Raw genomic sequence first — 57,671 nt, forward strand, 5'->3', positions numbered from 1 at the left:
ACCTGGCCTATCTTGCAAGTAAAGAAGATGAGATTATTGCCATGGCAATGTTCTTTGAATCAGAGACAAAGCTTTATGGACGCTACTGGGGAATTCATCCTCTTTATCAAAGCAGTTTTGATTTTCTTCACTTTGAAATGTGTTATTACATGGGAATGGAATACACAATAGATAAAGGGCTTAGAATATTTGAAGCCGGCGCACAAGGTGAACAAAAACTTTACCGAGGATTTCGTCCAGTGGAAATTGAGTCCTGGCATCATTTAAAGAATATTCAGATTCACGAAGCTCTTAGACAACATGTACTAAACCAGAATAAACAAGTGCAACATTATCATCAGAAATTAAATGAGCTTCTTCCCTTTAAGAAGTAGGTACGTCGATACTTTTGGCCTTTGACCAAAAGTATCGACGTACCTTAACATTTACCTAATCGTTATTTCAGAATCTTTATAATCAATATTTAAATCTTTAGATTCTAAGTCATGAGACATAATCTCTTTTGACAGCGGTCTAGTTACAAGTCGATTAAAAGTTGAGGCAAGTGGCCTTGCACCATAATCTTCACTATAACCTTGCTCGTTTAATCTCGCTCTTACACTATCAGAGATATTAACCTTCAGTTTACGTGCAAGAAGCCTCGAGTTTAATTCTTTGATCTGCTTATCAATTAGTGAATTCATAATTGAGCGATCAAGAGGATTATAATCTAAAACTGCATCAAGACGGCCTAAAACTTCTGGCTTAAATGCATGTTCAACATTCTTAGCATTTGTTGTTAGAAGAATAATTGTGTTTTTAAAATCAATCGTTCTTCCTTTATTATCAGTTAACCTCCCGTCATCAAGGATTTGGAGTAGAATATCTCCAAAGTCACGATGGGCCTTCTCGATTTCATCAAAAAGGATAACAGAGTAAGGGTGGCGTCTGATAGCTTCAGTTAAAACACCACCCTCTTCGTAGCCGACGTAACCAGGAGCGGCACCTATAAGCTTACTAACAGAATGTTTTTCACTATATTCTGATAAATCAAAGCGAATTAAATTATCTTGTGTATCAAATAAGAATTCACACAATGCTTTTGCTGTTTCAGTTTTCCCAACACCACTTGGACCTTTTAACAAGAATGAGCCTAATGGACGAGACGGGTCTGTTAGTCCAGCATGAGAAGTAATGACAGTATCAGCAATTTCTTGTAATGCTTCATCTTGTCCAAAAACACGTGACTTTAAAAAGCCTTCAAGTTGAAGAATTTGAGATTGTCTCGACTTTAAGATCTTCTCAACAGGAATTCCCTTTTGTCTTGAGATAACCATTGCAATATCTTTAGTTGCAAGAATCCAGTCATGATGACAAGACTCTAACTCTTTTTCAATCTCAGGTAGTCTTGAATACTTAATCTCACTAGCTTTTTCATAGTCTTGATTTCTTTCTGCTGCTTCAAGTTCAAAAGTTAAACGGTCACGCTGATTCTTAAGTTCAGAGACTCTTTTAAGAGAGAGAACTTCATCTTCCCATTTTGCTTTTTGTTCATTGAACTTATCTTCAAGCTCTTTTATTTCAGAGCTCAGTTTTTCATTTTCCTTATCAATTTGAGCATTTACTTTCTTAGAGCGTATCTCTGCCTCTAGCTCTACTAACTTAGCAGGCATGGCCTCAGCTGAAAGCTTTAGAGCACTTGCAGCTTCATCCACAAGGTCGATGGCCTTATCCGGTAAATTCTTATCAGTTATATACTGATCAGAGAGTATCACTGAATTAAAGATGGCCTCATCAGAAATTTTAATACCATGGTGAATTTCAAGCTTATCGCGTATCCCCATTAAAATTTCAATGGCATCTTCTTTTGATGGCTCATTAACCGGTACAGCTCTAAATCTTCTCTCAAGGGCACTATCACCTAAGATATATTTCTGATATTCTTCATCAGTTGTAGCACCAATACAATTTAGCTCCCCTCTAGCAAGGGCCGGCTTCAGAAGGTTGGCCGCATCCATTGCACCATCAGTTTTACCTGCACCAACAAGTTGATGGATCTCATCAATGAAGAGAATCGAAGTGGCTGCATTCTTTTTAATATATTTTAAAAGCTTTTGTAGTCGCTCTTCAAACTCTCCGCGAAACTTAGTTCCGGCCATTAGAGCTCCCATATCAAGAGCATAAACAGTCTTTCCTTCTAATACATCTGCAACCTTGCCTTTAACAATCATCTCAGCAAGACCTTCAACAATAGCAGTCTTACCAACACCGGCAGGCCCTACAAGAACCGGATTATTCTTTCCACGTCTTCCTAGGATCTCCATTACCGCACGAATTTCTTTTGAGCGGCCAATAACTGGATCAAGCTTACCTTCTTGTGCCATTTCATTAAGATTTGTTAAGAATGATGGCACCTCATCTTCCTCATCACCATCAAAGTTTTGGGAGAAAATGGTAGGGTCAATATTTAAGCTTGGAAGAATCGTAATGATATTCTTTAGTAAATCTGTCTCTGAAATTTCCTGGCGTCCACTCTGTATTGCATTAGAAGATGCAAGAGTTAACCACTTACTGAGTCCAGCAGTCGGTCTTATATTATCAAGTGCCACTTCACTTGATGCCTGAGGAAGGCGATCAACTTCTGTCTTAATCTCTTTCAGTTTATTCTTAAGAGATCTTGAAGAGAAAGAAGATGGATTCTTCACTAGTCCATAGGCAAGATGCCATTCGGATAGTTGAGTATTCTTCTTTTCCATAAGAAGAGTTTGGGCAATGTCCAAACTTCCTGCAACGATTGAATCGTACTTATTCATAAAAATCCTCCGCGTAAATTTTGGGCATAAACACCTAAAATTATGAGGTATTTTTCCCCTTCTATAAATAAGATGGGAGCTCATTTATAATTGTCAAGGTAACCAATTAATTTTTTTTCGTAATAAAAAGAGTGTTTATGTATAAAACTTTTATCCAATTTTTCCTTATACTTTTAACTATTTGCAAAGTTCAAGTGCTTGCAAATGAAATCGTCCCTCTCGACTTAAGTACACCTAGAGCGACAATGAATTACTATCTCAAGAATATGAAGGCCTATAAACTAGGAAACAACCTTGGGCTAGAATATGCCATAAAGACTTTTGATGGTAGTTATCTTCCGGAATCAGTTAGAGAAGTTAAACTTAAAGACTATGCTCAAACGTTGATAACGGTTCTTGATCGTATTGAATATATCGATGTAAAGAAAATCCCTAAGAAGCCTAATACAGATATTTGGTACTACCGCAAATCTAAGGTCCATGTTGATGGTGATGATCATCAAGTCGAAATTTCTTTACAGAAATTTGAAAGAGATGAGAAAATTGTTTGGCTCTTTACTGAAGAAACAACGAAATCACTATATCACTACGACTTATCACTTAGAGGAAAACAAACGGCCAAAGACGTTGTTTACAGTAAGTCCATAAAAGATCGACTTAAAGAGTATCTTCCTCCATGGACATTTCATCAAAGATTTCTTCTTTTAAATATCCATTGGATTCTATTAATTATAATTACTCTTATAAGCTTTGTTTTTGATCGTATTGTACGTCACTATATTGCAGTTAAAGCAATTTCAATCCTAAAAAAGAGAAATATAAGTTTTACTGAAAAACAACAAAACAGACTGACTGCACCTTTTGGAATTGTTACCTTTGTTTATATTTTTAAAACATTATGTACATGGATTGATTTACCGACTGACGCTCTTGTTCTTATCATAAAAGCCTGTGACATCATTTTTGCTGTCGCGATGATTATGATCTTAAACGAGCTACTAACGGTCATTTGTCTCTACCTAGAAGATAAGGCCCGTGATACTGAGAATAAATTCGATGATATTATTGTTCCCCTTGTAAGAAAAACTGCAAGATTCTTTATTTTTGCTGTTGGTATCATTTTCATTGGTGATGCACTAGAGCTGGATATGAAATCCATCCTAGCAGGTATGGGAATTGGTGGTATTGCTTTTGCTCTTGCAGCAAAGGATACAATTTCAAATCTCTTTGGTTCATTCACAGTATTATTTGATAATCCATTTACTATTGGTGACTGGGTTAAGATCAATGATGATATTGAAGGGATTGTAGAAGAAGTTGGAATGAGATCAACTCGTATTAGAACATTCTATAATTCAGTTTTATCTGTTCCAAATGGTACTCTTATCAATGCAAATATCGATAACCTTGGAAGACGTCGTTATCGTAGATTTAATACAAACTTAGGTATTGATTATGCTACTCCACCAGAAAAAATTGAAAACTTTTGTGAGAGTATAAGACAAATCATCATCGCTCATCCATTTACACGTAAGGATAACTTTCAAGTATATTTTAATGGAATGGGTGCAAGCTCTCTTAATATTCTTGTTTATATGTTCTGGGAAGTTCCATCATGGGATGACGAATTACATGAAAAACATAAATTTCTATTAGATATTTTAAAAGTTGCAAGAAAGCACGGTATTAACTTTGCCTTCCCTACTCAAACTCTACATGTACAAAAAGATCCAGGTGTTACTTATTCACCTGAAGAAGTTAACTTTGAGATGTCCAAACAAGTTGCTAAGTCACTTGAAAATGAGCGTTGGCACGCACCAAATCGTTCATCTATTGATCGTTTAAAGTAATTCTATATTGGCCTTAGGGTTAAAACCTTAGGGCCAGATTTCTTAACTAAATCAAAGTTGAAAATCTGATAACGATATTCATCATTAAAAAATCTTTCTCTTTGGTTATCGTAGTATGGCGATAACATATGTCCAGAATTACCAAGAGGTAAGATGCCATATGAAAGATCAACATTAGCAAAATCAACAAGGCGTCTCGTACTTGGCCCAGTCACTGGAGTGTGGCCCTTATTACATTTTACACGCCTGATATGGTTAATACTATTGATTGAGCCATTTGCTTCATACGGCCCATGAGAAAAAATCTTTGCTAAGAATTTATTCTTTTCAAACGGATGAACGAATTTAAGTTTGTGAACACGGCCCCATCGCCATGTACTAATATCATCACCAAGTAATCCTTTAAGGTAAGAAACCGTTGACTTAAATGCCATCATCAAAATATCGTCACGGCCTTCAATTGGTGCTGTTTTTTCAATATCCCACCAAAAGTCATCAGGCCTTTCTAGCAATCTGTAATAATAAGTCCAAGAATTAATGGCCTTACAATAATTCAGATAATTATCGCCCATTTCATCCATTAGAAGTTTTCTTATTCTGATATTCATTTCATGAAAGATCGTTGGCCCAACTTGATCCTTACGTGAATGACCTTTCCACGAAAGAAGTGTCTCAAGTGCCTTACTTTCATATTGCGATAATTTAGAATTCTTAGCGGCATTTCCTATAAGTTTTAAAAGAGTTGCATTATGACTACTAAAGCTAGCTGTTTGTACCATCTTCTGAGAGTCGATATCCCAATTCTTACGTAACTTAAGAGATTCGAGAATTGTGTTGTAGCGATTATCAGAATGCCAGCCACCACGATGATGAATCCCTTCCTTTATCGTTTTTGGAGCATCATTGGCCGAGACCACAAAACCATTTTCTGGATTTATCTCATGAGGTTTATCATCGAAATCATAAGCTCCTAAGATCTTACGATCAGCACTTTGTACAAGATCAGACTCAAAAGGATGAGATCTATTATAGCTATCACCCATAACTAAACGAGCTACATTTCCCTTGGCATCAGCATATACAATATTAAGCCCAGGTGACTTAACAATACTTGTTGCTTTTTTTATCTCTTCAAAACTTTTAGCGCGCCCTAGCCCATAGAAGCCTTCAATTGGCTTATTACCTAGTTGAAAAAAACTAAAGTGTGCTGCTATATTCTTTGAATCCTTATTTACTGTTTTTACAATTTCATCAACAACAGGGCCTTTTTCAGACCACTTAAGGTTAAAGTTAATAGGAGTCGAACCTTTTACTTTTATGACAGAATTTTCAACACGAACAATATAAAAATCATCGTCTAATTGATAAAGATCCACATCATCTGTATAGCTAATTGTTAATCCCCAACCGTGATTACGATTATGTCCCATTCCAGGGAAAGGAATCATTGGAAGAAAATGGCCATACATATGAAAATCTTCTTCTTCATTTTTAATATTGGCCTCATACCAAATATTAGGTGCTGAAAACTTAATATGTGGATCACTTGCTAAAATTGGCTTACCTGATCGAGTTTTATCCCCACTTATGGCCCATGCATTAGAGCCTGTGAAGGTACCAATCCCTTCAAGAAGATCATCGTAGTCAATAAATTGAGCTTCTACGACACGACGAAGACGATGAGATAAATCAACTTCATTATTTGCAAAGAGATATTTTAAATCACGGTGTTTTACGTCGGCCATGATTTGTTGATAAGCAATCTCATTTCTCATAAATGGAGAAAAGCTATAATTTAAATAGACAAAGACACCATAGATATCTTCTAGATTAATTTTCTTAGGCTTGATTCCAAGTATAAAATATTCAATCGGTCGAATGCTGTTTTCTAAGTAATAATTATAACCAGCGATAAATGATTCGAGATCTTTGCGAACGACAGGATCAAGATTTGTAAGAATATCATTGCGTATATAGCTTGAATTGAGAGTTCTAAATAATTTATCAGCAGCAACTAAGTCAGGCCCAAGAATTTCAGAAAGTCGTCCTTGTCCTGCGCGAGCAATTAGCTCGTATTGAAAAGCTCTATCACTTGCCATTGAAAAGCCAAGTGCATAATTCATATCATGTCTTGTTTTAGCATCGATATGAACAACACCTTCGTGGTCACGATAGATTTGAACTTCATTATCGATATCACCAATTTTTAAACTTCCTTCCATAACTGGAAATGAGCCTAACAAGAGGAAGTATACAGTAGTTATTAATAAGAATACGGCCCCAAGTAGTGATAAGATAATTTTTTTCATAGTTAACTCTTAAAAAGTTTTTTCTCTTTAACGTGATCAGCAACGACTTTTGGAAGCTTATCTTCCCAGCCTTTTTGATCTTTTTGAATCATTTCAATAACTGTACGAGACCAAATACCTGATGATTTGAAATCAAATCCCTCTAAATCAACGATGAGTCCATTATCTCTTAGGTACTTAACAAGATACTCAAGAGTTGGATCGTATTTAACATCAGAGAAGCCTAGACGATTATTTGCATCATTATCATCGGCACATGGATATAGAAATAATTTAGTATTAAGGCCAAATAACTCACCAAGGCCACCTAAGATCCCATATGAAGTATCTTCATAGTGCTTGATATTTAGAATTTCATTTAAGTTATATGTATTTGTAATAAACGCAATTTGGCTTTTAGAAATTGGTTGTAGAAATTGATTAAGTTCAAAGTATGATGCGAAATTAGTAATAAGAACTTTTTGCTTAAGTTTTGTAAGTAGATCAACTCTTGCTAAGAAGTCTGCATTATCGATTGCAGAGCTTCGAGATAAAAGCTTTGACATCGAAATCTCAGATAACGTCACAACGTTTTCACATTTTTCAGTAGTACACAAATGTTCACGACCAACTTTAAGGGCATCTAAATTTCCTTTTGTCGGTGGCCTAAAAGATCCTCTAAGAACCACTAGAGGCTTTCGATAGAGATAATCCTTAATTTGAACAACACTTCCATTCTCATCAAACATAACTGCAGATGTGAATTTTCTTTTTACAAGTTCAAGAGAAAGTATTCTTGGATCAAGGCCTTCAAATGCAGGGCCACGTACATCAATCATATCAATCAACAAACGACTTGTAGAAAGGTTATCCATAAGAGATGAAACGAGTCTTGATGTATCATTTGAATTATAGAAACAGCTGTGAATCATATTCACACCTAAGAAACCAACGGCCTCTTGTTGCTGTAGGTTTTCTTGATCTAACATTTTAACGTGAAGAATAAGGTCAGAAGGCTGCGCTCCTGGAGCGTGTTGAAAACGAACACCTAACCAGCCATGACATTCACCTTTGCCAGAATAGCTCTTTGCGGCCACTGTATCGGCAAAGCAAAAGAACTTAGTTGAGTCATCGCGTGAGTCCTTTAGACGATCATATGTTTTTGAAAATTCAGTCTCAAGCATTTTATTCAAACGACCTAATGAAACATAACGCTTTGTCTCTTCAATCCCATAAATTGAATCAGAGATCTGCATATCATAGGCCGACATTGTCTTTGCAACAGTACCAGCAGCTCCACCTGCTCTAAAGAACTCTCTGGCCACTTCCTGACCTGCCCCAATTTCGGCAAAGCTTCCATAGACAGAGTTGTCGAGGTTAATTTGTAGTGCTTTTTGTTTTGCTGATAGAATCTGGCAAAAATCCATGTGTAATCTTCCTTAAACTTGGCTTAAATAATTGAAATCTTACTCATATAATACCAGTTTAAAACTTCAAATGGCAAAGTTAGGACACAAGAAATCAGCAATTGTGACAAAATAATTTATCCTAAAAGCAATAAAATGCGTTGGAATTGGCCAGTAATTCCCGTTATTTGGCAACCTTGCTAAAAATTGACATGAATTTGTCGATATGAACAATGAAAGGATGATACAATATCCTTAAGAAAGGAGATGGAACTATATGTGGATTCCAGTAATTATTGTCGGTATTTTAGTAGGAATTGCTTCAGTCAAAGAGAAGCAGGCCCGCGAAAAAAGAGCAAAGGCCTACATCCCTATTAAATCAAAAAACTAATTCTTGTCATTAATTCTTAGCAAAATTAATCGCACACTCTTTTGCAAAATAAGTCAAAATCATGTCACAACCTGCACGCTTGAAGCTTGTTAGCATTTCAAGACTTACAGCTTCGCCATCTATCCAGCCTTTTTCAGCTGCGGCCTTAACCATGGCATACTCGCCAGAAACATTATAAGCAGCAACTGGAAGATTCGTTCTCTCTTTCATTTTTGCAATAACATCAAGGTAGCTAATTCCTGGTTTCACCATAAGAATATCTGCACCCTCTGCCTCATCAAGTTCAATCTCTCGTAGAGCTTCAGTAAGATTAGCAGGGTCCATTTGATAAGTTTTCTTATCACCGGCCTTAGGTGCGCTATCAAGAGCATCCCTAAAAGGTCCATAGAATGCCGAAGCATACTTGGCCGTATAAGACATGATTTGAGTTTTATGAAAGCCTTCACTATCTAGCGTTTCACGAATATGTCCAACTCTTCCATCCATCATATCACTTGGGCCAATAATATCACTTCCGGCCTGGGCCTGAGATAGTGCCATAGCAGAGAGAATATCTAAGGTCTCATCATTTAAGATTTCGCCAGTTTTTTCACAAACAATACCATCATGGCCATCGCTAGAATACGGATCCATCGCAACATCTGTCATAATTAGCATATCTGGACATGCATCTTTTATATCTTTAATTGTCTTTTGAAGAAGTCCATTAGGGTTCTTTGATTCAGTAGCAAGACGATCCTTGATTGAATCATCTAGGGCCGGAAATAATGAGACGCACTTAACACCAAGATTCCATAGCTCTTTGACCTCTTTTACAATTAAGTCGCGACTAAAACGACTAATTCCTGGCATTGAATCAACAGGAATGATCTGATCCTTACCCTCTACAATAAAAAGAGGCATAATTAAATCATCAACTGTTAAGATCGTTTCACGCATAAGAGATCTCATTGCGTGGTTTTTGCGATTACGACGAGGTCTAATATTATTTAAATACATATATTATAATCCCATTTGTAACTTAGTTTTATATGCGAGAGCATACATGGAAATTTGCTTAATCATACTTGATAGGCCGTTAGCACGTGACATTGATAAGTGCTGTCTTAAGCCGATCGTATCGAGAAAGTCTGGTTTCGTAGCAAGGATCTCATCAGGAGTAGCATCTGAGTAAATCCCAATAAGGATTGAAACAATACCTTTAACAATGGCCGCATCGCTATCTGCTTGGAAAATAACCTTACCATCTTTTAGCTCAGGGATAAGCCATACTTGAGACTGACATCCCTTAACCTTATATTCTTCTTTATATAATTCTTCAGGCAGTGCAGGCATTTTCTTTCCCATGGAAATAATATGCATGTAGCGGTCTTCCCAATCATTGAATTTATTAAACTCTTCCACAAGAGCATCAACTCTTTCTTGAATTTGCACAATAGGCTCCTTACCTTAAGGGTCTTTTAATATGGCAGGAGTTTAGCACTATTTAGATGATGCGTGAAGCAAACTCCAGCATTTTTTCGATTTGCTCAGCAATATGATCCACAAGATTTTGTAGTGCGATAAAGAATCCATAATTACCAACCTGATTGGTAATCATTGCAATCATAGACTCCAATAAGTCTAGATAAGGCTCTAAACCAAGCTTTTTGATAACAAGTTCAATATAATTGGCCACACCTTCCACGTCTTTACCTTCATTTGTTACTACATAGAGAGGATTCTTAATTGATGCCACGTAAACTCCTTAATTCATCATTCTTCTTTAATCTTATCATATAGACTATAAACTCGCTTCATTCCACGAATCAATTAAATTTGCGATTTTATTAAATTGTTCATGAAGCGGGCGATATTCCTTGGAATTATAATCATAAATAGACTTCTTAGCGGCCTGTGACTTTACGATTTGGGCCTTATTAAAGAATGGAGCAATATACTTATCGTTGCCAGTAACTTTACGAATCAGTTCCTTAATCTCGTGTAGATCACTCTCCTCTTGCTTACGTCTTGAGTCCATAAGATTTGGTATATGAGTGATAATTTCAGGAAGTTCTACTAATTCCATATCCTCGATATCCCCAAGCATGCGATAAAAATGCTCTAGGCCCTTCATTGAAAAATCATCAGGTCTAAATGGAACAATCACGCCATCGCTTGAGCAGATACTATTAACCACGAGAAGTCCCAGAGTTGGAGGGCAATCCACAAGAATATAATCATATCGTTTTCTAAGTCCGGCCTGTTCAATATATTTTTTTAGAATAGTTTGTCTTGGGGAGTTAACTGAAGCAACACAGAGTTCAAAACCAGAAAGCTCTTGGGCCGAAGGAAGAAGATCGACACCCGCTTCAGTCTTGTAAACGACATTTTCAAAAATTACACTTGTATGCATCTGCTTTAATTCTTTAACTGTATTCAAAAGAAGATTAAAAATACTTTTCTCATTTTCTTCTCTTCCAAAAAGATAGGACATATTGGCCTGAGGATCCATATCCACGACAAGAACTTTATGACCCTTTTGAGCTAAAGCATAGGCCGTGTTAAAACACATCGTCGTCTTTCCGACGCCACCTTTTTGGTTTAGAAAAGATATGACCTTCCCTTTACCCTTATCATCAAGTTTTTGCTTATTTCGCCCAAAGAACATACTTCCCCCAATATGAATGTAAAATTCTTGGAAAGTATAACATAATTTTATTCAGAGACATACTGATCAGGGTCAATTTCAACAACACAGCGAAGGCCGACACGTGACGTTCTTGTTTCATCAGGATAAAGCTCGACTGTGTAGACACCACTTGCGTTAAGACGAGTGTAATCACCACCACTTACCATTGCTCCTGTTGCAACATTTGTGTATTCATTGAAGAAGCCATCATCATGGAGCTGTGAGTTAGTAAGTCCAGCACTTGAACCAATACGAAGAGTGTACTTCTCTAAAAGAGAATCGGCCGTGGCATTTCCATAGGCAGAAGTCGTAATAGGCATACCAAAGACGTAATTAAAATAGCGAGAACTATAGTATGACTGGTCTTCAAATAAGAAATTATCCAGCTCTCCCTCACAAGGAAGAGATGCGTCACTATCTTCACATGGCCCTATCGTATTATCCATTACATAATTTGCACTACCTGATCCATAAAGATCAGTATCAACAGATAAAATACTGGCAAAGTCATACGTAAAGTCTGCAGCATTAAATGTATAATCTGTACTAGAAATCTCTGCAATATTTCCAACAGCGTCTTGAATACCAAACATTGAAGTACAAGTTTCAGTAAAAGATGATCCTGTATACAGGGAGCGAATTCCAGAAGAATAAGTTCCAGGTATCGAGTGAACATCTGATGAACTGAGGTTATCAATATCCATATAAGAGCTATCAAGCCCACTTGCTAGAGAAGAATTACACTTACTTGATGAATTTAAAGAAAGACCTCTTTCAATTTCTTCAATTGAAGAATCAGAGATATTTCTTACATCCCAGGCCGAATAAGCGATTTGCTCATCACGTGTTGGCAGTTTGAAAGTCGTTCCAAGATTATAACCTGTAATTGCGTGTGTATTTGTCATGGCCGTACATGCAGCTGCCGCTTCGTCCATATCGACATTTGTAAGAGGAGGTAGATATGACTGAGAAGCTATAGCACTATCGAGAGCTTGGCCTGTATAGTCTAACCAAGTTGAACCACCATTGTTTACCTTACATAGGCCAGAGTTTCGCTCATAAAAGATATCACCTACATTAGCAGCAGAAACACCGACAGCGGACTGACCAACACATTGTCCATCCGATGTGCTACAACCAGTTTTTGTATATGGGCACCCCATTTCAAAACGAGGAACGATTAAATCTTTGCCAAAGTCATATACTGTATATCCAAGCGTTGCATTATTTGCATCACCAAGACCTGCATATTCACAAATATAGTCACTATCTATAAATGGTGTCGAATGCATCATTGTACAAGCTTTCTTATTAACCATCCAACGGTGAACAAATGCATAATTTTCAGCAGGTGCAATAACTCTCACCTTTGCAACTTTATTATTTGTTGTAATTTCTAATTCTTCTGTTGCACCTAATTGATTTGTATAACTAAGTACCGGTCTAACTTCATAGATATATGTATGATTTGGTACTGGTGCAAGACGTGAGTTTTGACCATTATCAACATAAGTCGTTGAAGATGTAATTAAGTTGCGATTAATTGGCTTATTATAATTAAAGCTATTCACCATTCCAGCTTGCTTGCGATAAACATTATAACCTTGGATTGCCCCAGAAGTGTTTACTGTAAAGTCTTCCCATTCCAGAGTTACTTTTGATGTTCCGTGATAAGGAATCCAATCAGAACCATCAGAATAAAAACAATCTGTTCCAGTTGTTGGCTCATAAGCTGTGTTAAATAGGAACTTACCTTTATTCTCACTTGCAACAAGAGTTTCCGTTTGAGAATTAAAAACAACACTTACAGAACCTGTTGCTGTGTCATCATATGTTACATCACCAATACAACTTCCACTTCCTAGATCGTCACAAGTTGTTGTTGGATCATCTAGGATTCCACTAGTTGTATATTGGCGATTAACTTCACTAATATTACAAGCTACTTGCTTAGAAATTAAAACCCAGTCAGAAGGTGTTGTACCTGTTGAATAATAACACTGGTTTGAAGATGTACGATAAACTGCTCCGGCTACATCAGGTGTAACTGAACCACTTGGATCAGATGCACCATAACACTCCTGACCGCTTTGGCACTTCGTTAATGAGTGAGAGCATGTAAAGCTATCTTCAACTCGAACTCCATAATGATTAACTTTTGTTCCAATCGATTTAATATTGGCCCAACCATTGTGTGTAATTGTCTGAGGCTCAACTCTTACATTAAAGCTTATTGTTGTACGTGGAGTACCTGTTCCATTGTCCACAATATCAAACGAAATTGTAGACTCTCCAAATTGAGAAGAAGTAGGAATCATTTTAATTCTTAATTTTTCGTTAGCAGAAGCACCACTATTAATAATTCCACCACTTGGTCCATTAACAGAGATATCATTGTAATTCCCATCTAAGTTTACATCTTTTAGGAAGTAAATATTTGCAGGATTAATTAGAACACTATTTGTAGAAGTAATATTTTCAACAACAATATCTTGAGCGGACTCATTTGCAATAGATCCACCTTCACTCACAATGACATTATCAATTATTACATTTTCTTTTTCACCAATGACAACATCACCAATGTAGCTTGCATTTTGGTTTCCATTATTTGTCGCAATTTCCCATGACGCCGTATTTGAAGATTCATAACAAAGACTATTTGTGCGATCATAGTAAATTACAGGATTTGAAGCCGTGTGAGATGTAGGATTAAAACTTGGTGCTCCCTCTCCAATACAATCGTTAACTCCACATTCAGTGCGTCCTTCTCTCCTATTATATTGAGAGTACTGACAAATAACTGGAGCATCAGAAGTTTCAGTAACAGTTACATCCAGAGTAGATATAGTCGATTCTGCACTTGCAATATCTCTTACGACAAATTGAAAATTATCAGGTGTTCCAATAACACTATTGGCACTATTTCCATTAATTGTTGTATATAAACAAGTAATGTCACCACTTGTATCAATTGCACAATCACTAATTGTTCCCTCACTTCCTGTGACACTAGAGTTACCGGCCATTGTGTTAACACGTGTAGCTCCGTCTAAGAAGTAGACTTGTAGACCTGTAAGAGAATTATCAACATCAGAAACTGTTCCAAGATTAATTGTTTCAGAAACAGCATTCCAATCCGTTGACTCATCCATTGTATGAGTAAATGTACTACTTGAAATTACTGGAGGGTCATTTTTAGCATTAATTACAATAGTAATATAGCCTGTAGAATGAAAAGTTGGTAGGCCATCAGCAATCTCATACTCTACTGAGAATGTACCGTTAGCATCACCATCAAAAACAATATTACATAAGAAGCTATCATCTACGGCAGCTGGTGAATCACAATTAGAGCTTTGGATATCAGGGAATGCTGCAAGATTCTTAAGACGATATCTTAAATCAGAAGATAAGAATCCACCATGACCATCATCACTAGCAGTTGGAAAAGAAAAATAAGCTGTCGTCGTCGATGAAGGCAATCCAGAGTCATCCTCATCTACAGTTATAACAAGAGAGCTTCCCGGAACAGGATCATCGTCAACAGCATTTATTAAAGCACTGGCAACACCTGTATTTGAATATTGCCCATTAGCATAAATTTGATATTCAACTAAGTCTTCTGCAACTGTATTAAAGTAATCCTTATCCGTTACAATATTTAACGTACACTTACCTAGTGAACATGTACATGTGACATTTGAGTTTTGAACGCTTGCGTGTATTGAAGTTGCACTACAAAATGTTGCAAAGTCTCCATCGTAATCAAAATACCCTGTTAATGGATTTTCATTTACTTCGCTGTCAAATTCGAAACTAATAACGTCATCTTCGTTTACTGTAGCAGTTCTTGTTGAAGTGATTCGTGGTGCTTGATCAACGTTTGTTACATCAATATAAATACGAGAAGTCGCACTATCACCATCATCATCTGATAAGTAGAGATCAACAAAAGTTGAACCATTTGTATTTCTAGATGGTTCAATATCAACAGTACAAGTACCACTTGCACATGCACATGTTGCTCCTAGTGTTTTTAATCCAGGAGTAACTGACTCAGGAGTATTTGCACCTGTAACTGAAGCATTTAAAATTGCTCCTACAGTTGGATCTGAGTTAATTGCATTTGTAATTTGAAGTGATGTTGAAAAACCAGAATCAATTTCAACAGTGATTGTATTACCAATAATTGAAGCTGTTTCCCCACCAGAGATAATTGAAGGATTATCGACAATTTCAAAAAATAAAGTTGGGTAATTTATAGAGTTTTGCCAAGTATTAACTTTTTCAATAGTAACAGAGCCTACTGTTAAGCTTTGATTAAGCCCTGTTCCACTATCAACAACTGTACACGAAGTTGGCACACCATTATTTTGATCGGTATATTCAACTTGATAACTAGTTTTAACAGTGTTTTCAACTATTGTAAGAGCATTAGTCGTTACTACTGGGGCTTTGGGAGAAACATCAAGAACACACGTGCGGCGAACTTCATCAAAGTAATGGCCATCATTACAGTTTGCCTGCTTTAGTGAATTCATCTGCGGAGTACAAGAAATTAGTCCCGCAATAAATAATGTTAAGATTAAAATTCGATTCATATCTTTCCCAAATATCCCAATAACTTATCGCCATTTAAATTCTTTACTTTAAAGAAAGACTTACGTTATTTCAGTATTATAGAAGATTTCCTCTTCAGAACAGAAAAGATCGTTTTTTCAGATACTTACATAGACACGATTAAGGCAAATCGCCCAAATACTCTGGCGAAACGCTCAACTACTGACAGAACTCAAAGTTCGAATTTAGGCTACAAAGGGCCTTTTTCATCTGCTTATTCTCATCTTTAAGCTCTTTAACTTGATTTTTTAGGACCTCATTATCTTCTTTTAATGAAGCAATTTGACGAGTGTTTTCAATTACACTTTCACTCATTCCTTCACTCATCGTTTTATACATATCAAGATTCTTATCCAACTCTTTTACCGCTTCAATTAATGGAGAAACTAAAACAGCATAATCCACGGCCAGCCATCCTTCACTATTTTCAATAACGGCCGTAGGAAATTGTCTTTGTACATCTTGAGCGATAACACCAATAGAATGCTTGCCAGGAGAAACAGACTTTTCATTCCAATCAAATTCAACTCCATTTAAGGCTTTAATTTTATCTAAGGCATTATCAATATTGACGACATTATCTTTTAATCTTTTATCTGAAGTACAATTTGTTGCACCAGCTCCGCCACCAAGAGTACAATCAGTTGAGCCTTCAACTCTTAAGTTTCCAACGACATGAAGTCTTTCAGTTGGAGCAGCTGAGCCTATCCCCACATTACCAGTGCCCATAATTTTCATTCTTTCTGCGTCATCTGTATAAAAAGATATCGGTAGAGCTGAAGTTACACTTCCTCCAGTATTAATATTACCGAGGTGAATTCCTGTTGAATCATCAACTAGAATTTCAAAGTTATCATCTGTTCCACCTTTAAAAACAACTTCATTTGATGCACCTGTTGCAACAACGCGATCACTTGCAGTTAAGACTCCAAAAGTCGCTGTACTTGAACCAGTGATACTGTTGACAGTAATTGTATCTGCTGCAAGATTTCCACCTGTAATAGTGGCCCCTCCAGTAAGAGAAGCAAGTCCTGAAACAAGTAGTGTTCCACTAATATCAGCATTACCATTATTGTCTAAAAGACCTGTATTAGTGATTCCTCCCTCAGAAACAAGAGAATCAACTGTAGCAACGGCATTCACATCAATCGTATTATTAAAAACTGACGTTCCACCTTGAGTTAAGCTACCAGTCATTGAAACATTTGCAAAACTAGATGTACCAGCTACTGTTACATTATTATTTATTTGTGTATCACCACCTACAACTAGTGTATTTGTCGACCCATCAGCAATTGCAGAGTTTCCAACAAGAAGTCTACCATCATGAGTGAGAAGCATATTTTCTTGTAGAGTCGATGTTGTATTTGCAGTTGTAGAAAAACTTAATTGAGTACCAAGGTTTGTTGCTGAAAAGCCTTCAGTTGCAGTTGCTCTAATTGAAGCACTATTAGCGATACCTGTACCGACATCTCCACCAAAGTTGAATTGTCCAAGAACATCACCAGAGCCAGTATTTGCTGCTGCTGTCGTTGTTCCTCTTGAACTTGCAAGATTTATTGAAGATTGATTTCCACCATAAGAATAAAACTGTCCAACAGCATCTGCTGCATTACTTCTCACATCAAGTTGTGCTGTTGCAGTATAATCACCAGAATTTGCACTATGGCCAAATGATAAGTAACCATTCTCATCATAGATTACATAATCAGAAGTTACAGATTGAAATGCCACATCTCCTGTACCGCTTCCACCACCACGGATAGTCGTCGTTCCAGTATTTGTCATATTAGTTGCATTTACATTTGTTATACCTGAACCATCACCTATAAGAGCTGCTGCAGTGATAGTGCCATCAACATCAAGATTTGTTGAAAAACGGCCATTACCATAAGTTTCAAAAGTATATGAACCAGAAGGTGTTGATCCGATACCAACTTCTCCATCCATTGAAATATAGAGTTCTGCATTATTCCAGAAGTCTGGATCTAGACTCCCCTGACGATCAACATCAATGAAGAAATACTCTGCTTGGTCTTGATTAGTATTTGTCGTACTAAAAATTCCCATCGTAGCATTCTGTTCCTGTCTTAAACCAAAAGACATTGCTCTTGACCAATTAGATGTAATTCCAAAAGGAACATCACCACCAATATTAAATAGAATACTATCTTCTGCTGTTGCAGGGTTTACTGTTGCACGGCCTAAATTAAACTTTGCAGGACCTGCTACCGGATTCTCCGAGATCGTTACTTGTCCAGTACCAGTGCGAAGAATATCTGATCCACTGACACTCCATGGCCCAACATATGAACCACTTCCTGATTGAAGATCCCACTTTCCAGTAATGGAATTAAAACGAATAATATCACCTGCTGTATAGGTTTCAATATTTCCATCACCATTAAGATCACCTGTTACAGGTGCAGCATCATTGACGACATAGAAGTCACCATTATTTAATCCACTGATTGATGGTTGTGTAATACCTCCACCTGGATCAACTTCAATACGGCCTAGGTAATTACTACCTCCCGTATAATTAACAGCAACCCAAGAAGTTCCATCATATTGAAGGACCTGGCCAGCTGAAGAAGCACCAAGCGAGCTTAATTTAGAATTCGTAATACTTCCGTCTTGAATTTTACTTGTAGAAATTGAATCATTTTGAACATCAAAACTAATACTCGTTGTCGATTGTCCAAAAGCATCAGTTATCACTAAGTCATAAATGAAGCCACTTAAAAGCTTCATTCCATTTGGTACTGATAATCGAAGTGTATTATTTGATTTAGATAAAATATTAAAATTGATAACTTGAGGGCCATATTTTGACTTAACTGAAGTTACTGTCGATAAATTAGTACCATTAATTGTCATTTCATTATTTGATACCTCTATTAAAGACACCTGATGCCTTTTTGAAATATCAGTCGTATCTGATGAATTAACGTCACTACGCCCTGTGTTTGTCGTAGGAACACAAGCAATAAGCGACATAATCATGAATAGAAATACTAAATGGTTTACTTTCATATATATAAATCCCTAATTTCATATCGGAGATTAATATTCAAAGTTAAATCTTATTCTAAATAATTAATATTACTGTATCAATTATCTCGGATAACAATAGAATAAAGGAGTATTTTTCAATGATTTCTTAAAGTTGGCTTTAGTAATAAAATATTAATATGAACGCTCATAGTAGAATATTGCAAACCATCCTTGCCATTACCCTCACTCTTGGACTCATTGGTAGTGCAAAAGCTGAAAGTAAACTCAATACAAATCTCGTCGTTGTTCAAAATGTCGCAAACGATGGCCTATCATTTGTTATTCGAAAAGGTAGACAAGACAATATTGTAAAAGGACAAAACTCTCTTTTTTCAAGTCGAAATATCTCATTTACAGCAAGGGCCATCTCCATTTCAAGTGAATACTCCCAATGGATTGTAAATGATAACAAAATTAAAGTTCCATTTGAAAAAGGCCAAATTATCACTGTTAACTACTCTCCTGAAAGAGTCTGGTTAGAGATCCCAAAAATTATGGGAGATAAAAAGTACCAACAGATGCTTGCAAAAGAAGAAGCTTCTTTAAAAGAAAGACAATATCAAAAATACGATAATCGATTTGAATTATTCTATGCCAAATACCAAGGCTTAAGTGAATCGACGACAGATAGTTCAAATAATGATGGAACTAGAGTTAGCGACAGCTTTCGACTTAACTACGCCATTCCAATTAACCAAATGTTTCAAACAATTCTTGGTGCAAGGTATGACGTGGATCTTCTAACCCTACTAAATCCAAATGTAGAGCAAGAAACAAGAAGAATGCTTGCCACTGCAGGTTTAAAAATAAACTTTTCAAATGATTGGAGTTACCGATTTAGTTACTTTGTTCAACTTAGTGCTGGCTTTGGCCGCTCAGAAACTCTTATCCAAAATACAGCAAGGACAGGAACGGCCTTAGTTCTTCCTTCAGTTGGTCTTGGCCTAGAATACAAGGTCTCAACAAGCCAGTCCTTAATTTTCAAGTTAAACTTTGATGCAATCCAAGCAAACGAAGCTTACGCTGACGGCTTTGAGCAGTCCACAGACCTAACAATGTTAGGACTTAGCGTAGGTTATGCTTTTTAAAAGGATTATTTCTTAGAGTCACCTTCACCATCGTGAGGAATTGAAGGTTTAATGATCATCTCCATAATATATTCGATAAATGACTTCTTTGCGCTTACTTTATCTGCGGCCATAGCTGAATGAGAAATTGAAGTAACAATTAAAACTGTAGCAATAAGTAGTTTCATCTAAATCCCCTTCTAGGAAATATTCATTATTTATAAGATCAATAATTATAGATAAACATATAAAACACGTCTTGTCACATTCGTAAAAATAAAAAAGGCCCTCATTTTCAGAGGGCCTAATTTATTTCAAATTTTAAGTATTTATTACTTCTTAGCTGGGCCTTTTACTTCAATAAGCTCAACTTCAAAAGTAAGAGTTGCTCCACCTGGAATTGAAGGAGGTGCACCTTGGTCACCATAAGCAAGCTCAGATGGAATAACTAGCTTAATTTTTCCACCTTCACCAATTAATTGCATCCCTTCTGTCCAACCTTTGATAACACGGTTAAGTGGGAATTCAATTGGCTTATTTCTCTTATATGAAGAATCAAATTCAGTACCATCTCTTAAAGTACCTTTATAGTGAACTTTAACTGTATCAGTTGGCTTAGCTTTCTTGCTAGAACCAGCTTCAATGATCTTATAAGCAAGACCTGATTCAGTCTTCTTAGCTCCTTCTTTTGCAACGAACTCTTCTAAGTACTTTGCTCCAGCTTCTTTCTCACCTTGAGAAACTTCACTCATTCTCTTGTTTACGATATCTCTAAATTTGAATGCAAATGTTCTAGTATCAACATCTGTCTTCTTTTGTGAAATACCATCGCGTACACCTTGAACAAGGTTAGCAATTTCTTTGTCAGTAAGTTTAAAGTCCTTAAACCTTTGTCCATAAACATGTCCAACTGAATAGAAGATTTTGTCATTTTCAGTTTCTGGTTTAACTTCAGTATTTTTACTACATGAAATAAGGAGAATTGGCGCAATTGCCAGCGTTGTTAATAATTTCTTCATTTAACATCCTTTGTATAATTCTTTGAAGATTCCATTAATATTTAACTAATAATATAAATAGGTTAAATTGCTTTAGTCTGGTTTTCAAGCCTTAAATATTTTCATCCATTGCCTTATTTGCCAATAGGTCACAATGCTCATTTTGAGGATGGCCACTATGCCCTTTTACCCAACGAAATTGGAGATTAGAAAACTTCCCCGCTATTTCATCAAAACTTTGCCATAATTCTATATTTTCTGGAGTTTTCTTGTCAGCTTTTTTCCAACCGCGAGACTTCCAACCTGGTACCCACTTTGAAATACCATCAACAACATATTTTGAGTCACTGTAAAGAAATGCAGCGTGTGATAAATCTAGGCCTTCTTCCTCAAGCTCATTAGCAAGGGCCTTTAGTGATTCAATGGCGCCTGTAAGCTCCATTCGATTATTAGTCGTTTGAAATTCAAATCCAGAACTTTCAAAAAAGACAACGCCATCTGGTCTTTGTCCCATTGCTCCCCAGGCACCTGGACCAGGATTTCCACGACATCCTCCATCACTATAGACAGTGTAGGCTCCAACCGCTTCCATAGGCACGCTAAAACCACTAGGATCACTTGAAACTCCAGTGTCAACTTCCTCTAGTAAATCTACGCTCTCTCTTAATTGGGCGATTGCATCATGATCTTCTTGTGTGTCTAGAACATTTTCTAAATAATCGAGTGTCTTTATAATTACATTTTTCTTCATATTTTCTTTTCCATATCCTTTTAAGGCCCTAAGTATAAAACTTCATTTACAAAAAAGAAAACTTCCACCACAATTTCTTTATGAAATTTACGAAGCTCGAGTCTGGAAAATCAGTTAATAATCAAGAAATCACTGCATTTCGTAACGAAATAGATAGTGATCGCTATATTTATCTTATGGCCGGCGTACACGGTGATGAAATTGAAGGCGTACACTGCCTAAAAGAATTATATTCATGGCTTAAAGAACAGAGTGAAGAGGCCATAGACCTACCGCTTGTGGTTATTCCAATTGTTAACGTTGATGGTGTTCAAGCTGGTACTAGAGTCAATGCTAATGGTGTCGATCTAAATCGAAACCTACCGACGGCAAGTTGGGACCCTAATTTTGAACAAGATAAGTATAATCCAGGCAAGGCACCACTTAGTGAGCCTGAAAACCAGTATTTAGATAAATTATTTAAAGAATACCCACCTGCATTTATTCTTTCCATCCACTCTTGGAAGCCAATTATTAATTATAATGGTGATTGTAAAGATGTGGCAGAGCTCTTGGCCAAACATAATGAATACCCTATAGCAGATGATATTGGATATCCGACTCCAGGGTCTCTTGGGACATATGGAAGCATCGATCTAAAAGCTCCTGTTCTTACATTTGAATGTCCTACTGTGGATACAGGAATAACTGTGGAAGAGGTATGGCAAGAAAATGAAAAGGGCTTTAAAGCAATTTTAGAAGAGCCTATTCTTAAGCGCTTCCTCTAAATTTTTACTCTTTACCATTTCTTAAGCTTCCTTAAACAATCTTAAGTCAATTTCGATGGCGGCGACTCCGTTAATAAGACATACTCAGAATACAGAGACAATGCATAGCATTAATCCGTGTTTATTTTGGTTTAGTCTCATTTAGGCCCATATATCCCTCATAATCCCTCTCTCTTATTTTGGGCCTAGGTGTAACGGAGGCCGTAATTCTTCGGCCTCCCTTTTATCAACTACTTACAATTATTATTTAGCATATTTTGTGATCATTTTTTTCACAATGCATGTAGTTTTTCCAAAAAACCCCTATTTAAGCCTCATTTCGATAATATTGCATAAATGGTCGAACCAGTTCTTACTTGAACAAATGGCATAGTAATTGCATCAAGTATTGAACCTAATTCATTTTCAGGACGAAGAAAAGGAGCCAAAGTGACACTAAATAAGTGTATGTCATTAATTTTACTATCGGCAGTTGCAACATCAGCGGTGGCGCAAAGTAGTACCGGTAGCATCGAAAGTGTCAAAAAAGGACCTAATACGGCCAAAAGTTGGACAGCTAGAATAGACTCAACAGTTTATCGTGACCTTCTAAAGACATCAGAAGCGGACCATACAAGTGGTATGACTAATTCATTTCGCTTTAGTTACGCAACAGATATTGGAAGCTTCACATTTAAAACATCAATGAGTAAGAGCTTTGTTGATGAAAGAAAATCAAATATCAATGATTCATCTTTCTCATATTCAAGAAAAGCTGCAAGACCATTTGAAGGAGTTGTTTCATTTGGAAGTATCTCAGCAGGTATACCAACAAGTAAGGTTTCAAGAAGAGCAACTAACCTAAGAACGAAGCTTTCAATAAGTGAAGGCCTTTCAATCTCAGATAGTGTGACGAGAGTAAAAAACTTATCAGCACTTCTGATCTTAGCTGCTTCAAAGAACTTTCACGAGTATAAGACTTCACTTTATGGTACATCGAATACTTCATATTCTGTGTCTTCGATTGCGTACTTAACATATTCATTTACTGACTCGTTTTACTTAAGTCTTGGTGGAACATATGCCAAGGGTTGGACTTACGAAAATAATACAAAAGACCTCTATTCATTTTCACAATCAATGGGATATAGCTTCTCGCCTACTTATAACTTAGAAGTTGGGCATGAGTTCGGAGGAACTCCTCTTTCACCAGATGGGAAAGATGTTGAGATCGACCTATTTGATGAAAGAGAGTCATCAGTATACGCAACACTAACAATAAAAATATAGAAGAAAGAAATACACAAGAAGGACAAATGGTTAATAAAACAAAGGTAGAAAACAAAATGAAAATCAAAAAACAAAAAAGATTTGGAATGCTAAAAGGTATTACACATGCTTTAGCAATGGCCACAATCCTTTCAGGGTGTGCAAAAACACTACCGGACAAAGAGCCAGACTATGCTTACGAAGAGTACAGAACTAATAACTCTGTAACGGCTGCTAAAATTATTGTTGAATCTAGTGCAATTGCTACTCAGGAAGAACTTGCTAAAAATAGCATCAGTACAGAGATGATTGATGCAAGTGTTGGTAGCGAAGCAAAAGAGCTATACTCAACGAAAATCGTTAGTTCTAACGATAAGCAATACAATGTACTTGTAAAAGACCTTCTTATCTTCTCTGAAAAACCAGGAGAAAAGTTTGAGATTACATTTGACCTTACGACAAACTACCTAGTTGCATACCTTTCACCAGTTGAAGGAGACGTTAAGTCTTTTAGTGCATCAAACAAAGTAATTAGAGATGTACTTCCAGTTAAGGCTTCTTCTTTAAAGCGAATCCCTATTTTTCAATATGGAGTCGACTTTTATGAGAGAGAAAATAGAAAGAATGACCTTGAAGAAAAAACAAGACACATACAATATGTTGAAAGAGATCGTTCTGAGTCAAGTCACTTTAAAGTAGACTATCTTGTTAAGAACAGAACTTATACTGGCGTTTTTGGTATGGACCAAAAAGAGATTTCTACAATCTATCGTCGAAATAAAATAGAAAATGATGTTTTCACTGTAGCAGATCTTGAAGCGAGGCTTTTTAACAACAAAGATGCTTTCACAAGATCTGAAATTGACGGTCGTGTATTTGAAGACAAAGACCTTATAAAAGTAATCATTGATGATAAAACATCAAAAGCATACTTTGCTAGAGTTATTAATAGATCAGAACTTACTGACAATGAAGCAGAGCTTGCTAGAGCAGAAAAATACAATGTTCTATTCACAAAGTGTGATGCTGAAACTGCAAAAAGAGTAAAAGCACCACTTGCAGACTGTTTCTTAAGATCAGAGATTTCAGAATCAATTAAATACGTTAAGTTCAAATATGATCTAGATGAGAACGATGAAGTCCTAGCAGAAACAAAAGTATCAACAAGTACAGATGCTGAAGGCGCTAAATTTATCCAATTAGAAAAAGACTCAAAGCCAGAAGTTGTTTTTCCACAGGATATTAAAGAAGAGCTAAGTACAGCATGGCTTTCACTAGAAAAATTTAAGAATCAAACATTTACGTTTAGAAGAGTACTAGAAGATGCTCCTAATATCTTTAACTATACATTTGCTGGATCAAAATCAGCTTGGCACGTTGAAATTGTAAAATTTGATTTCGAAAAAGATAGAGTTGCAATTAGAAGAAGCGCTCCTCTACTAGACAAAACAGGTACAAGCGATCTTGATACTGAAATTCTATTAGAATTTGAAGCTGAGTATTATAGAAAAAGTCAAAATGACAATGGTGGGATTGTATACGTTCCATCACACCATAATGATGAAAGAGCATTTGCTGTAGTTAACCTTAAAAACGACAAGGTTAAAAATGTACAAACAGCACTTGACCCATACCTTATGAGTGCATGTACAAGTGGAGTTATTCCTGGTCTTACAGAAGTAAAAAATATCGCTCAAGTAGTTGATGGAAAAGACAATGTACTTAACTGGTCAACTCAAAAAACGTATAAAAAAGGAAGCTTTTTTAACTGTGCAGACTATGGTGGAGACTACCTAGGTCCACAAAACGAAACTCTTACTTTCAAAGAAAGAACAACTTTCATGAAGTATGAGCACAAGTATAATAAGCCAGAGCAAGACTTATCATATGAAGTTCAAAAGAAATTCAACTTTGGTCTATTCACAGGTTCTAAACTAGTTCCAAAAGGATATACTGAACAAACAAACGACTTTGACACTTCAGTTGGCCTACCAATGGTTTTTGATATCAAAAACGGTAAGACAATTGAATACGTTCTTACAGGTATTCCTTCAAATGAATACGATTCAGAAGGTAACCTTGTTAAGAAACTGACAAAGACAGAGTTAGACCTTAGAAATAAGATCATCCTATCTTCTAAGAAAGTTATTAATGACATCAACACTGGTTTCAGACGCGCTTTCAAAGGAACGCAGTACGAAGGTCGCGGTGATGTTATTACACTAAAAATTGAAAAAGATGGTTCTATTCCAGCAGGAACAAAGAACTACACAGTTGATTATACTCTTGATGGGCAAGAACAATCAGTAACGATTGAAGTTGTTGAAAAAGCTCACCTTGGAGATCTACAACGTAACCACATTTACTGGGTACAAAAAGCGACTTCAAGCCCAATCATTGGTCTTGGTGGTCCATCATTCAACCCGGTTAATGGTATCGTAGAATCAGCTTCTGTTTACCTTTATGGTGGAAACATGAAATCATCAATTGATTGGATGATTGAAAAGGCAAAAGCAGAGAAAAACTTTGTTAAGAATATGACTCCTTCAAGACAGCTTAAGCAATTAGTAGCTGAGTCAAATAAAGCAGCTATTCAAAAAGCACTTGATGAGCACAATGCAAAAACACAACAATCAACTCAACCATCAACTGATGGAACAGATGTTGAAGTAGAAGGTGAAGTTGCGACACAAGATGCGAAACAAGAAAATATTGTTTCACACCGTCACGGTATCGCTCACCATAAGTTAAAATCGAACCTACTTAATAAGATTAAGGTTCCAAATATTAACTCTCGTATGTCATCAATTAAGGATGCACATCGTCTTATGAAGGCAGACTTTGCTGCAACTTCATATGACAAAGATGAAGTATTTGAAAGATTTCCAAGAGCTAAGAAAGCAGAAGGTCTAAAGGCCCATAAAGCTTGGAAAGCGATTGCAAAGCAAGATGAAGTTGCTCTTCAAGAAGCACTTCACGGAGAGAACTCTCCAGAAGCAATCAGTGCAAAAATCCTACACTCAATGGAATACAGAAATGGTGTAAAGACACCAGTATGTAACCACCAAACTGCAGACTTTGCATTGAGCAACCTTGCTAAGAACTACGATGTTCTAGAAATGGCAAAAACTGACGAAGGTAAGAATGATATCCTAATCGATATCTGGATGCCAACACTTGCACACGAAATTGGCCACAACCTTGGTCTACGTCACAACTTTGTTGGATCATTTGATAAGAAGAACTGGCTATTCCCAGGTGAAAAAGAATCTAAGAGAACTTCTTCATCTGTTATGGACTACACGATTGATGATCATGCAACTTATGATGGACTAGCTCCATATGATGTATATGCTCTACGTGCAGCTTACGCTGGAATGGTTGAACTTGAAGGAACTTCAAATGAGAAGAAAACTTCAACAACAATTAATGGTAAAGAAGTTAAAGTAACTTCAGTAGAATCAGAATTTGAATCAGGGCTTTACTACCACCTTGTTAAAATCCAAGATGTATTAGATGCATTGACAGATGAATCAGGTAACCCTGCTGCAATTTCAAAGCATACATTAATGGCCGAGGCAGGTCTTAAGAGAATTAGATTCTGTTCAGATGAAGATGCTGGCCAGTCGCCACAATGTCAAAGACATGACTATGGATCATCTTTTGAAGAAATCGTTGATTATGAAATCAAAGATTACCGTCTAATGTATGAGTATATTTACTTCCCTGGAAAGCGTAAGCAATTCTACGGAGGAGCTGCATTTGGTTGGTTAATGAATAAGTTCTACAAATTAAGAATGATGAATGAAGAGATCTTCTACCATCTAATTCTTTCTCCAGAGCTTTATGATCCAAGTGTTGATCAAGTTGCTCACGATGCGACAACTAATGACTTAGTAAATGGAACAATTAAATCACTATTTTTCCTTCAGTCTGTTGTAGCTACTCCAGATATCGCACCAGGTGCAGGACTGGATACTGAAGCACAAAGAAATAAGCGTTTCGTACAAACAATCGTTCCTTCTCAAACGAAAGTAACGGCAGAAGACGGAACACAAATTGATGTTCAAACACAAAAAGCAATGGTTGTTGAAACGAAATGGAATGACTCTTATTCACTAGATGCTGACTCTTACAGAGCTAAGAACCGTGGTATTGAGTGGGATAAAGCAGCTGCTCTAGTTGCACTATCTGAGTCTGAATCATACTCATACAAGTATCGTTCAAACTCATTAAGAATTCCATACCAGTTACTTGAGCAATACCTATTTGGTATCGATATTGAAAACTCAATTGCTCAATCAACAATGACTGAAGTTCTATCTGGACAAGTTACACCACTTGTATACGATCCAGATACAGGAAGAAACGTACCTCTTACTAATGGAGCGTTTACTGTAGCAGTTGATGAAGTTGAAACGAACTACGCTGCAATCGGTGGTCTAATTTACGGACATATCGATACATTTGAGCAAACAGCAAACCCTGCTAGAGCATTCTGGGTAAAACATATTGCTCAAAGTGACCTTGTGACTAGAAATGTTGAAGTTGAAGGTCAAATGTATGAAGTTGCTGAAGACTTTGTGGCAGAAAAAACAAACCACAGAGAAGCTTATGTTCCATATGCAACTGATTCATATGTAGCAGGTAATATCATTCAAAAAGCTAGTATCATGCAATTAATTTCGCATGATGATAGATGGGACTCATTATTTAAAGAATGGGAACAGGCCCACATTTCAGCTCTAGAGCTTATTAAAACTGAGCCAGCTGAAGCAGCAACAGTAGAGTCAATGAACTTCCAAAAAGGAGAACTTGAAGCTGCAGCCGCAATTGGCGATACACAAACGATCCTAGCAGAACTAGAAAAATACTTTGCACAAGTACTTGCTGTATCTCAGTCATCTAACCAAGAGACTAAGATTGAAGGTATCAAGGCACAAAGAGATCTTCTAAAGAAAGCTGGTAGCTACTTCATCTCTGCAAAGTTTGCAGGACTAATGAATGAGCTAGGTTTACAAAATGTAACGATCGATACGATTAACCAAGTTGTAAGTAGAGCAATTGTTCCAATCGTACAGAATGTAGAATTCTGTCGATTATCAGACAACTACTGTCAAACAATTGATTTAGTACAAATGGGAAGTAGAAGTAATAAGAATGCTTACCTAAATAATAAGCTTACTAATACTTTAAACAACTTCTCAATGCCATCTATCAACGATGATGGTCAGGTTGAATTATTTGCTCCGGTAATCACAAAGATTATCCAAGGGATGAATGCCAATGAGAATGTTAAGTTTGGAGATGTTTTTGCTAGAGAAGCAAATGAAGGAACTCTTCAAGGAACATTACAAATGGATCAGTTAATTGGTGATGCGATTAGTGAAGCTAGAATTACTAAAGATGTTAATAGCTTCTACGGAGATATGAAGAGAAACGTAAAGCTTCTTGGTTCATACTTTAGAATGATAAACGGAATGGAAGGTAAGTAACCTAACAAACCGACTACCAATAAATTTGTTCTTTAATTAGGCCCCACCTGTCCAGTGGGGCCTTTTTTGTTTGCGGCATCCGCAGGAGCGGATGAAGCAATACAACCCAGAGGCGACCACGAAGGGAGCCTTCGGGTAACCAATTATGTATATTCTACATCTCTTCTCATTGAATAAAAATTTATGCACAAAGAACAGGAGCGGATGAAGCAATACAACCCAGAGGCGAAAATGCACAAATCCCTAAAATAACAAAATTCTTAAATTTACCTAATAAAAATATAACTTTTCACCATGCGACATTTTAATAATCAATTGTTAAATTGGTTACTGAAGGGTTTCATAACAGAATTAGTTTTGGAGTTTTTATCAAATTAGATCGTTTCAACTATTTTTACCCGAAACAACTTATACAGCTTAAAGGACAAGCTGCTGTTGAAAAAACATACGAAGCCAGAATAATCACATTCATTTTACTAAGTGTTTTATTCACTTCTTTTACATCTCTTATTTTATTTTTATCCTTATTTAATCTTCCAAAGATCTACCCCTATAGTGCAGCACTCATTTCGACATTAAGCCTCTGTTCCATATACATTTATAAGAAACACAACAAAATACTTGCTGCACAGGCCCTACTCCTATTTCTTCAATTTTGTGTGATAAATATATTCGCCTTAATAACACAGTCTCACGCATGGTCTTTATTGATATGGTCTTACCTATTATTTTTAACATCAAATAAGATCATCAAGTTTACGATACCATTTTTAGGATTTTTAACTAACATAATTACTATTAGCTACTTTTGTTACTACGCAGCACCACTTGATGATTTCCAATATAAGACAATTCACTTTCTTGGAAATATATTACTTCCCTCTGTCCTTTACATCATACTTATGACTTATAAGAAAATTATCGACAGTGATAAATACAAACAATTAAAACTACAACAACAAAAAGATACCATTTCTAAAATGATCATTACTCTTAGTCATGAAATTAATAACCCACTGGCAATTGTAAAAATGTGTTTAACACGACTCGAAAATGAGCGTTCACAGGACCTAATAGAAAGATGTGATAAGAACCTGGAGCGTATTATCGAAATTAATCGTCTTATCAAAGACCTTCAGGATTTTGATGAAGTTAAATATGGTGAAACAACTACCATGTATGACATTTTTAAGAGGATAGAAATCGATAGGAATGGAAAGTTTAAAAGACAGGAGGATGATTTATTAAATTAGATATTTCAAAATATATTTACCCAAAATCAATCCATCAATATGAAGGTTTTGAAAGGATTAAAAAATTACATGAAGCAAGACTCGTTTTGTTTACAAATACATCATTATTTTTGATTTCAATTATTCTAGGCTATTTGATATTTAGTCAACACGGACAAATTAAAACTGATAATGTAGGAGTAATTTTAATATTTCCATTAACAGCTCTGGCCTACTATCAATATGTAAAACACGATAATAAAACATATTTTGAATTTGTCTTAATAGCAGTTTGTTTAATACATCTTAATTTGCGCGCAATAGCTCTTGGAGCAAGAGCGTGGCTTTTACTGCCTTGGGCCTTAACAGGTTTCACTATAACCGCATACACTGTTGGTCAGAAGAAGGCATTAATCGCCTTAATAACAAATATCGTTATTATGTCTTATTGCTCATATATGCGAGTCGATTATATTGAGGATATTACGTTTCTAAGTATGTTATTTATAAATATCATTATCCCTTCATTTGTCATGGGATCTATCGTCTACTTTAAAAATCTTATAGAAGAACAAAGGGCAAAAGAATCCTCGATCTATCATAAAAGAGAAGTTACATCAAAAATGATCTATGTACTTTCTAGTGAAATAAATGATCCACTTATGGTAGCAAAACTTAGTCTAAAACGTTTCAAGGAATCTCATAATCCAGACTTTTTAAAAAAGTGTAATCAAAGTGTTGATCGAATAACTGCAATATTAAAAAAAGTAAGACGAATAAAGAATTACAAACAAGTACAAACAAAGTTCAATAAAGAACAACTCAAAACACTAGTATCAAAAGAAAAAAGTAAGCTTGCAAGAAATCAAAAAGATAATTATCAATTTAAATAATAAAAAAAGGCCCTCTATAAGAGGGCCATTTATATAGAAAAAGTTTTAAATATTAAATTATGCTTTTTCGAACTTGATAACTTCAGTTGGACAAGCTTCAGCAGCTTCGAGAATTAGAAGTCCATTATCAAGAGGAGCATCTGGACGAATAATACAATTTGTATCAGTAACTTCGAATACTTCTGGGTAAATACCTTCACAAGCATTACAAACGATACACCCCTCTTCAATCCAAACTTTAGATACTGCAAAATTCTCTTGAGCAGCAGCATCTCCACCACCGTTACCAGCAAACTCACCAGCAAATTGTGGGTTAGCAGAAATTCTTAGTCCTACTGGAATATTTCCTTCAGGAATAGGATCTGCAATAAATGAACGAGAAGTTTGATGATAAAACTTCTTAGGCTTCTCATATCCAAACTCTCCATTAAACTCTTCTACAGTCTGAGTTGCTCCACGATAAGCTTCAATAAACTTACGCGCCTTCATTTGACGTGATTGAGTAATACCTTCTTTAGACTTAATCTCAACTTCAACAGTTGCAGAGTCTAGGTTTTCAATATCTAAAATATCTTTGAAAGCAGGTCCAAATTTAACTTCTACTGCGAAGTCTGAGTCTTGTGCAGCATAATCACTTGAAACTGTTACCTGTGTTTTCTTACCAAATGGGTTAAATAATCTAACCACAACATGGTTAAACTTTGCTGGCTCTCTTGAATTATTCCAACGGTAACCGAAAGCAAAGCTCTCATCATCAGAAGCTTTTAATACATCTAATTTTGACTTTCCAAATAGAAAGAAAAAAGCACCTGAAAGAAGGCTTAAAATACCAAGTTGGACAATCATCCCTGTTACAACTAATAATGCAATAGCTAGTGCAATTAAAGTAGTATTCACTTTATCTCCTTAAATTCCTTATATATTTTTCCAAAGTATAGCATGATTTAAAATTATTCGTCTAAGGAATTACATATAGTTAAATCGATTTTATCTAACGCAGCAGGACTAAAACCGACTTTTACCTTTAGTTTTCCTTCATCAATGGCCCCAAGGCCAAGTGTTTGATTATTTGATCTGACCCAATATAGGCCATCCGTCTCATTCTCTCTCTTTATCGTCATTCCGTTAGCAAAACTAAGGGCATCCTTATCATCTAGTTCAAGTAACTGAAAATTGATTAAATCAGTGATAGGTTGAGCATGATTCAATAAAAACTCTCGAAAATCAAAATGATCATCATTAAAAATATCAAGTTTAATTGAGCCATCGAGATCAATACCAGCTGAGTTTGTTCTTCTTAGCTCCTCAAGTGCTCCTCGTGTTCCAAGCTTAATGGCCAGATCATCAAAGAGAACTCTTATATACGTTCCTGAAGAGACGCTAACACGAAAGACAACAGTATCCCCTTCAAAGCTTAGAAGCTCTATATCGTGGATATGACGCTCGACAGGAGGCTTTTCGATGATGATGCCTTCTCTTGCCCATTCATGTAGAGGCTTACCTTCATGCTTTGTGGCCGAAAAGGCCGGTGGGCTTTGCATATAAGGCCCTACAAATGATTCCAAGGCGTCTTTTACGATATCAAAAGTCAGTGGCGGAATCTCAACCCTTTCCATCGTGCCATCTTCAGTATCAAAATCACCAGTTGGCGATAAGAAGCCAAGGCGTCCTGAAGCGATATACTCTTTAGTTGAAACTTGAGTGTATTGATTTAAACGAGTAGCTGGACCAATTCCAATAACCATGAGTCCAGTAGCAAATGGATCGAGTGTTCCAAAATGGCCAATCTTTCCAATATTTTTAGGGAGCTTTCTTTTAAACTGTCTAATAACGTCAAAGGAAGTTATTCCCTTAGGCTTATCGACCTTAAAAAAGAAAGGCCCAAAAATTGGGCCTTTAAACTTTCGTGCCATATTAGTATGACTTTCCTTTTTCTTTTTCTGACTTAAGCAGCTGTTCTATTTCTTGCTCGTCTTCAAATTGCGAGTCATAAACAGCAGTTAGAGATGGAGTGTGTCTAACCTTAAGTGTTTTTGCCAAATGAGTTCTCATTTTACCTAAAGCTGACTCCATTGCTTTTGCAATATCACCTCTTCGAGAAGGATCAAATGTATCCCAGTAAAGAGTTGCTACTGAGAAGTCAGGATTCATTTCAACTTTAGTTACTGAACAATAAGTGAATGCACTATTATCCAGACCTGTACGCAATAACTTATTGACTTCATTTTTTATCTGCTCTTCGTATTGCAGTTTTTTATTATTGCTACTCATGGCCTATCTCCAATATTAAAGAATCGGTGACTCAGACGTCATAACGTCTTCAAGTTTACGTTTCTTCTCTTTCATTTGGTATGCTTCAAATAGGTCGCCAACTTTAATATCATTATAGTTTTCAAGACCTACACCACACTCGTAACCATTCTTAACTTCTTTAACGTCATCTTTGAAACGTTTAAGAGATGACATTTTACCATCAAACATGATCTTACCTTCTCTAAGAAGACGAACATTACATCCAACCATGATCTTACCGTCAACGACAACAGAACCTGCAATTGTACCAATTTTTGGAACAAAGAATGTATCGCGAACTTCTGCACGACCGATATACTCTTCAGTATATTCAGGATCAAGAAGACCTTCGACTGCAAGTTTAACATCATTGATTAGTTCATAGATGATTGAGTATGTTTTAATATCAACACCATACTGCTCAGAAAGTTTTCTAGCAGATGTTGCTGGTCTCATATTAAATCCAATGACAAATGCCCCAGAAGTATTAGCAAGTTCAATGTCAGAGTCACTAATTTGTCCAACTCCACCACGAATTACCTTAACTTCAACTTCAGGATTTGAAATTGACTCTAGTGCAGTTTTAATAGCTTCGTATGAACCTTGTACATCTGCTCTAATGATAAGATTAAGATCTTTTGTTTGACCTTCTTCACCAGCTGCCGTTGCAAAGAAGTCCTCAAGAGAAACCTTAGGTCCTTGAGTCGTCGCAGCAGCTTCAATTCTGATGCGCTCATCAATTCTATTTTGTGCAATCTTCTTTGCTTCTCTTTCATTTTTAACAACGTTTAGAACGTCACCTGGAGCCGGAGCCTCACTTAGACCAAGGATTTGAACAGGAGTTGATGGCCCAGCTTTTGGAAGCTGATTACCTCTGTGGTCAGTTAAACTTCTAGCTCTACCAAAAGTTTCACCTACTACAATTGAATCGCCTTTTTTAAGCGTTCCTTTTTCAACAAGTACAGTTGCAACAGGTCCACGGCCATGCTCAATTCTAGACTCAACAACAACGGCTTCTGCAACACCTTTTGGATCTGCACGAAGCTCAAGAATTTCAGCTTGTAGAGCAATTGCTTCTAGAAGTTCATCAATTCCTTCACCTTTAAGAGCTGAGATATTACAGAATTGAGTATCTCCACCCCATTCTTCAGGTGTAATACTGTATTCAGTTAACGCTTGCTTGATACGATCTGGATTAGCTCCTTCACGGTCCATTTTGTTAACTGCTACAATTAAAGGCTTTCCAGCACTTTGAATATATTTAATCGATTCAACAGTCTGTGGCATAACACCATCATCTGCTGCAACAATTAGAATAACGATATCTGTGATATCTGCACCACGTTGTCTCATTGCTCCAAAGGCTGCGTGACCAGGAGTATCTAAGAACGTTAGTTTAGAATCTTTAACATCAACTGAATATGCACCAATGTGCTGAGTGATACCACCAGCTTCACCGTCTGCAATTTTCGCGTTTCTAATACAATCAAGAAGAGTTGTTTTACCGTGATCAACGTGACCCATGATAGTAACAACAGGAGCACGAAGTGGAAGTTTACTAACTTCTTCTTCAGAAAGTTCTTCTTTACCGATAACTGCATCTTCATCAAATGACTGATCTTCTACACGATAATCATAAAGCGCAGCGATTTGACCTGCTAATTTTAGACCGATGTAATCACCATTTCTAACAAGTAGGTTTAGATCAAGACACTTATCGATCATATCTTTTAGCTTAATTGATAACTTTTTAGCTAATTGCTCAGCATAAGCTCCACCATGAAGCTTAATAACTCTTTTTGATTCTTTAACTTCTGTTATCTCAGTTGACTTAGAAGGACCTGAATATTGTCTCTTTCTCTTAACCTGAGTATACATTGGACGGCCTGAGCCTTGAAGAGCAGCATATGACTTAAGCTCAGTTGTAGCACGTTCTTCATTAAGGGCTTGAGAACGATTAACATTCTTCTTAGCACTTAACATAGAAGCAAGACCACTTAGCCTACTACTTTTAGCGTCCTTCTTACCAGTAACACCTTTTGTACCAGGACCAGCTTTCGCATTAATGTCGTCTTCTGGCTTCTCTTCAGCTTTTTTAGCTTCACGAGTCTTTCTAGCTGCAGCTTTCTCTTTATCTTCTTTAGTAGGCGCTGAAACAATTCTTAAACCAAATGGTTTACCATCAACACCTTTGTCACTTTCTTTCTCTTTTGAAGAAGTCTCTTTTTCAACTTTCTTCTCTTGAGCTTCTGTTTCATCTTTTGATTCAGCAGCTTTAGGTTCTTCAGAGCTTTTTTCAGCAACCTTAGTTTCTTTTGCCTCAACTACCTTTTCAGGTTTTTGCGTAGAAGCTTCAGCAACATGTACTGTAGTTGTCTCTTCAGTGCTTTCATCAACAGATGGTGTTGCCTCAGATGATTTTGAAGAAGCCTTACGACGAACAACTGTTTTCTTCTTACGAGTTACAGTTTTCTTTGCCGGCTTATCTTCACCGTCTTCTTCGTCTTTACTAGCTGCTTTCTTACGAACAGTAGTCTTCTTAGCAGTCTTCTTCTTGGCCTTTTTCTTCTTTGTTACCTTCTTCTTTGCTGGAGCATCTTCGCTCTTAGCACTAGCGCCGGCTAACTCTTGCCACTTTGTGATATCATCGTCCGATAATACCGACATGTGGTTTCTTACGTTAAAGCCATGGGCTTTCAGTTCCTCAACAAGATCGAGAGGCTTCTTTCCGATTTCATTGGCCAATTCAAATATTTTCTTAGGCATTTTGTCTCCGTAGTATGACTACAATTTTATAAATTATTTAATTTTAAATGCAGCTAATTCTTCTCTTAGTCTTCTCTCAGCTTCATTAAATTTATCAGAGCCTTCTTCTGATTCCTCACCAGACTCTTTATTTATGATACCTAGGTATCTTGGTACTGCTGATGCAGATACCAGTTCTTCTTCACCTTCAGGTTGAAGTTCAATTGTCCCTTCTTCAACAAGCTTTGCTGCTTCATCAATTGCCGCTTGAGCAGCAGCTTCATCAACACCAGTCATTGAAGCGATTTCGCTTGCAGGTGTTGCCATGAAGTCACCAATTGCCATGATGCTATTTTGAACAAGTACTTGAGCCATTGCATCTGAAACAGATGGAATTTGAAGTAAGTTTTCAACGGCCTTATTAACTTTCTCTTGAAGTTTTGTTTTAGAGATAATGTTAATATTGTATCCCGATAACATCGCTGCAAGGCGAACGTTTTGACCACGTCTACCAATTGCAAGAGATAGTTGATCTTCTTCAACGATCACATCCATTGATTTAGAGTCATGATCAATTGAAATATTTTCAATTTCAGATGGAGCAAGTGCCGCAATAGCAAATGTTGCTAGGTCATCGTTCCATCTTACGATATCAATTTTTTCACCTTGAAGTTCGTTAACGATATTTTGAACACGAGATCCCTTCATACCAACACATGCACCAACAGGATCGATATCTTTATCAACTGACTGTACAGCAATCTTGGCTCTCTGACCTGGCTCACGTGCAGCAGATTTAACCTCGATTGTTCCATCTTGAATCTCAGGTACTTCTACTTCAAATAGCTTAACTAAGAACATTGGAGATGTACGAGAAAGTCTAATTTCAGGACCTCTGTTCGTCATCACAACTTCAGTTAAGTATGCTTGAATTCTATCACCTGGATTAAATTGTTCACCTGGGATAATTTCTCTTCTTGAAAGAACTGCATCGGCCTTACCAAGGTCAACGATGATATTCCCTCTTTCATATCTTCTAGCGATACCAGTTACTAGATCACCTTCTCTGTGCTTGAACTCAGAGAATAGAATCTCTCTTTCAGCATCACGTACTTTTTGCATAATAATTTGACGAGCAGTTTGAACATCAACACGAGTAAAATTAGGGTTTTCAATTTTAATACCTAATTGATCTCCTACCTCTACGTCTTCATCTAATTCTCTTGCATCAGAAAGATTAATCTCAATAATTGGATCTCTTACATCTTCAACAACATTTTTATATTGAAAAATCTCTACATCGTCATCATCGTCATTGTAACGAGTTTCATATTCACCTTGAATTCCAAACTTCTTTCTAGCTGTTACTAAGAAAGCTTGCTCAATAGCGTTTACGATAATTGCTTTATCGATTCCACGGTCTTTACCTAATACATCAATAATTTTACCTAATTCTGAGAAACTCATTTTTTCACCTCAATAGTTACACTTCTGGTTCAAGTGCTACCTTATTAATATCATTTAAATTTAATTTTAAATCAAAGTCACTGTCGAGATTAACTTCTATATAGTCATCTCCAACATCATTTAAAACACATAAAACTTTCTTAGTATTGGCAGTTTTTTTATCAAAGTTCTCACCTTGAAATAAGTCACCAAACTTCTTATTTAATTCAACGAGAATTCTTTGTCCCTTACTTAAGTCAAAGTGTTCTCTTGTTTTAATTTTACGAAACATTCCAGGAGAAGATACTTCTAAGACAATATCATCAGGTATCCAGTCAGCACTCTCCATAGGCTCACTAAAAGCACGATCAACTGCCACACAATCTTCGATCACTGCAGTATTCGTTTCTTTATTCATTATATAAACGCGTAAAGTTTTTGAACCTTTTATATATTCCATATCGTAAAGGTAGTAACCAGCTTCACTTACAATAGCTTGTGAAAGCTCGTAAAACTTCTTCTCTATACCTTTATATTCAACATTTAAATTCATTAAAATGTGCCTATTAATAAAAAAAAAGGGTAGCACTAATAAGTCTACCCGATTATATCTTGTTAAAAATTTAACTAATCGTTATTTACCCAGATTTTAAAAAAAATTATTCTAAATTTCTAAGTACCTATTAATTATCAGACATTTTGAAATCTTGTCAAGGTTTGTCACAATCTTGAACGCCATGCATTATTACGGCCGAATTACCATTTTGATAAAACCGCTTTTTTATATGAATCTGTTTAAGGCCCATTTTTTGATAAAATCCAATCGCACCATCATTATTCTCCTCTACTTCAAGGTATATATGAGGTTTACTGAAGCCTAACTCTACTGATGCGACGTGGCACATTTGCTTAAATAAGGCCAAAGCTAACTTACGACGTCGGAATTTTTCATCGACAACGATCTTATAAAGATGGCAGAAATCTGGTGAAGATAGTTCAAATACACATAAAGATATTATTTCTTTTTTATTATTTTCTAGGGATTCTTGCCACAAGCAAACAATATTTCTTGAAGAACCTGCAAGCTCTTTCCAAACTTTCTTCGACCATGACCATTTAAAATGATCAGATTCAAAGTCTGATAACTTATCAACCATCTGTTCATCTAATTTGGCCAAGTATTCGAATTGTATTTTCATATTTCGACTACCTAGACCTTACAGAAATAGACGTGACTGAATATCTTTCAATATATGCGTACGGTAACTTGTTGACCTTTTCACAAGGCTTTCTGGAGTTATTATGTCTTTATTATTAATGAATGATTTATAGCGCTTTGCAAGCTCAAGATTTGTATTAAAGATTTGCTCAACAGTTTTTCTATAAGCTTTAGGAACCTTGCATTTTTCAAACTTCGGTGTTGATAAAAACTCATGCTCCAAGCTTAACAACTTCCCTATAAGCATTATCTTTTTAATTCTTTGTATTTGAGAGTCATTTGGTACCAGCGGTGCGGCTTCAACACCTTCCTGTGTTGAAAGTGCTCCAACTAATTCATTAAAATAATCTTTGTTCTTATTTTCATCTATAGAGCATTTTGAATACTGATAAGCTTTTAAGAGGAAATTGGCTTCCTTGGTAAAATATATTTTACCATTTATAGAGAAAAGGGCCCTTTCTCGAAGGGCCCATGTATTTGTCATAAAAAAAATTGAAATATAAATTAAAAATCGCATCTATCTTAAACTGGAGAACTGATATCAACGTTTGCCACGGCTTTACCTGCAGTAAGCTTAGTCTCCATTTGATAGCGAATCTTAACATCTGGATTGAAAGTATATCCGTCTTTTCCGCGAATAATATACTTTCTCTTCGTATTACTATTATCTTTAGGTTCAATTAACTTTCTTAGACGAGAAATCGAAGTATAGATAAGCTTGTCGTGAATTAATGGATTGTACTCATCTTTCCAAATCTCTCTAGCAAGATCTTCTTTATCAAAGAAACTTCCGCGATTCTTAGCTAATAAGAATAGGATCTCTAGTAGAACAAAACGATGTTTGAAATCAATTACACCAATATTCTTCTCTTTTACTTTTCTATTGTTACGATCAAGGTAAATATCAACACTTGAATCATTAACTTCATGAATCTCGGCATCAAGAACATTTGTTAGACGCTTAAATGTCGTCGAATCAACTGCTTGCTTTGCTAGGTTATAATAAAGAGTTGCTCTATCGTAATCACCTTTAACTTTTTGAACCTGTCCAATTCCTAAAAGAATATATCCGTATAGGTTCCAGCACTTCTTATTTTGAAGCGTAATATTTGCAAGATTAAAATGTTTTAAAGACGCTTCAATATTGCCTGTGGCCATATGAATTTTTCCATATGTCATATGCATTGAACCACCTAAATACTCTTTATTAATAATTTTTAAAAGATTATCTAGTTGTCCCATATACTCGAGAGAAAGTTCAAATTGACCTCTGTTAAATGCATTATTTGCTAAAGCTAATAAGCATTTAGAGTGAAGATCAGGATCATTTTCCTCTTTAGACTTATTATAAGATAAGTCTAGGTCTTGATATGCTCCATCGAAGTCAGTTCGATATGACTTGATAAGACCTGAATAATAGAAGTATTCAGCTGATAGGCTTCCTAGATTCTCTTGAAGGTCATTAACAATGGCCTCACTATGTGAAATATATTTTTCGGCTTTTTCATCCTCTAATTTCTCGGCCGCAATACGAATGAGAAAACTTAGAATTTTTAAAACACGGTAATTATCCTGAGGACATTCAGCACAATCGATAGCTTTAAGAAAGTTTACTTCCGCCTTGTTAAGATCGGCCTTATCATAGTGAAGCTTACCAAGCTGGTAGTAAGCCTTTCCGACTTCTAGCTTAGTTAAATTATCTTGAGTTGGAATTAGCCCTTCACCAGAACCGACAAAGCCTAGAACATCTAAACTTGCTGATTCTTTTTGATTACTTGTTCCAGATTCTTGTCCCCCGACAATCTGCATATTTAACTCCCTATCGATTAATTTTCACGTTATTTGCTGTGAGAATTTTGTGGAATCTTACCACAACAAGTTCATATCATGTCATCATGCTACAAGTCAAAACAGTTCATTTTCATTAAAATATTTACACTCAAAATATTGATGAACCCTTTAATTATTTGATATTATGTGCATTTAAAGGACAAATTTTAGGCTTATTTACGGAGATTCAATGGCCAAATACGATTTAGATACTATTAGACACTCAAGCGCTCACCTTATGGCCCAAGCAATTTCAAGACTTTACCCAGATTCTAAAGTTCAATTTGGGGTTGGACCTGTTATTGAAAACGGTTTTTACTACGATATTTTAATGGATCAAACCCTTGGTGAAGATGATCTACCTAAAATAGAAGATATGATGAAAACCATCATTAAAGAGAAGCTTCCTATTGAAAGAAAGGTTATGAGTCGCTCTGAGGCTATCGATTTCTTTAAATCAGAAGGTCAAGATTTAAAAATAGAATTAGTAGAGGCCATACCTGAAGATGAAGAAGTTAGTTGTTACACTCAAGGTGAATTCATTGACTTATGTCGAGGACCACACGTTGAAAATACAGCAGATCTACCACAAGGCTTTAAATTACTAAGTATCGCAGGTGCATACTGGCGTGGTGATGAAAAGCGTGAAGTTATGCAAAGAATTTATGCAGCCTGCTTCATGGATCGCAAACAACTTAAGCAACACCTTATGATGCTTGAAGAAGCAAAAAAGCGTGACCATAGAAAATTAGGAAAAGAATTACAATTATTCCACTTTGAGCCAGTTGCTCCAGGTGCACCGTTTTTCATGCCTAAAGGTGCAATCATTGTAAATGAACTCACAAATTATATAAGAAGACTTTATCGTCTTTATGAATACGACGAAGTTATCACACCTCAAATCCTAGATAGTGAACTATGGCATACATCTGGTCACTACGAACATTATAAAGATGATATGTTCTTTTCTAAGATTGATGAGCGTGAGTATGCAGTAAAACCAATGAACTGCCCATGTCACATGCTAATGTATAAGCATTACAAGTATAGCTACCGTGACTTACCTCTTCGCTATGCTGACTTTGGCCGTCTACATAGAAATGAAAAAGCCGGGGCCCTTGCAGGTCTAACTCGCGTACGTTCATTCTGCCAAGATGACGCTCATATCTTCCTAGCACTTGAGCAGGTTCAAGAAGAAATTCAAAAGACAATGAAGATGATCTTCACTGCTTATGAATTATTTGGTTTTGATGACATTACAGTTAACTTATCAACTCGTCCTGAAAAGAAGGCCGGGGATGATAAGACATGGGATATAGCAGAGAATGCTCTTGAAGAAGCTTTAAAGAACTCTGGACATAAATACGTTATCAAAGAAGGTGACGGCGCATTTTATGGACCAAAGATCGATATTGAAGTAGCAGATGCAATTGGGCGAAAGTGGCAATTGGGTACGATTCAACTTGATTTCCAACTACCAGACCGATTTGACTTGAAATTTACAACAAGTGATGGCGGCGAAGAAAGACCAGTTGTAATCCACCGTGCCCTACTAGGATCTCTTGAAAGATTCTTTGGTGTATTCACAGAACACGTTGCTGGTGCATTCCCTTTTTGGATGGCACCAGAGCAAATTGTAATCGTTCCTGTAAATGAAGATGCGCATGGACAAGCAGCTAAAGAGCTTAAAGACATGCTCTTTGCTGAAGGTTATCGTGTAAGAGTTGATGATAGAAATGAAACAATGGGATACAAGACTCGCCAAATTCAAAAAGCAAAAGTTCCATTTATGTTTGTTCTTGGTGATCGTGAAATTGAAAACAAAGCTGTTTCAGTTCGTAAGCATGGTTCAAAGAAGTCATTTAACTGGTCTCATGAAGAGATGCTAGAAAAATTAAAAATGCTTGATAGCGAAAAATACCCTAAGGCATAAGCCTTAGGGGTCTTTTATATTTATTAAAGAGAAGGTTCCATGGAAAGGAAGAACGTCTTAATCATCTGCGGAGGTGGCTCCTCAGAACATGAAGTTTCATTGAGGTCAGCTCAATATATTAAAGACCAAGTGAGTCTCATAAAAGAACTCAATCCAATCGTTGTTGAAATGGACAAGGATGCTAATCTAACCCTTAACGGAAATAAAGTTAGCTTAAACGGACAAATTTTAGAAACAGCAACTGAGCGCCCTTATATCAATTACGTTATTCCAGTCATACACGGCCCTCCTGGCGAAACAGGTGAAATTCAATGCTATCTAGAGATGCATAAGCTTCCTTATTTAGGACCTCGTCATGAAGGCAGTAGTATTTGTTTTAATAAAGTCACAACAAAGTTGTGGTTTGATCTGCTGGGGATAAACAATGCTCCATGGAAAGCAATACACAGAGGTCTTCCTTTTGAGTTATCAGAAATCAAAGAGTTCTTTAAAGAATCAAATAATGATGTCTTTATAAAGGCTGCTAGCCAAGGATCATCTGTTGGTTGCTATCACGTTACAAAGTCTAGTGAAATTGAAACAAAACTTAATGAAGCGTTAAAATATAGTGACGATGTGCTCATAGAAAAAACGCTCAAAGGCAGAGAGCTTGAAATTGCTGTATTTGAACAAGATGGAAACCTCCATGCATCAAGGCCAGGCGAAATTATAAATGATGATGATAAGTTCTATGATTATCAACAAAAATATAGTGATGATTCTCACGCTAAAACATTAGTTGAAGCTCAAGACCTAACAAGTGAACAAATTGCTAAGATGCAAAATATCGCTAAAACAGCATTTAAGTGTCTTAAGCTTAGACATTTATCAAGAATTGATTTCTTCTTAAGTGATGGAGAAATATACTTAAATGAGATTAATACATTTCCTGGTATGACAAGTATTTCGATGTTTCCGAAGATGCTAGAAAATACTGGACTGAAATTTAGTGATTTTTTAAAAGAGAAAATACTTAAAGAAACGAGATAATTAAATCAAGGTTAATATATGGAAGTAAAACTAATAAGTAATAAAAGTCATGAACACGCAAAGAAGAAATTATCATCTATGTATCAAGATAATTTCACCCCTGCAGAAAAGAAGGAATATATTCCTGCACATAATTTTTCTCAAGGGCCCTACTTTGCAATGGAAACGGATAAAGAAGGTCAACCTGAATACTTATTAGATGCTGCATCACAAATTGCAACCTTAGGACTAGGCTTTAATGCAACTCCACTCTTTGGAACATTAATGCACCAGAGTGCCTGGACAGGAAATTATCAAGATTCAACATTTTTAGAGATTGCGCATTCTTTTGAAAAGCTACTTCAAAGAAAGGCTTCAAATAAGAAGTTAAAGGCCGTTTATGTTAATTCAGGAGCTGAGGCCAATGAAACAGCACTTATAATGGCCTATAAAAGCAGATACAACAAAGATGCAAAGAAGATTATGGCCTTTGAAGGTAGTTTCCATGGACGTTTTCTCTCAACTCTTTTTTCAACATGGAACCCTGCTAAAAGAGAACCATATCAAATTCCAGGACATGAAACGACTTTCATTAAATACCCGGAAACAAAGAGCGACAACTTTATCCTTCAACTAGATAATGAATGGTTAAAGCTTTGGGAAAACCCATACGCAAAAGACTTTGATACAAAATTAGATAAATTTAAATCAAATGCTGATGACTTACTAAAAAGTGAAATTGACTCACTAGAAGAGTTAAAACAAACATTCCAAAGCGGTGAACATTTTGCAATTCTAGTAGAACCAATGCAATGTGAAGGTGGAGACCGCTACTCGACAAATCGTTTCCACAATGCACTTAACCTACTTGCAAAGTCATATAAAGTAGCTGTCATCTATGATGAAGTGCAGACAGGTTTTCACCTAGGACTGGACTTCTTCTGGCATCGTACATTTAACCTTAAAGACTCTCAAGGAAATCAACTCAATCCAGAATTCATCACTTGTGCTAAAAAGGCACAAAGTGGAATTGTCTTAACAGAAAATCCACTATGGCTTAATAATGAATTCCAAACATCTTCAGTAATTCGTGGCTACTATCAGGCGATAGCTCTTGACCAAAATCGACTTAAGATTAAAGAGATCCAGGATTATACAAAGGAAAAGCTATCTAAACTAGTAAGTGAATGGGAACAATTATCTGCTCCACGTTGCTTTGGACTTGCATTTGCTTTTGACTTATCAAACAAAGACGATATTCCTGCATTTATTAAAAACAGATTTGACCTAGGTCTTCTCTACTATCAAGCAGGTGAAAACACGCTAAGATTTAGATTAAATACTGCATGGACATTTACTGATATTGACTACTTATTTAATGCTATTGATGAGATTGCTAAACGTGTTTATAAGGGTGAACATAATCAGATCGAATTCAAAACGAAGAAAGAAGTTAATATCCAAAATGAATATAAGTGGCATGAACAACTTATTAAATCTCTACAAGGTAAACTTGATACAAAAGAAGCAAAAAGTTTCTCAAATGAATTCTTCAAGGACACTTTCAACGCTACCCTGATTGATATTGATAAGGATAACTTCAAAAAGTATAAAGGCCAAATTGAAGAGATACAAAAAGCTATCTATGAACCAACAAGACAAACAGAGATAGAGAAGTTTGAGAAAATAGCGAAATGCGATGACTCTCTGGCCATAGGGCTTCTCTCTGAAGATGAAGAATTAATAGGTATTTCTTTTGCAGGAAAAATCTCACACTTTCCACACGAAAGTGGACTAAGACTATTAAAACACTTCAATAATCCAAAAGCACTTTATATGCTAGATACAACGATTGTAAAAAAGCGCCAAACAAACGGCATGGGAAAATATCTAAAGTATGCCCTTTCAACAATTGCAGCATCTTCAGGCTTTGAATATATTTATGGAAGAAATAGAGATATTCACGCAGGCGCCATGCTTTCAATAAATTGCTCACTTGGTGCAATTATTGAGACCATTCTTGAAGAAAACTATCTAGATGATGTAGATTTTAGAGATGTCATCATTTACCGTCAAAACCTTAAGTGGAATAACGAAAATGTAAAACTATCATCTTCACCTATATTAAACACTCCCTCATTTAATGATATGGGAACATTAGTTAACAAAGTATGCCTATCTAATTTTATTGATGAAAGCTTCATGAGTAATATGAAACACTTCAAAGCCATTGCGCCAAAAGAGCTCCAACATTTCTTTAGTGCTAGTGGACATAGCGAGTGTGTGGATAAGATATATAAATCAATTCTAATAAAGAACGGAAAAAAGAGAACAAAAGTACTTTCTCTTGATAATGACTATTTTGGTAAACAAAGTTTTATGTCAGCGACACTATCAGGAAAAATAGACTTCTATCCAAATGCTAAGGCGCAAAGCTTAGCGGATCTAAAAGAAGAACTTGATAAGGGAGAATACCTTGCTCTTTTCATTGGTGATCGTCTAGAAGAGTTTTCGACACAAGAGCTTAATGAAATAATTGAATATTCTCACAAAAATGCAACAAAAGTTGTATTTAACGAGAGTGTTTATTTTCATAAGAACAAAAAAATGCTTAGTGCTGAAAACGGGATTACTCCAGATGCGAGCTATATCCACTTTGGAGGTCAGATAGGACTTTGCATGTTAAAAGATGAAGTCTATGAATCAAAGCCATTGATGATGATTTCTACTTGGGATGGAGATGCATATGCCCTGGCCCAAGCCTATCAATACTTAACATCAAACACACCTAAGAAAGAATTCAAATGTTTTGAGGACATCTCTTATGAATTTGGCCTTAAGGCACCAAGCGACTTTGGCAACTCAGGAAAATGGTTCTTCACATGTTAACAGACTTAAATCTACCAATATTTAAGTATGAGAGTTCTAACCCATACGAAAATGGACTACAACATGGGAAGGCTTACAAAGAGGCAATCAAAGAACTTGTTAAAATTAGAACAAACTTACTTTTAAAGAGGTCTCCTCACCTAGAAAATAAACTAGATGAATTCGCAAAAGAACAATTTCGTTTTACGAAAGATTTCTCAAATGATTTGGCCCTTGAGCTAGAAGGAATAGCAGAAGGGAGTGAATGCTCATTAACAGACATTATCATCTTAAATAATTATACAGACTTTCGTGATATCCAATTACCAGATGAAGGATGCACTGCAATCTCTTATATCGGAGATGATATAAGCCTCGCAGGCCAAACTTGGGATATGCACCAAAGCGCAAAGAACTACTTGATGATAATTGAGGTTCACAATGAATCAACGCAAACAAAAGAAATAATCTACACAGTATGTGGCTGCCTCGGGCTTATGGCAATGAATAGCTACGCTCAATTTGTTGGTGTCAATAATATAAATGTGGTGGATGGTGAAAACGGTATTATCTGGCCTGCATTGATAAGAAAGTTGTCGACATTAAAGAATCAAAAAGAAGTAATCGATACCCTAATGAATGCAAAAGTTACTTCAGGTCATAATTATTTAATAAGTGATGGCAGTAATGCCTACAATTATGAAATCACTCCTACTGTTAAAGAGATTGTGCCTCCACAATCTGAAGAAATAATCTTTCATACAAATCATTGCCTTAATGAGAGAATCATAAGTGTTGAAGACAAGAAAAATATAAGTAAAACAACACATAAGCGATATGAACTTGCAAAGAAATACGCAAAACAAATTACAACAGAGAAGGCCATGTTTGACTTTTTAACATCTCATGATGGCCACCCTATTTCAATTTGTTCACACTTTAGCCCAGAAGGTGCCAACGATCCTTCACAAACTTGTGGTGGAGCACTCTATAATTATAAAACACAAATGCTAAAAATATGGCGAGGCTGTCGAGAATACGATGACAATTATCGCTACGTAGAAATACCTCTACCACTTGTGGATACGAAATAGGTCACAAGAAAAAAAGTGAGATTAAAATGGGGCATCGAAAATATTTTCATACTTGGTCAAATCAAAATAACCCCAAAGTAATTGAGCTAAAAGACACTTTCGAATGGGGTTATATAACTCCAAGTGATGATAAAATATTTGATCTTTCATCAGGAAGTTACCATCAATCATTTGGTCTTAAAAATAAACAATTAATCGATGCCTTAATCCATCAGCTTAATGAAATCCCAATGGCCATACCTAAAACGGAATTCACTTTAAAAACTGAAGTGTCACAGAAGCTAGTTGATAGAATTGGTTTTGATGGACGTATTTTCTACACCCTTTCAGGGGCAGAGTCCAATGAGAATGCCCTAAAGATGGTAAGGCAATTTACTAAAAGAGAAATTATTCTTTCTTGTGAGAATTCATATCACGGAGCAACTTCTGGCTCACTTGCCCTTTCTGGTGATTGGCGTAGAGATGCATTAGGAACGTCCGCTCCAGGACAGGCCTTTATCCCTAATTTTTATAATGATCCTGACCTAGAAAAAACGAAAAAGATAATTAAAGATATTGGCGCAGATAATATTGCAGCAATTTGCCTTGAGACTATCACCGGTGGAAATGGTGTCTATATTCCTCCAGAGTCTTATTATATTGAACTAGAAAAAGTATGTCGCACCAATGATATAAAAATAATTCTAGATGAAGTAATTTGTGGTTTCGGTAGAACAGGAAAAGACTTTGGTTTTCAAAATTATCCAATTAAGCCTGACTTTATTACATTTGCAAAATCTATATCAGGTGGATATTTTCCGTTTGGCGCAACATTTGTTTCTGAAGATATTGCATCTTTCTTTGACAGTGAGGTTCTATCTTGTGGACTGACTAATGCCTCCCATCCAATTGGCCTTCGCCTTTTAGATGAAGTTCTAAATCTTACAAAAGATGCTAACTTCCAAAATACTTTAAAAGAAAATATTAATCTTTTGAGTCACTTCAAAGATAAACTTATAAAACTAGATTCGGTCTCAGAAGTTAGAAGTATTGGAATGCTAATGGCAATTGAACTCAATACAAATGAAGACATGAGAGTATTTTGGGAGAATTGTTTAAATAATGGTTTATATATCAATACAACTAGGAATATGATTATTTTATGTCCCTACCTTAACTACCCTAATGACCTTCTAGAAGATTGTTTAGAGAAACTTTTAAATATAATACAAAATAAATAAGGAAGCTTATGTATAGTAAAATATATGACAATGCCAAAGAGGCCTTAAGTGATATCACAGATGGAAGTACTATTATGAGTGGTGGATTTGGCCTATGTGGTATTCCAGAAAACTCAATTAACTACTTGTCCACAACAAACCTCAAAGACCTAAAAGTTGTTTCAAATAATATTGGAAACTCAGGAAGAGGCCTAGTAAAACTTTTAAAAAAGAATATGATCTCTAAAGGATATTGTAGTTACGTAGGAGGGAATCCTGACCTTGAAGAGGCCATGTTATCTGGAAAAATTGAAATTGAACTGATCCCACAAGGTACGTTAAGCGAAAGAATCCGTGCCGCAGGCATGGGTATTCGAGCTTTTTATACACCAACAGGATATGGTACAGAAGTCGCAGAAGGAAAAGATATTAAAGAATTTGATCGGCCATGTATTTTAGAGCATGCGCTTCATGCAGACTTTGCAATAATCAAAGCCCAAAAGGCCGATCCATATGGAAACCTCTGGTTCAAAGAAACTGCTAGAAACTTCTCTCCCCTAATGGCAATGGCAGCAAAGACGACGATTGTAGAAGTTGAAGAGATTGTTGCTCTTGGAGATATAAGGCCTGAGGATGTCCATATTCCAGGAGTCTTCGTTCAACGTGTATATCTTGGAAGTAATTATGAGAATGCAATAGAGTTCTTAAAGGTTAAGGAGTAGATCATGTGGACAAAAGAAGAAATGGCAAAACAAGTTATTAAGCTCTTTGATAAGAATTCAACAATCAATTTAGGAATTGGTCTTCCAACGATTATCCCAGATCAACTACCTAAGGATCACCCATTTATTATTCATAGTGAAAATGGCGTTCTTGGAGTTGGAGACTCTCCATTAAAAGACAATGTTTCGGCCACTCTTATTAATGCTGGAAAAGAAACTATTACTGTAGAAAAAGGAGCAAGCTTTTTTGATAGTTCAATGAGTTTTGGAATGATACGTGGAGGACATATAGACTTCTGTGTCTTGGGTGGTATGGAAGTTGATATTGAAGGTTCACTTGCAAATTGGAAAATACCAGGAAAGAAAATCACTGGTATGGGTGGCGCAATGGATCTAGTAAATGGTGCTAAGAATTTAATCGTTATGATGAAACATTATAGTAAGTCAGGAAAGCCAAAACTTCTTCCATTATGCGAACTTCCGTTAACAGGAAAGAATGTCGTTCACTATGTAGTAACAGACTACGGTAGCTTTAAAATTGAAAAGAAAAAGTTTAAAGCTTTAGAACTAGCTTCTAATGTAACAATTGAAAGTCTTAATAAGGATTTTTCTTCAGATATTTTTATTGAATAAATTAGATAAAAAAAGAGGGCCCTGCAACTGGCCCTCCAATTTTTCGGCTTCATGCCTATCTCTTGCTACGACATCCTGTCGACAATTAAATTATAACGCACAATAATGAAAAAATCAGAAAAAAAATAAATGGGTAAACATTTCCATTTACCATAAAGGAAGTTTATAATTAGACGTGATCACACAAACTTAAGAGGAATAGATGAGTATTTTCAACAGGAATAAACATAAGCAAACTTTTACTTATTTTATACCAACTCCACCACAGCGCTCGACACCATATCAAGAACAGGCCTTTGACCTAGTTACGAAGACACTAAACAGGAAAAATATTCCATTTAATATCAAACATACGGCAGTAAATGAAAGAGGATTATGGATTATCATTGAGCTATTTGGAAAAGAAGAGAATCTAACAAAGATTATTTCTGATTTAAAAGAAACAATTAGCACTAATATAAAAAAGAATGAAAATGATGATTTAGAAATTTACTACGAAGAACATGAAGAGTTTCATAAAAATGAGAATTACAAAGCATAGAAAAAAATTCACTTTAATTCTCTCACTAGTAAGCTTCTTTTTTTTAATAGGCTGTTCAGAGGTTGAAAAGAAGTTAAACGATACACAAAGTTTAAATACGGTCTGTCCAATAATAGAGTCAAAATCAAATTATCTTTTGGAAAACCCACGAAATATCTCAGAGGCCCAGAAATTGATTAGTGCTAAGAGTAACTCTTCACAATATCGAAATCAGATACTAAATTTTAGTTTGGCCCAACTCTATCTTTCGCCACACTCTACAAATTTAAATTCACATACTCTATTCTTTGCAAAGATTAATGGTAAAGAAATTTTTATCAACAGTATTCCAGATGAGACTTACGAGTTCTCATTTATAGCTGCACTAAATGAGTTGGCACAACAATTAAAAAAGCCAATCTCTTTAAAATCACGACTGAATTTAGTAGAAAAAAATATAAGTGAATACGTCTATGCTTCAAGATCATTAGAAGAATTCATTAAAAACAACCAGGCCCAATTATTCAAATCAAAACCATTGAAAAAAATGTATTTTAGAGGAGCACAGGGAATAAGAGAGAACGAACTCTTTCGTCGTCTTGACTACTTAAAAGACTATAATCTTTTAAAACGAAAAGCTTCTCCAACAAAGAATAAAACAAACTTGACCTCTGCTCACCTCTTTACAAGAGATAATTATAGCTGCTCATTTGATTCTAAAGTGTTTAATGCTGATATTATGATCTTAAAGAAACCAGAAAAAGCTTATCATAATATATTCTCACACTATAAAGACAAGAATAATTATATTATTGGTGTTACTTCATCTGTTCCTAAAGTAGACAATTCAATTAACGAATTTCTTTTTCAAAAATCCAACAATGACAGCTACACTGCTGCATGTATGACAAAGGACCAACGTAACCATTCTATTTTCTTGTTTATGAATGGCATAACTTATAATGCCCAGGTTCTAAACCGACTAATAAACTCACACTCACAAGTCACAAATGCAAAAGACTTTATGGATACAAAAAGATCATTAATGCTGACTAATCCAAAAAGAAAAGTCTCTGAAATCTATGGTATAAATCGTGTTAAAAATGATAAAGAGGCCCAATACTACATACCAAGCCTTGGGAGGCTCACAATTTTAGAGCAAGGTGAGTTCCTTAGCACTTTCAATGACCCAAGAAACAAGCAATTAAAATGCAATTGATAACTTTATATGGACAAGCATCCAATAAGAAATGGATTATTGAAGTTAACGATAAGGCTTCATTGGACTTAACTATACTAGAATTTTTAAGATCGCATAACTTTCCAATCGCCTCTAGTTGTGACGGCGAGAAAGTCTGTCAATTATGTACCATTAACGAAGGACTTCTCGCTTGCAATGTACTGGTAAAAGATATTATTACGAAGTATAATTCAATAATAACAATTACATACTTATAACAAAGGGATAAATCCATGCGCTATCTTTCATTTGATATTGAGGCCACTGGCCTTGAGGAAAAAGACTTAATCATCGAATTTGCAATGGTTCCCTTCTGTGCCAAAACAAAGAAAATTAATCACGACTTAGAAAAGCACTTCTATATAAAATGCCCTAGCTTTGAAGAACTCAAACCAAATTTAAACAAATGGGTTATTGATCATAATAAAGAATTAATTGAAAAAGCACATAGTGATGGAATTACGATTGAGTCTTTCAAAGAAGAACTGTCAAAATATCTTGAATCTGAAGAAGTGAAAGAATACTTTGGAGATAAGAAAATAACTTTATTTGGAAAGTCTATGAGTGCCATTGATCTTCCTTTTCTTAATAGAGATCTAGGATGGGAGTTTATGAGAAAATACTTTGAGCACCGTCAATTAGACCTTTCTTGTATTGCATATGGGCTTATCGACATGGGTTTCATACCAGCAGAGTGTGAATCAGGTTCAAAGCTAATGAAGTACTTAAAAATGGGCGACGTCGCGCACACGGCCTTAGAAGATGCTGTTAATACGGCCATTATGTACTTTAAGCTACTAGATCTAGTGTCTGTGAAAAAAGCTTAGTGGATCAAAGGCCTTCGAGTCATAACGAACTTCAAAATGTAAGTGATCACCTGTTGATTTACCTGTATTTCCAACAGCAGCAATAACTTGCCCTCGAGAAACCTTTTGGCCTTTTCTAGCATAGTTCTTATGATTATGAGCATAGATCGTAAAAAGTCCACCTGCGTGTGAAACCACTACGATATTTCCATATCCAGACTTTCTGCCACTATAAACAACAACACCAGAGTCTGCTGAAACAATATATGTTCCTTTTCTTGCAGCAATATCAATTCCTTCATGAGGTCTCCCCCATCTGTGACCAAAGCCTGAGGACACTTTCTTAGAAGATGGAACTGGCCATAAGAATCGTGAAGATGATTTAAGTCTAGAATAATCAATTGAAGAAATACTACGCCCTTCAATTCGATTAATCATGATACCTCGTTTATAAGGTAAGAAGATAGTCTCGCCCTTTTTAAAAGATGCATTCTTGTTAAACTCTTCAATTTGCCATTGGGGAATATTGAAAATATTTGCTAATTTCTTTGCACTATAATTAGAAGTTAATTTTATATAGCGGCCATTCTTTAAGGTCGAACAACTTAGCACTGTAAGAATAAATAATAAGTAAAAAGAAAGCTTTCTCATCTGTCCTCATTCGTTAAGTTTGAATGAGGACAAGTCGTCTATTTTAGTCTACTTAACTAAATTAGTCGGTAATTTTTGCCGCCCATTCATTGAATACATCGGACGAAAAATTCAAAAGGTTTAGGAAGGAAAAGGAAATATTTCCGTTCATAACTGCATGAATGTCTGAAGTATGGTGAGGATCGACCTCTGTAGGAGCTCCTCCAATCCAGTAATATTGTCGACCTTTTTGATCAAGTCTTTCGACAACTTCTTCTGTATATCGGCGCATTTGAGGTCTAGTCCATTTAATATCACCTACTTGCGTATGACATAAATTTGGAACATTGATATTTAATAACGAGCAATCAGGCATTGAAAGTAATTGCTCTTTCTTATTGGTAATAAGATCTTTAATGATATTGGCCGCTGTTTGAAAGTGCTTACTTTCATCCTGCGAGCTCATGACAGTCGAGACAGCAATAGCACTTATGCCTTGAAATACGGCCTGTCTCGCAGCTCCTACTGTACCAGAGTAGTAAATGTCTTGACCAAGGTTTGCACCATGGTTAATTCCAGAAATAACGAGATCTGGCCTATAATCTAATACGGAATTTATCCCCAATAAAACACTATCGGCCGGATAACCTGAACAACTAAATGTATAATCATTGATTTTATCAACCCTGATTGGGTCGTGTAACGTTAGGGCCTGAGACGTTGCTGATCTCTCATGGCTTGGTGCCACGATAACAACATTAGCAATGTCTTTTAGAGTTTCATAAAGGCACTGAATTCCTTCAGCAGCGTATCCATCGTCATTTGAAAGTAAAATATTCATAACTTCTTATTAATTAAATTTTGCTAAATAGCAAGTGTCTTTCTTGCATACTCTATATATTCTGACAACTTAGTAGCATCAATATTACGGTAACAGCGTTCAACTTGTGAATTGATTTCAAACTTTAAATAGTCTGGATCAAGGGACTCGATAACACTCATTGAGATATTTGAATTCCAATTTAACTTAATCCCAAGTTGAAATTTTTCATTCTTTACTCTCATAACCTTAGAATAGAAATTAACAATAAATGAATTCAATAGTCCTTTATCGGCCATCGAATGTAAGAACTCATAATTGAGAACGACACTTTGACATAAAGGAGACGAAATCTTCTCATAGACTAAATTATCTTTCTCATCAAATGTAATAGAAAATGCGCGATTAAAGGCTTCTAATATTTTCTTATCATGGTTACTACTTAAACCGAAGTTTAAGCGAACTTTTGGATGATACTTTTCAACTGTATCAACTATAGATTTAATGATGAATTCAGAATCATTTTCAAAATGCAACTCAACAATATCGTCTTGTTTTAAATCATGTGCATTTAAAAGCTCTTCTAGCACATATCCTTGAATGAAATTAAAACTTCGAGGCCTAAAGTCAAAACCATAGCAACCCTTTGCCAATGTTTTGGCAACTTGTAAGCTTCTTTTGTCATAGATTCCATCAAGAACAATATTCATCAAATCAATTCTACACGAAAAAGCGCTCTATTGCTTGAAAGATGCTTTCTGAGCAAGAAGTTCCTACTGATTCAGGATGAAATTGCATCGTAAATATACGTTCATCCTCGTAGGCCATTAATAATTCATTATTATTATCAAATATCAATTTAGTTTGCTTAAGTAATGAGTTTTCACTATTTACTTCGACATATAAAGAATTATAGCGCTGTAAATTGATATCATTTGTCTCCTCTACAATACCAGACAATAAGCCTAAGTCTTTAGGTTTCACAGTTCTGCCATGAATTGGATACTTACTTCTATTGATTGTGCATTGATAAAGAGAACTTAAAACAAGTTGATGTCCAAGGCAGATTCCTACAATTCGTCTCGCCTTTTTAAGATTAGCTTTTAACTCTAAATTATTTTGTTTAAAGAAATCAATATACTCACTTGGGTGTCCAGGTCCTGGACCTAATATAATATTTTGATTAACAAGGTCATGTCTTTTAAGATCTCTAAAATTAATGACTTCTATCTCACAAGATTTCCAATGAGAAAGGTAGGATATAATATTATTTGTAAAACTATCTTCAAAATCAACGAAGATAATTCTCACAGCGTGACCCCAAATACTGAATCAAAGTTCTTCGCATTATAATTAATTAGAATTTTTAGTGCGATCGATCGATCAAGCTTTAGTTTATTATTTACATATTCATCTTTTTGACGATATTCAACATCAAAAACCCAACAGTTATTAAGTGGGTTGTATCGTGAACCAATATATGACTCATACATTCTTTCTAAGTCGATGTCGTAATAATACCCTGTTCTAAAAGAAAATGTATCATTTAGTTCAAAGTCAATATCGGCCGTAAAGTAACGTCGCTCGGAAGCAAAAGAGTCATAATTTAAGCCAATTTTATACTCGAAACGATCCATACTCTGAGATAGTGATAATTGCGTTATATGCTTACTTTCTGTATGGAAGTAATATTCTGATAAGTTAAATTGAAATTTATCAAAATTTAATCCACCCATGATTGCAAGACGAGTTAGCCTCTCACTTGTTGTAAGTTCTTTATTTGTTTCATCTTCTAGAATTAAACCTTGAGAAATATTAAACCAGGCAACTTTCTTATAATCATAATTATCAAGTTGATAATTAAAGTTTTTAAACATCTCATAATTTGCTTTAGGTGTTTTCTTAAGAAAGTTATTATTAAACACAAATTCAATTGTATTTGATTCAGGTAAATCCGTTCTTGTTGAAACATCTTCAAGAGTATTGTTTCGTCCACGAATAATATCTCTTTCATCAAAACGTCCATCATCTTGTAATAATGCAAACTGGTTACCTAAGGCGGCATTACCACGATATTTTTGAGAATTATAATAGAAGTGATTCAGACCAAGCTTTATACTGTGCTTATAAGAAGAACGGTATAATTTCCTTACATTAAGCTCTTCCTTTTCTGTACTCGGGATTTTTGCGATTAAGTTTCTTTCATCATCTTCTACAAAAACAGGTTGAATAACTTCTTCCTGAATGAAGGCCCTTCCATAAACTTTTTCAATATCAAACCATATCGATGTATTTACGTAATTTCCGTATTTATATCCATTTTGTTTGTCACTTTTTTCTGTTGGCAAGATATAGTATTGAGCATCTAGTCCAGCTTCAAATTTTAGATTTAGATTAAAAATTGGTTTAAATACAAATTCTAAGGTTGGGTTATAGTCGAATCGTTGAATATTACGGTAGTAGTTATTTTCTTGAACCACATCTTGTTTAAAATAATCAAATTTTAAATTTTGATAGAAATTGATCTTCGAAAGAAGACCTTTAGAGTTTAAGATATTAAAAGGCTTATGACCTATCCCAAGAGATAAAGTATTTTGTACATAGCTTGAGTCAAATTCTTCAGGGTCACTAAAAATAGAGTTACTCATAAAGCTTGAATAAAGATTAATGAGTACAGAGTCTCCCATATAGTCTGTAGAAACAGTCGTACCCTTTTCATTACCCATATAGATATCTTTATCAAAATATTCTTCATAATCACTTTGAATATCTAAGTCCGATAAGTAAGTGGAGTTTGCTAAGAAAGAAATATTATTATTAGGATGGTAGAAATAATTTAATTCATATGCACCACGAATTTCGTCTTCACCACTTGCTTCAATATCTAGTTTTCCAGGCTGCCATATTTTGTCATTTACGGTTCTTGATTCAAATTCAAAGTTAGAAAACTTCCCTAAGTTATTACGATACTCGAGTTCAAGACCATTTCCTCTTCGCCCATAGACAGTAGGAGAAAAAGTCATATCACTATTCTCATTAATGGCCCAAAAGATAGGTTGTCTAAAGAAGAATCCTTCATCAAAATCTAAACCAATTGTAGGAAATAAAAGACCAGACTCTCTAACCTTTCTAATTGG

At 35.8% G+C, this 57,671-nt stretch carries 44 protein-coding genes (2 of these 44 cut by a window edge); 18 read left to right on the forward strand and 26 right to left on the reverse strand.

Translation table 11 applies throughout. The features are described 5' to 3' along the window. Positions 1-374, forward strand: the end of a protein-coding gene (locus tag DAY19_RS14795; RefSeq protein ID WP_115363864.1) for a peptidogalycan biosysnthesis protein. The gene continues 661 nt to the left of window position 1, outside the view; the window shows 374 of its 1,035 coding nt (coding positions 662-1,035); its start codon lies off the left edge, out of view; it ends in the stop codon at positions 372-374. A 51-nt stretch (positions 375-425) separates the two neighbouring features. Here DAY19_RS14795 and DAY19_RS14800 read toward each other — a convergent pair whose 3' ends face one another. Further along, positions 426-2,792 carry an ATP-dependent Clp protease ATP-binding subunit gene (locus DAY19_RS14800; RefSeq protein WP_115363866.1) on the reverse strand — a complete coding sequence of 789 codons (2,367 nt, stop codon included), beginning with the start codon at positions 2,790-2,792 and terminating at the stop codon, positions 426-428. 245 nt (positions 2,793-3,037) lie between these two features. Between DAY19_RS14800 and DAY19_RS14805 the strand changes: the two genes are divergently transcribed. Further along, positions 3,038-4,642 (forward strand): mechanosensitive ion channel family protein, encoded by a 1,605-nt coding sequence (locus tag DAY19_RS14805; RefSeq protein ID WP_158536929.1) that lies wholly within the window; start codon positions 3,038-3,040, stop codon positions 4,640-4,642. Between the two features lie 2 nt (positions 4,643-4,644). Here the strand turns inward: DAY19_RS14805 and DAY19_RS14810 are convergent, their stop codons facing one another. The 8 genes from DAY19_RS14810 to DAY19_RS14845 form a co-directional block, all read right to left on the reverse strand. Then, entirely contained in the window at positions 4,645-6,951 is a 2,307-nt protein-coding gene (locus DAY19_RS14810; protein ID WP_115363870.1) for a penicillin acylase family protein, read from the reverse strand. A 2-nt stretch (positions 6,952-6,953) separates the two neighbouring features. Continuing rightward, positions 6,954-8,357, reverse strand: coding sequence for a TonB-dependent receptor (locus DAY19_RS14815; RefSeq protein ID WP_115363872.1), 1,404 nt, complete (start codon positions 8,355-8,357; stop codon positions 6,954-6,956). 379 nt (positions 8,358-8,736) lie between these two features. After that, positions 8,737-9,726, reverse strand: a complete 990-nt coding sequence (gene hemB / locus DAY19_RS14820) for a porphobilinogen synthase (protein ID WP_115363874.1) — start codon at positions 9,724-9,726, stop codon at positions 8,737-8,739. A 3-nt stretch (positions 9,727-9,729) separates the two neighbouring features. Beyond that, positions 9,730-10,161: a SufE family protein gene (locus DAY19_RS14825; RefSeq protein WP_115363876.1), complete on the reverse strand. Its 432-nt coding sequence runs from the start codon at positions 10,159-10,161 to the stop codon at positions 9,730-9,732. Between the two features lie 52 nt (positions 10,162-10,213). Continuing rightward, on the reverse strand, positions 10,214-10,465 hold the full coding sequence (locus DAY19_RS14830; protein ID WP_115363878.1) for a hypothetical protein: 252 nt from the start codon (positions 10,463-10,465) through the stop codon (positions 10,214-10,216). Positions 10,466-10,510: 45 nt separating this feature from the next. Then, positions 10,511-11,377, reverse strand: coding sequence for a ParA family protein (locus tag DAY19_RS14835; protein ID WP_115363880.1), 867 nt, complete (start codon positions 11,375-11,377; stop codon positions 10,511-10,513). A 47-nt stretch (positions 11,378-11,424) separates the two neighbouring features. Then, positions 11,425-16,002, reverse strand: a complete 4,578-nt coding sequence (locus DAY19_RS14840) for a hypothetical protein (protein ID WP_115363882.1) — start codon at positions 16,000-16,002, stop codon at positions 11,425-11,427. Between the two features lie 178 nt (positions 16,003-16,180). Further along, positions 16,181-19,057 (reverse strand): tail fiber domain-containing protein, encoded by a 2,877-nt coding sequence (locus tag DAY19_RS14845; RefSeq protein ID WP_115363884.1) that lies wholly within the window; start codon positions 19,055-19,057, stop codon positions 16,181-16,183. A 158-nt stretch (positions 19,058-19,215) separates the two neighbouring features. Between DAY19_RS14845 and DAY19_RS14850 the strand changes: the two genes are divergently transcribed. Beyond that, positions 19,216-20,166: a hypothetical protein gene (locus DAY19_RS14850; protein WP_133296995.1), complete on the forward strand. Its 951-nt coding sequence runs from the start codon at positions 19,216-19,218 to the stop codon at positions 20,164-20,166. Between the two features lie 5 nt (positions 20,167-20,171). Here DAY19_RS14850 and DAY19_RS15285 read toward each other — a convergent pair whose 3' ends face one another. The 3 genes from DAY19_RS15285 to DAY19_RS14860 form a co-directional block, all read right to left on the reverse strand. Further along, positions 20,172-20,333 carry a hypothetical protein gene (locus DAY19_RS15285; RefSeq protein ID WP_158536930.1) on the reverse strand — a complete coding sequence of 54 codons (162 nt, stop codon included), beginning with the start codon at positions 20,331-20,333 and terminating at the stop codon, positions 20,172-20,174. Positions 20,334-20,477: 144 nt separating this feature from the next. Next, positions 20,478-21,164, reverse strand: coding sequence for an FKBP-type peptidyl-prolyl cis-trans isomerase (locus DAY19_RS14855; RefSeq protein WP_115363888.1), 687 nt, complete (start codon positions 21,162-21,164; stop codon positions 20,478-20,480). Between the two features lie 91 nt (positions 21,165-21,255). Then, positions 21,256-21,735, reverse strand: coding sequence for a ribonuclease H family protein (locus DAY19_RS14860; RefSeq protein ID WP_115363977.1), 480 nt, complete (start codon positions 21,733-21,735; stop codon positions 21,256-21,258). A gap of 239 nt (positions 21,736-21,974) precedes the next feature. Here DAY19_RS14860 and DAY19_RS14865 point away from each other — a divergent pair, with 239 nt between their 5' ends. From DAY19_RS14865 to DAY19_RS14885, 5 genes are all read left to right on the forward strand, one after another. After that, positions 21,975-22,661: a M14 family murein peptide amidase A gene (locus DAY19_RS14865; protein ID WP_115363890.1), complete on the forward strand. Its 687-nt coding sequence runs from the start codon at positions 21,975-21,977 to the stop codon at positions 22,659-22,661. A 429-nt stretch (positions 22,662-23,090) separates the two neighbouring features. Continuing rightward, positions 23,091-23,930, forward strand: coding sequence for a hypothetical protein (locus DAY19_RS14870; RefSeq protein ID WP_115363892.1), 840 nt, complete (start codon positions 23,091-23,093; stop codon positions 23,928-23,930). 26 nt (positions 23,931-23,956) lie between these two features. Continuing rightward, complete coding sequence (locus DAY19_RS14875) at positions 23,957-29,404, forward strand: zinc-dependent metalloprotease (protein WP_115363894.1); 5,448 nt, start codon at positions 23,957-23,959, stop codon at positions 29,402-29,404. Between the two features lie 902 nt (positions 29,405-30,306). Further along, positions 30,307-30,657: a histidine kinase dimerization/phospho-acceptor domain-containing protein gene (locus tag DAY19_RS15170; protein WP_133296996.1), complete on the forward strand. Its 351-nt coding sequence runs from the start codon at positions 30,307-30,309 to the stop codon at positions 30,655-30,657. 86 nt (positions 30,658-30,743) lie between these two features. Beyond that, the gene (locus DAY19_RS14885; RefSeq protein ID WP_115363897.1) at positions 30,744-31,529 is read left to right on the forward strand and encodes a hypothetical protein; all 786 of its coding nucleotides are present in this window, start codon (positions 30,744-30,746) and stop codon (positions 31,527-31,529) included. A 57-nt stretch (positions 31,530-31,586) separates the two neighbouring features. Here DAY19_RS14885 and DAY19_RS15355 read toward each other — a convergent pair whose 3' ends face one another. The 9 genes from DAY19_RS15355 to DAY19_RS14930 form a co-directional block, all read right to left on the reverse strand. After that, positions 31,587-32,426 carry a ferredoxin gene (locus tag DAY19_RS15355; protein ID WP_199506676.1) on the reverse strand — a complete coding sequence of 280 codons (840 nt, stop codon included), beginning with the start codon at positions 32,424-32,426 and terminating at the stop codon, positions 31,587-31,589. Between the two features lie 53 nt (positions 32,427-32,479). After that, positions 32,480-33,442: a tRNA pseudouridine(55) synthase TruB gene (truB, locus tag DAY19_RS14895; RefSeq protein ID WP_115363899.1), complete on the reverse strand. Its 963-nt coding sequence runs from the start codon at positions 33,440-33,442 to the stop codon at positions 32,480-32,482. A gap of 1 nt (position 33,443) precedes the next feature. Continuing rightward, complete coding sequence (gene rbfA / locus DAY19_RS14900; protein ID WP_115363901.1) at positions 33,444-33,800, reverse strand: 30S ribosome-binding factor RbfA; 357 nt, start codon at positions 33,798-33,800, stop codon at positions 33,444-33,446. Between the two features lie 15 nt (positions 33,801-33,815). Then, entirely contained in the window at positions 33,816-36,587 is a 2,772-nt protein-coding gene (gene infB, locus DAY19_RS14905; protein WP_115363903.1) for a translation initiation factor IF-2, read from the reverse strand. 33 nt (positions 36,588-36,620) lie between these two features. Continuing rightward, entirely contained in the window at positions 36,621-38,033 is a 1,413-nt protein-coding gene (gene nusA / locus DAY19_RS14910; protein ID WP_115363905.1) for a transcription termination factor NusA, read from the reverse strand. A 16-nt stretch (positions 38,034-38,049) separates the two neighbouring features. Beyond that, complete coding sequence (locus DAY19_RS14915) at positions 38,050-38,565, reverse strand: ribosome maturation factor RimP (protein ID WP_115363906.1); 516 nt, start codon at positions 38,563-38,565, stop codon at positions 38,050-38,052. A 157-nt stretch (positions 38,566-38,722) separates the two neighbouring features. Then, on the reverse strand, positions 38,723-39,211 hold the full coding sequence (locus DAY19_RS14920) for a GNAT family N-acetyltransferase (RefSeq protein WP_115363908.1): 489 nt from the start codon (positions 39,209-39,211) through the stop codon (positions 38,723-38,725). A gap of 18 nt (positions 39,212-39,229) precedes the next feature. Next, positions 39,230-39,715, reverse strand: coding sequence for a hypothetical protein (locus DAY19_RS14925; protein ID WP_115363910.1), 486 nt, complete (start codon positions 39,713-39,715; stop codon positions 39,230-39,232). A gap of 38 nt (positions 39,716-39,753) precedes the next feature. Beyond that, the gene (locus DAY19_RS14930) at positions 39,754-41,040 is read right to left on the reverse strand and encodes a helix-turn-helix domain-containing protein (protein ID WP_115363912.1); all 1,287 of its coding nucleotides are present in this window, start codon (positions 41,038-41,040) and stop codon (positions 39,754-39,756) included. A gap of 211 nt (positions 41,041-41,251) precedes the next feature. Here DAY19_RS14930 and thrS point away from each other — a divergent pair, with 211 nt between their 5' ends. From thrS to DAY19_RS14985, 10 genes are all read left to right on the forward strand, one after another. Beyond that, the gene (gene thrS, locus DAY19_RS14935) at positions 41,252-42,994 is read left to right on the forward strand and encodes a threonine--tRNA ligase (RefSeq protein ID WP_115363914.1); all 1,743 of its coding nucleotides are present in this window, start codon (positions 41,252-41,254) and stop codon (positions 42,992-42,994) included. Between the two features lie 39 nt (positions 42,995-43,033). After that, on the forward strand, positions 43,034-44,023 hold the full coding sequence (locus DAY19_RS14940) for a D-alanine--D-alanine ligase (RefSeq protein ID WP_115363916.1): 990 nt from the start codon (positions 43,034-43,036) through the stop codon (positions 44,021-44,023). Between the two features lie 18 nt (positions 44,024-44,041). Beyond that, the gene (locus tag DAY19_RS14945; protein ID WP_115363918.1) at positions 44,042-46,891 is read left to right on the forward strand and encodes an aminotransferase class III-fold pyridoxal phosphate-dependent enzyme; all 2,850 of its coding nucleotides are present in this window, start codon (positions 44,042-44,044) and stop codon (positions 46,889-46,891) included. Beyond that, positions 46,885-47,964 carry a C45 family autoproteolytic acyltransferase/hydolase gene (locus tag DAY19_RS14950; protein WP_158536931.1) on the forward strand — a complete coding sequence of 360 codons (1,080 nt, stop codon included), beginning with the start codon at positions 46,885-46,887 and terminating at the stop codon, positions 47,962-47,964. Before DAY19_RS14945 ends, DAY19_RS14950 begins: the two co-directional genes overlap by 7 nt. A 26-nt stretch (positions 47,965-47,990) precedes the next feature. Continuing rightward, complete coding sequence (locus tag DAY19_RS14955; protein WP_115363921.1) at positions 47,991-49,184, forward strand: aminotransferase class III-fold pyridoxal phosphate-dependent enzyme; 1,194 nt, start codon at positions 47,991-47,993, stop codon at positions 49,182-49,184. An 8-nt stretch (positions 49,185-49,192) separates the two neighbouring features. Next, entirely contained in the window at positions 49,193-49,885 is a 693-nt protein-coding gene (locus tag DAY19_RS14960; protein WP_115363923.1) for a CoA transferase subunit A, read from the forward strand. Between the two features lie 3 nt (positions 49,886-49,888). Beyond that, on the forward strand, positions 49,889-50,518 hold the full coding sequence (locus DAY19_RS14965; protein ID WP_233500287.1) for a 3-oxoacid CoA-transferase subunit B: 630 nt from the start codon (positions 49,889-49,891) through the stop codon (positions 50,516-50,518). A 202-nt stretch (positions 50,519-50,720) separates the two neighbouring features. Continuing rightward, positions 50,721-51,059: a hypothetical protein gene (locus DAY19_RS14970; RefSeq protein ID WP_115363927.1), complete on the forward strand. Its 339-nt coding sequence runs from the start codon at positions 50,721-50,723 to the stop codon at positions 51,057-51,059. Further along, complete coding sequence (locus DAY19_RS14975) at positions 51,040-52,257, forward strand: hypothetical protein (protein ID WP_115363929.1); 1,218 nt, start codon at positions 51,040-51,042, stop codon at positions 52,255-52,257. Before DAY19_RS14970 ends, DAY19_RS14975 begins: the two co-directional genes overlap by 20 nt. Before the next feature lie 254 nt (positions 52,258-52,511). Continuing rightward, on the forward strand, positions 52,512-53,105 hold the full coding sequence (locus DAY19_RS14985; RefSeq protein ID WP_115363934.1) for an exonuclease domain-containing protein: 594 nt from the start codon (positions 52,512-52,514) through the stop codon (positions 53,103-53,105). On the opposite strand, the gene DAY19_RS14990 is transcribed toward DAY19_RS14985, so the two are convergent. The 5 genes from DAY19_RS14990 to DAY19_RS15010 all read right to left on the reverse strand — a co-directional run. Then, on the reverse strand, positions 53,082-53,735 hold the full coding sequence (locus DAY19_RS14990; RefSeq protein WP_115363936.1) for a M23 family metallopeptidase: 654 nt from the start codon (positions 53,733-53,735) through the stop codon (positions 53,082-53,084). The genes DAY19_RS14985 and DAY19_RS14990 overlap by 24 nt on opposite strands. 61 nt (positions 53,736-53,796) lie before the next feature. Then, a complete protein-coding gene (gene surE / locus DAY19_RS14995; protein ID WP_115363938.1) occupies positions 53,797-54,555 on the reverse strand; it encodes a 5'/3'-nucleotidase SurE in 759 nt (252 codons plus the stop codon). A gap of 23 nt (positions 54,556-54,578) precedes the next feature. Then, entirely contained in the window at positions 54,579-55,244 is a 666-nt protein-coding gene (locus tag DAY19_RS15000) for a hypothetical protein (RefSeq protein WP_115363940.1), read from the reverse strand. 10 nt (positions 55,245-55,254) lie between these two features. Further along, entirely contained in the window at positions 55,255-55,845 is a 591-nt protein-coding gene (locus tag DAY19_RS15005) for an aminodeoxychorismate/anthranilate synthase component II (RefSeq protein WP_158536932.1), read from the reverse strand. Further along, positions 55,842-57,671 carry the 3' portion of an LPS-assembly protein LptD gene (locus DAY19_RS15010; protein ID WP_115363944.1) on the reverse strand. The gene runs 558 nt beyond the window's last position, so the window shows 1,830 of its 2,388 coding nt (coding positions 559-2,388); its start codon lies beyond the right edge, outside the window; its stop codon occupies positions 55,842-55,844. The genes DAY19_RS15005 and DAY19_RS15010 overlap by 4 nt, the downstream gene beginning before the upstream one ends.

It is taken from the genome of Halobacteriovorax vibrionivorans (assembly GCF_003346865.1).
GTDB lineage: Bacteria > Bdellovibrionota > Bacteriovoracia > Bacteriovoracales > Bacteriovoracaceae > Halobacteriovorax_A > Halobacteriovorax_A vibrionivorans.

Excerpts from the sequence above, each read along its gene's own strand:
- DAY19_RS14965 (WP_233500287.1), top strand. The coding sequence starts at position 49,889 with ATGTGGACAAAAGAAGAAATGGCAAAACAAGTTATTAAGCTCTTTGAT.
- DAY19_RS14840 (WP_115363882.1), bottom strand. The coding sequence starts at position 16,002 with ATGAATCGAATTTTAATCTTAACATTATTTATTGCGGGACTAATTTCT.
- truB (WP_115363899.1), bottom strand. The coding sequence starts at position 33,442 with ATGGCACGAAAGTTTAAAGGCCCAATTTTTGGGCCTTTCTTTTTTAAG.
- DAY19_RS14850 (WP_133296995.1), top strand. The coding sequence starts at position 19,216 with ATGAACGCTCATAGTAGAATATTGCAAACCATCCTTGCCATTACCCTC.
- DAY19_RS14930 (WP_115363912.1), bottom strand. The coding sequence starts at position 41,040 with ATGCAGATTGTCGGGGGACAAGAATCTGGAACAAGTAATCAAAAAGAA.
- nusA (WP_115363905.1), bottom strand. The coding sequence starts at position 38,033 with ATGAGTTTCTCAGAATTAGGTAAAATTATTGATGTATTAGGTAAAGAC.
- DAY19_RS14950 (WP_158536931.1), top strand. The coding sequence starts at position 46,885 with ATGTTAACAGACTTAAATCTACCAATATTTAAGTATGAGAGTTCTAAC.
- DAY19_RS15285 (WP_158536930.1), bottom strand. The coding sequence starts at position 20,333 with ATGAAACTACTTATTGCTACAGTTTTAATTGTTACTTCAATTTCTCAT.
- hemB (WP_115363874.1), bottom strand. The coding sequence starts at position 9,726 with ATGTATTTAAATAATATTAGACCTCGTCGTAATCGCAAAAACCACGCA.
- DAY19_RS14845 (WP_115363884.1), bottom strand. The coding sequence starts at position 19,057 with ATGAAAGTAAACCATTTAGTATTTCTATTCATGATTATGTCGCTTATT.
- DAY19_RS14925 (WP_115363910.1), bottom strand. The coding sequence starts at position 39,715 with ATGACAAATACATGGGCCCTTCGAGAAAGGGCCCTTTTCTCTATAAAT.
- DAY19_RS14815 (WP_115363872.1), bottom strand. The coding sequence starts at position 8,357 with ATGGATTTTTGCCAGATTCTATCAGCAAAACAAAAAGCACTACAAATT.
- DAY19_RS14805 (WP_158536929.1), top strand. The coding sequence starts at position 3,038 with ATGAATTACTATCTCAAGAATATGAAGGCCTATAAACTAGGAAACAAC.
- DAY19_RS14945 (WP_115363918.1), top strand. The coding sequence starts at position 44,042 with ATGGAAGTAAAACTAATAAGTAATAAAAGTCATGAACACGCAAAGAAG.
- infB (WP_115363903.1), bottom strand. The coding sequence starts at position 36,587 with ATGCCTAAGAAAATATTTGAATTGGCCAATGAAATCGGAAAGAAGCCT.
- thrS (WP_115363914.1), top strand. The coding sequence starts at position 41,252 with ATGGCCAAATACGATTTAGATACTATTAGACACTCAAGCGCTCACCTT.
- DAY19_RS14920 (WP_115363908.1), bottom strand. The coding sequence starts at position 39,211 with ATGAAAATACAATTCGAATACTTGGCCAAATTAGATGAACAGATGGTT.
- DAY19_RS14940 (WP_115363916.1), top strand. The coding sequence starts at position 43,034 with ATGGAAAGGAAGAACGTCTTAATCATCTGCGGAGGTGGCTCCTCAGAA.
- DAY19_RS14800 (WP_115363866.1), bottom strand. The coding sequence starts at position 2,792 with ATGAATAAGTACGATTCAATCGTTGCAGGAAGTTTGGACATTGCCCAA.
- DAY19_RS14970 (WP_115363927.1), top strand. The coding sequence starts at position 50,721 with ATGAGTATTTTCAACAGGAATAAACATAAGCAAACTTTTACTTATTTT.
- DAY19_RS14955 (WP_115363921.1), top strand. The coding sequence starts at position 47,991 with ATGGGGCATCGAAAATATTTTCATACTTGGTCAAATCAAAATAACCCC.
- DAY19_RS15170 (WP_133296996.1), top strand. The coding sequence starts at position 30,307 with ATGACTTATAAGAAAATTATCGACAGTGATAAATACAAACAATTAAAA.
- DAY19_RS14985 (WP_115363934.1), top strand. The coding sequence starts at position 52,512 with ATGCGCTATCTTTCATTTGATATTGAGGCCACTGGCCTTGAGGAAAAA.
- DAY19_RS14990 (WP_115363936.1), bottom strand. The coding sequence starts at position 53,735 with ATGAGAAAGCTTTCTTTTTACTTATTATTTATTCTTACAGTGCTAAGT.
- DAY19_RS14865 (WP_115363890.1), top strand. The coding sequence starts at position 21,975 with ATGAAATTTACGAAGCTCGAGTCTGGAAAATCAGTTAATAATCAAGAA.
- DAY19_RS14860 (WP_115363977.1), bottom strand. The coding sequence starts at position 21,735 with ATGGAAGCGGTTGGAGCCTACACTGTCTATAGTGATGGAGGATGTCGT.
- DAY19_RS14810 (WP_115363870.1), bottom strand. The coding sequence starts at position 6,951 with ATGAAAAAAATTATCTTATCACTACTTGGGGCCGTATTCTTATTAATA.
- DAY19_RS14915 (WP_115363906.1), bottom strand. The coding sequence starts at position 38,565 with ATGAATTTAAATGTTGAATATAAAGGTATAGAGAAGAAGTTTTACGAG.
- DAY19_RS15000 (WP_115363940.1), bottom strand. The coding sequence starts at position 55,244 with ATGAATATTGTTCTTGATGGAATCTATGACAAAAGAAGCTTACAAGTT.
- DAY19_RS14855 (WP_115363888.1), bottom strand. The coding sequence starts at position 21,164 with ATGAAGAAATTATTAACAACGCTGGCAATTGCGCCAATTCTCCTTATT.
- DAY19_RS14875 (WP_115363894.1), top strand. The coding sequence starts at position 23,957 with ATGGTTAATAAAACAAAGGTAGAAAACAAAATGAAAATCAAAAAACAA.
- DAY19_RS14835 (WP_115363880.1), bottom strand. The coding sequence starts at position 11,377 with ATGTTCTTTGGGCGAAATAAGCAAAAACTTGATGATAAGGGTAAAGGG.
- DAY19_RS14960 (WP_115363923.1), top strand. The coding sequence starts at position 49,193 with ATGTATAGTAAAATATATGACAATGCCAAAGAGGCCTTAAGTGATATC.
- surE (WP_115363938.1), bottom strand. The coding sequence starts at position 54,555 with ATGAATATTTTACTTTCAAATGACGATGGATACGCTGCTGAAGGAATT.
- DAY19_RS14975 (WP_115363929.1), top strand. The coding sequence starts at position 51,040 with ATGAGAATTACAAAGCATAGAAAAAAATTCACTTTAATTCTCTCACTA.
- rbfA (WP_115363901.1), bottom strand. The coding sequence starts at position 33,800 with ATGAGTAGCAATAATAAAAAACTGCAATACGAAGAGCAGATAAAAAAT.